The organism is Virgisporangium aurantiacum, from assembly GCF_016863635.1.
Classification (GTDB): domain Bacteria; phylum Actinomycetota; class Actinomycetes; order Mycobacteriales; family Micromonosporaceae; genus Virgisporangium; species Virgisporangium aurantiacum.
Window position 1 is genome coordinate 1 of record NZ_BOPG01000107.1, and the last position, 57,671, is coordinate 57,671.

The 57,671-nt window shown below is 70.7% G+C and carries 48 protein-coding genes and 2 pseudogenes (1 of these 50 running past the window's edge); 31 read left to right on the top strand and 19 right to left on the bottom strand.

The features are described from left to right. Positions 1-85: 85 nt before the first annotated feature. Both Vau01_RS57750 and Vau01_RS57755 read right to left on the bottom strand, forming a co-directional pair. The gene (locus Vau01_RS57750) at positions 86-1,192 is read right to left on the bottom strand and encodes a hypothetical protein (protein ID WP_204011888.1); all 1,107 of its coding nucleotides are present in this window, start codon (positions 1,190-1,192) and stop codon (positions 86-88) included. A gap of 454 nt (positions 1,193-1,646) precedes the next feature. Then, the gene (locus Vau01_RS57755) at positions 1,647-2,009 is read right to left on the bottom strand and encodes a MerR family transcriptional regulator (RefSeq protein ID WP_204011891.1); all 363 of its coding nucleotides are present in this window, start codon (positions 2,007-2,009) and stop codon (positions 1,647-1,649) included. Between the two features lie 58 nt (positions 2,010-2,067). Between Vau01_RS57755 and Vau01_RS57760 the strand changes: the two genes are divergently transcribed. Further along, a complete protein-coding gene (locus Vau01_RS57760; RefSeq protein ID WP_204011894.1) occupies positions 2,068-2,778 on the top strand; it encodes an SDR family oxidoreductase in 711 nt (236 codons plus the stop codon). A gap of 103 nt (positions 2,779-2,881) precedes the next feature. Here the strand turns inward: Vau01_RS57760 and Vau01_RS57765 are convergent, their stop codons facing one another. Continuing rightward, positions 2,882-3,772, bottom strand: a complete 891-nt coding sequence (locus tag Vau01_RS57765; RefSeq protein WP_204011896.1) for an alcohol dehydrogenase catalytic domain-containing protein — start codon at positions 3,770-3,772, stop codon at positions 2,882-2,884. A 100-nt stretch (positions 3,773-3,872) separates the two neighbouring features. Here Vau01_RS57765 and Vau01_RS57770 point away from each other — a divergent pair, with 100 nt between their 5' ends. Both Vau01_RS57770 and Vau01_RS57775 read left to right on the top strand, forming a co-directional pair. Next, the gene (locus Vau01_RS57770; RefSeq protein ID WP_204011899.1) at positions 3,873-4,409 is read left to right on the top strand and encodes a winged helix-turn-helix transcriptional regulator; all 537 of its coding nucleotides are present in this window, start codon (positions 3,873-3,875) and stop codon (positions 4,407-4,409) included. A gap of 1 nt (position 4,410) precedes the next feature. Next, the gene (locus tag Vau01_RS57775) at positions 4,411-4,941 is read left to right on the top strand and encodes a hypothetical protein (protein ID WP_204011902.1); all 531 of its coding nucleotides are present in this window, start codon (positions 4,411-4,413) and stop codon (positions 4,939-4,941) included. A 227-nt stretch (positions 4,942-5,168) separates the two neighbouring features. Here the strand turns inward: Vau01_RS57775 and Vau01_RS57780 are convergent, their stop codons facing one another. Next, positions 5,169-5,705: a DUF3592 domain-containing protein gene (locus Vau01_RS57780; RefSeq protein ID WP_204011905.1), complete on the bottom strand. Its 537-nt coding sequence runs from the start codon at positions 5,703-5,705 to the stop codon at positions 5,169-5,171. Positions 5,706-5,844: 139 nt separating this feature from the next. Further along, on the bottom strand, positions 5,845-8,745 hold the full coding sequence (locus Vau01_RS64925) for a helix-turn-helix transcriptional regulator (protein WP_204011907.1): 2,901 nt from the start codon (positions 8,743-8,745) through the stop codon (positions 5,845-5,847). A 119-nt stretch (positions 8,746-8,864) separates the two neighbouring features. Between Vau01_RS64925 and Vau01_RS57790 the strand changes: the two genes are divergently transcribed. The 7 genes and pseudogenes from Vau01_RS57790 (at position 8,865) to Vau01_RS57815 (ending at position 14,202) form a co-directional block, all read left to right on the top strand. Beyond that, positions 8,865-10,007 (top strand): epoxide hydrolase family protein, encoded by a 1,143-nt coding sequence (locus tag Vau01_RS57790; protein WP_204012031.1) that lies wholly within the window; start codon positions 8,865-8,867, stop codon positions 10,005-10,007. Positions 10,008-10,618: 611 nt separating this feature from the next. Further along, on the top strand, positions 10,619-10,852 hold the full coding sequence (locus Vau01_RS57795) for a hypothetical protein (protein ID WP_204011911.1): 234 nt from the start codon (positions 10,619-10,621) through the stop codon (positions 10,850-10,852). Beyond that, a complete protein-coding gene (locus Vau01_RS57800) occupies positions 10,849-12,462 on the top strand; it encodes an alkaline phosphatase D family protein (RefSeq protein WP_239152935.1) in 1,614 nt (537 codons plus the stop codon). Before Vau01_RS57795 ends, Vau01_RS57800 begins: the two co-directional genes overlap by 4 nt. Continuing rightward, the gene (locus tag Vau01_RS57805) at positions 12,459-13,322 is read left to right on the top strand and encodes a discoidin domain-containing protein (protein WP_204011913.1); all 864 of its coding nucleotides are present in this window, start codon (positions 12,459-12,461) and stop codon (positions 13,320-13,322) included. The genes Vau01_RS57800 and Vau01_RS57805 overlap by 4 nt, the downstream gene beginning before the upstream one ends. A gap of 165 nt (positions 13,323-13,487) precedes the next feature. Next, positions 13,488-13,685 (top strand): annotated as a pseudogene (locus tag Vau01_RS65565) (hypothetical protein); the annotation flags it as partial. A gap of 25 nt (positions 13,686-13,710) precedes the next feature. After that, positions 13,711-13,971, top strand: coding sequence for a Scr1 family TA system antitoxin-like transcriptional regulator (locus Vau01_RS57810; RefSeq protein WP_204011914.1), 261 nt, complete (start codon positions 13,711-13,713; stop codon positions 13,969-13,971). A gap of 15 nt (positions 13,972-13,986) precedes the next feature. Then, entirely contained in the window at positions 13,987-14,202 is a 216-nt protein-coding gene (locus Vau01_RS57815) for a DUF397 domain-containing protein (protein ID WP_204011915.1), read from the top strand. A gap of 411 nt (positions 14,203-14,613) precedes the next feature. Here the strand turns inward: Vau01_RS57815 and Vau01_RS57820 are convergent, their stop codons facing one another. Continuing rightward, positions 14,614-15,240 (bottom strand): hypothetical protein, encoded by a 627-nt coding sequence (locus Vau01_RS57820; protein WP_204011916.1) that lies wholly within the window; start codon positions 15,238-15,240, stop codon positions 14,614-14,616. A gap of 420 nt (positions 15,241-15,660) precedes the next feature. On the opposite strand from Vau01_RS57820, the gene Vau01_RS57825 reads away from it, so the two are divergent. Both Vau01_RS57825 and Vau01_RS57830 read left to right on the top strand, forming a co-directional pair. Continuing rightward, positions 15,661-17,391 carry an AbeC-like domain-containing protein gene (locus tag Vau01_RS57825; RefSeq protein ID WP_204011917.1) on the top strand — a complete coding sequence of 577 codons (1,731 nt, stop codon included), beginning with the start codon at positions 15,661-15,663 and terminating at the stop codon, positions 17,389-17,391. 7 nt (positions 17,392-17,398) lie between these two features. Further along, positions 17,399-17,767 carry a hypothetical protein gene (locus Vau01_RS57830; RefSeq protein ID WP_204011918.1) on the top strand — a complete coding sequence of 123 codons (369 nt, stop codon included), beginning with the start codon at positions 17,399-17,401 and terminating at the stop codon, positions 17,765-17,767. Here the strand turns inward: Vau01_RS57830 and Vau01_RS57835 are convergent. After that, entirely contained in the window at positions 17,764-18,993 is a 1,230-nt protein-coding gene (locus tag Vau01_RS57835; RefSeq protein ID WP_204011919.1) for a YncE family protein, read from the bottom strand. The two genes, Vau01_RS57830 and Vau01_RS57835, sit on opposite strands and share 4 nt — an antisense overlap. Positions 18,994-19,140: 147 nt before the next feature. Between Vau01_RS57835 and Vau01_RS57840 the strand changes: the two genes are divergently transcribed. Then, complete coding sequence (locus tag Vau01_RS57840) at positions 19,141-19,698, top strand: hypothetical protein (RefSeq protein WP_204011929.1); 558 nt, start codon at positions 19,141-19,143, stop codon at positions 19,696-19,698. 1 nt (position 19,699) lies between these two features. Here the strand turns inward: Vau01_RS57840 and Vau01_RS57845 are convergent, their stop codons facing one another. Next, positions 19,700-20,311, bottom strand: a complete 612-nt coding sequence (locus Vau01_RS57845; protein ID WP_204011931.1) for a hypothetical protein — start codon at positions 20,309-20,311, stop codon at positions 19,700-19,702. A 234-nt stretch (positions 20,312-20,545) separates the two neighbouring features. On the opposite strand from Vau01_RS57845, the gene Vau01_RS57850 reads away from it, so the two are divergent. Then, positions 20,546-20,791, top strand: a complete 246-nt coding sequence (locus tag Vau01_RS57850) for a hypothetical protein (protein ID WP_204011933.1) — start codon at positions 20,546-20,548, stop codon at positions 20,789-20,791. Here the strand turns inward: Vau01_RS57850 and Vau01_RS57855 are convergent. Beyond that, positions 20,792-21,614: pseudogene (locus tag Vau01_RS57855) on the bottom strand (transposase family protein). A gap of 288 nt (positions 21,615-21,902) precedes the next feature. Between Vau01_RS57855 and Vau01_RS57860 the strand changes: the two are divergent. After that, positions 21,903-23,384, top strand: a complete 1,482-nt coding sequence (locus tag Vau01_RS57860; protein ID WP_204011942.1) for a DedA family protein — start codon at positions 21,903-21,905, stop codon at positions 23,382-23,384. A gap of 29 nt (positions 23,385-23,413) precedes the next feature. Here the strand turns inward: Vau01_RS57860 and Vau01_RS57865 are convergent, their stop codons facing one another. Then, positions 23,414-23,887: a hypothetical protein gene (locus tag Vau01_RS57865; protein ID WP_204011944.1), complete on the bottom strand. Its 474-nt coding sequence runs from the start codon at positions 23,885-23,887 to the stop codon at positions 23,414-23,416. A 13-nt stretch (positions 23,888-23,900) separates the two neighbouring features. On the opposite strand from Vau01_RS57865, the gene Vau01_RS57870 reads away from it, so the two are divergent. The 3 genes from Vau01_RS57870 to Vau01_RS57880 all read left to right on the top strand — a co-directional run bounded on the left by Vau01_RS57870 (position 23,901) and on the right by Vau01_RS57880 (position 31,546). Continuing rightward, entirely contained in the window at positions 23,901-24,065 is a 165-nt protein-coding gene (locus tag Vau01_RS57870) for a hypothetical protein (protein ID WP_204011948.1), read from the top strand. Between the two features lie 211 nt (positions 24,066-24,276). Then, positions 24,277-30,966 (top strand): FG-GAP-like repeat-containing protein, encoded by a 6,690-nt coding sequence (locus Vau01_RS57875; RefSeq protein ID WP_204011956.1) that lies wholly within the window; start codon positions 24,277-24,279, stop codon positions 30,964-30,966. Beyond that, on the top strand, positions 30,959-31,546 hold the full coding sequence (locus Vau01_RS57880; protein ID WP_204011959.1) for an imm11 family protein: 588 nt from the start codon (positions 30,959-30,961) through the stop codon (positions 31,544-31,546). The genes Vau01_RS57875 and Vau01_RS57880 overlap by 8 nt, the downstream gene beginning before the upstream one ends. On the opposite strand, the gene Vau01_RS57885 is transcribed toward Vau01_RS57880, so the two are convergent. Further along, positions 31,491-32,354 carry an alpha/beta fold hydrolase gene (locus tag Vau01_RS57885; protein ID WP_204011970.1) on the bottom strand — a complete coding sequence of 288 codons (864 nt, stop codon included), beginning with the start codon at positions 32,352-32,354 and terminating at the stop codon, positions 31,491-31,493. The genes Vau01_RS57880 and Vau01_RS57885 overlap by 56 nt on opposite strands. A 161-nt stretch (positions 32,355-32,515) precedes the next feature. Here Vau01_RS57885 and Vau01_RS57890 point away from each other — a divergent pair, with 161 nt between their 5' ends. From Vau01_RS57890 to Vau01_RS57900, 3 genes are all read left to right on the top strand, one after another. Next, complete coding sequence (locus Vau01_RS57890) at positions 32,516-33,166, top strand: hypothetical protein (RefSeq protein WP_204011972.1); 651 nt, start codon at positions 32,516-32,518, stop codon at positions 33,164-33,166. A gap of 61 nt (positions 33,167-33,227) precedes the next feature. Further along, positions 33,228-34,025 (top strand): MerR family transcriptional regulator, encoded by a 798-nt coding sequence (locus Vau01_RS57895; protein ID WP_204011973.1) that lies wholly within the window; start codon positions 33,228-33,230, stop codon positions 34,023-34,025. After that, complete coding sequence (locus Vau01_RS57900) at positions 34,025-34,363, top strand: VOC family protein (protein ID WP_204011974.1); 339 nt, start codon at positions 34,025-34,027, stop codon at positions 34,361-34,363. Before Vau01_RS57895 ends, Vau01_RS57900 begins: the two co-directional genes overlap by 1 nt. A gap of 7 nt (positions 34,364-34,370) precedes the next feature. Here Vau01_RS57900 and Vau01_RS57905 read toward each other — a convergent pair whose 3' ends face one another. Then, complete coding sequence (locus Vau01_RS57905; protein ID WP_204011975.1) at positions 34,371-35,600, bottom strand: serine hydrolase domain-containing protein; 1,230 nt, start codon at positions 35,598-35,600, stop codon at positions 34,371-34,373. Positions 35,601-35,676: 76 nt separating this feature from the next. Between Vau01_RS57905 and Vau01_RS57910 the strand changes: the two genes are divergently transcribed. Both Vau01_RS57910 and Vau01_RS57915 read left to right on the top strand, forming a co-directional pair. Further along, a complete protein-coding gene (locus Vau01_RS57910; protein WP_204011977.1) occupies positions 35,677-38,466 on the top strand; it encodes an ATP-binding protein in 2,790 nt (929 codons plus the stop codon). Positions 38,467-38,521: 55 nt separating this feature from the next. After that, complete coding sequence (locus tag Vau01_RS57915; RefSeq protein ID WP_204011979.1) at positions 38,522-40,639, top strand: molybdopterin-dependent oxidoreductase; 2,118 nt, start codon at positions 38,522-38,524, stop codon at positions 40,637-40,639. Here the strand turns inward: Vau01_RS57915 and Vau01_RS57920 are convergent. Next, complete coding sequence (locus tag Vau01_RS57920) at positions 40,627-41,079, bottom strand: hypothetical protein (protein WP_204011982.1); 453 nt, start codon at positions 41,077-41,079, stop codon at positions 40,627-40,629. The two genes, Vau01_RS57915 and Vau01_RS57920, sit on opposite strands and share 13 nt — an antisense overlap. A gap of 56 nt (positions 41,080-41,135) precedes the next feature. Here Vau01_RS57920 and Vau01_RS57925 point away from each other — a divergent pair, with 56 nt between their 5' ends. After that, on the top strand, positions 41,136-41,885 hold the full coding sequence (locus Vau01_RS57925; RefSeq protein WP_204011985.1) for an SDR family oxidoreductase: 750 nt from the start codon (positions 41,136-41,138) through the stop codon (positions 41,883-41,885). Here the strand turns inward: Vau01_RS57925 and Vau01_RS57930 are convergent. From Vau01_RS57930 to Vau01_RS57945, 4 genes are all read right to left on the bottom strand, one after another. Beyond that, the gene (locus Vau01_RS57930; protein WP_204011988.1) at positions 41,867-44,920 is read right to left on the bottom strand and encodes an AfsR/SARP family transcriptional regulator; all 3,054 of its coding nucleotides are present in this window, start codon (positions 44,918-44,920) and stop codon (positions 41,867-41,869) included. The genes Vau01_RS57925 and Vau01_RS57930 overlap by 19 nt on opposite strands. Before the next feature lie 63 nt (positions 44,921-44,983). Continuing rightward, positions 44,984-45,679 carry a YczE/YyaS/YitT family protein gene (locus Vau01_RS57935; protein ID WP_204011991.1) on the bottom strand — a complete coding sequence of 232 codons (696 nt, stop codon included), beginning with the start codon at positions 45,677-45,679 and terminating at the stop codon, positions 44,984-44,986. Positions 45,680-45,701: 22 nt separating this feature from the next. Continuing rightward, complete coding sequence (locus tag Vau01_RS57940) at positions 45,702-46,622, bottom strand: sugar phosphate isomerase/epimerase family protein (RefSeq protein WP_204011994.1); 921 nt, start codon at positions 46,620-46,622, stop codon at positions 45,702-45,704. Between the two features lie 67 nt (positions 46,623-46,689). Beyond that, positions 46,690-46,995: a hypothetical protein gene (locus Vau01_RS57945; RefSeq protein WP_204011997.1), complete on the bottom strand. Its 306-nt coding sequence runs from the start codon at positions 46,993-46,995 to the stop codon at positions 46,690-46,692. Between the two features lie 332 nt (positions 46,996-47,327). Between Vau01_RS57945 and Vau01_RS57950 the strand changes: the two genes are divergently transcribed. The 4 genes from Vau01_RS57950 to Vau01_RS57965 all read left to right on the top strand — a co-directional run bounded on the left by Vau01_RS57950 (position 47,328) and on the right by Vau01_RS57965 (position 52,248). Next, positions 47,328-49,043 carry a cellulose binding domain-containing protein gene (locus tag Vau01_RS57950; protein ID WP_204012010.1) on the top strand — a complete coding sequence of 572 codons (1,716 nt, stop codon included), beginning with the start codon at positions 47,328-47,330 and terminating at the stop codon, positions 49,041-49,043. A 49-nt stretch (positions 49,044-49,092) separates the two neighbouring features. Then, positions 49,093-50,169, top strand: coding sequence for a ricin-type beta-trefoil lectin domain protein (locus Vau01_RS57955; protein ID WP_373320491.1), 1,077 nt, complete (start codon positions 49,093-49,095; stop codon positions 50,167-50,169). Between the two features lie 62 nt (positions 50,170-50,231). Continuing rightward, entirely contained in the window at positions 50,232-51,602 is a 1,371-nt protein-coding gene (locus tag Vau01_RS57960; RefSeq protein ID WP_204012014.1) for a hypothetical protein, read from the top strand. A 199-nt stretch (positions 51,603-51,801) separates the two neighbouring features. Continuing rightward, positions 51,802-52,248, top strand: coding sequence for a hypothetical protein (locus Vau01_RS57965; RefSeq protein WP_204012015.1), 447 nt, complete (start codon positions 51,802-51,804; stop codon positions 52,246-52,248). A 36-nt stretch (positions 52,249-52,284) separates the two neighbouring features. On the opposite strand, the gene Vau01_RS57970 is transcribed toward Vau01_RS57965, so the two are convergent. Together Vau01_RS57970 and Vau01_RS57975 are read right to left on the bottom strand one after the other, a co-directional pair. Further along, the gene (locus Vau01_RS57970; protein ID WP_204012016.1) at positions 52,285-53,484 is read right to left on the bottom strand and encodes a hypothetical protein; all 1,200 of its coding nucleotides are present in this window, start codon (positions 53,482-53,484) and stop codon (positions 52,285-52,287) included. A gap of 24 nt (positions 53,485-53,508) precedes the next feature. Continuing rightward, the gene (locus tag Vau01_RS57975) at positions 53,509-54,480 is read right to left on the bottom strand and encodes a LacI family DNA-binding transcriptional regulator (RefSeq protein WP_204012017.1); all 972 of its coding nucleotides are present in this window, start codon (positions 54,478-54,480) and stop codon (positions 53,509-53,511) included. Positions 54,481-54,788: 308 nt separating this feature from the next. Between Vau01_RS57975 and Vau01_RS57980 the strand changes: the two genes are divergently transcribed. The 3 genes from Vau01_RS57980 to Vau01_RS57990 all read left to right on the top strand — a co-directional run. Further along, positions 54,789-56,012, top strand: coding sequence for a hypothetical protein (locus tag Vau01_RS57980; RefSeq protein WP_204012018.1), 1,224 nt, complete (start codon positions 54,789-54,791; stop codon positions 56,010-56,012). 79 nt (positions 56,013-56,091) lie between these two features. After that, positions 56,092-56,898 (top strand): SIR2 family NAD-dependent protein deacylase, encoded by an 807-nt coding sequence (locus Vau01_RS57985; RefSeq protein ID WP_204012019.1) that lies wholly within the window; start codon positions 56,092-56,094, stop codon positions 56,896-56,898. Positions 56,899-57,019: 121 nt separating this feature from the next. After that, positions 57,020-57,671: the 5' portion of a hypothetical protein gene (locus Vau01_RS57990; RefSeq protein ID WP_204012020.1), read on the top strand. It continues 197 nt past the right edge of the window; only the first 652 of its 849 coding nucleotides appear in the window; the start codon lies at positions 57,020-57,022; its stop codon lies beyond the right edge, outside the window.

Sequence of the window (57,671 nt, forward strand, 5' to 3'; positions counted from 1 at the left end):
GAGCACTCCGTCAGGGCCTGTACATCCCACGCCCGCTCGGTGCGCACCACCGCCAACAGCAGCACTGATCGAACCCGCGGCGGGCCTACCCGTCCTTCTCGTCCCGCCAGCCGTCGGGTTCGGGATGGTAGCCGTAAGCGGCGGCCCGCACCGTTTCCTCGTCCTCCAGGCCGGAGCCGATCGCGCCACCGACGGTGGCCAACGAGCTGACGAGCCAGGCGAGCATCAGGTAGTCGGTGAAGTCGACCGGCCGCTGCAGGGCTCTTTCCAGCACGGACGTGTCGATCAGCAGCGTCGCGGCGAGCACCGCTCCGGCGAACAGCACCAGGTAGGACACCGCCGTGGCCAGGGTAAGGGTGAGCGTCGTACCCAGGTTGAACAGCCGGGCCAGCTCAGCCGATGTCTCCTGGTCCGGTTTCTCCCACAGGTCGTGCGCGATGATCAGCCAGGCCACCAACCCGGTCAGCGCGATCAGCATGATCACGGTGAGCCGGGGTCCGTCGAGCCCCTCACTCAGCTGCCAGACACTGGAGTTGCCGAGCCCGATCGCGGCCGTGCCGAACGCACCGACCAGCAGCTTGGACAGGCCCAGCAGTGCGCGCCCCGGGCGGTTGGCCCGGACCATCCCGATCAACAGCCGCCCCCGGCCGATCAGCCGCGACGCGACCCAGCGCAGTTCCCCCGCGTCACCCTCGCCGACCACTCGATGGATGGCGGCAACCCGGCTTGCCATCTCGGCCGGTGCCCGGCCGGCCGAGGCCACCCGCTCGTCGGAAGCGTCGGTGAGCAGCCGGTCCACAAGATCCGGCACCGCCGCGCGGACTCCTCGTAGCTGGCGCAGCCCCAGCGCGGGCAGGGACACCACCGCGACTCGGCGCCGGGCCGAGGACTGCGCGACCAGCGGCATTCGTTCGGTGTGCAGCGGCAGGTCGGTCAGGCAGATCGCAACGTCCCACCGGTCGTCGGTGCGCCGTTGGGCAAGATCGTCGAGCAGCGCCTCAACGCCGTCGCGGCGCGGTGCCACCTCACCCCAGCCTTCCCGAACGGTCCACCGCACGTCTGCGTCCACCCGCTCGGCGAGTCGACCGGCCAAGTCGGCGGCGAGCTGCGCAGCCGCCCGCGCCGGGTGATCCGGTGGTGTCGCCACCACGCCGACGACGATCTCCGGCCGGGCCCGTTCACTGTGGGACATCGGAACTCCTCACCGGTAGCTCGACGCCACCCCGGAGTTGACATTCCCCGATCCGGCGCATCCACACCCTCGGTGAACCGTGGTCAGGATGGCGCCGACCCGGACGCCATCCCCGGGGCCGTTGGGGGACGCCGGGTGGCCGAGGCGGACCAGCGGGTGCTTGGGATCAAGGTTCGGCCGCACCGCGGCAGAACGGCCGATCGGCCGTCGCCTCGAACTCCCGGCCGATCCGGCCGAGATATGCGTGCACGACGGGTGCGGCGAGCGGCCAGCCGGCCGGGTCTTCGCATGCCGCCGCCGCAGATCTCGCTGGCGTACAGGATAACTGCGACCTCGCGGCAGATGAGGCTGATCCTGCGGTGCCCGGCGATCTCGTGCCGCCACACCGCCACGTCTCTCGGACGCTGCCAGAACCGTCGATCCCCCGTCGATCACCCATCCGGATCGCGCCGGTTCATACGTAATCGCACGTCGGATTCGGCTTCGACGTCGCGTCGATGATGTCGTTGAGCCTGTCCCGGGCGAGGATCAGCTCGGCGATCTGGGCGTTGATCCGGTCCCGCTCCACCAGCAACCGTTCCCGCGATTCCGGCGTACTCACCTTGGCGTCGACGCACGGCAGGAGCTCCGCGATCGTCTTGCTGGACAGTCCCGCGCCGTACAGCTGCTGAATCAGCCGCACGCGGTTGACCGCCGTGTCGGCATAAAGCCGCTGCCCGCTTCCACTACGCGCCGAGGCCAGCAACCCCTGCTCCTCGTAGTACCGCAGCGCCCGCACGCTCACGCGCGTCCTACTCGCCAGGTCCCCGATCCGCACAGTGACCCACCTCGCAAAACTTGCCTCTGACGTCAGCGTGAGGTCTTAGCGTAGCGGCATGCAGATCAACGGCACAAAAGCCCTCGTGACCGGCGCCAACCGCGGCCTCGGCAAGGCCTTCGCCGAGGCCCTCCTCGCCCGCGGCGCCACCACCGTCTATGCCACCGCCCGCCGCCCCGACCGCATCAACATCCCTGGCGTCGTCCCCCTCCAACTGGACATCACCGAGCCCGCGTCCATCGACGCCGCGGCAGCCGAGGTCGGCGATCTCGACATCCTCATCAACAACGCCGGCATCTCCACGAACGCTCCGTTGCTCGGCCCCTCCACGGAAAACGTCCGCCGCGAGTTCGACACCAACTTCTGGGGCACCCTCAACGTCACCCGCGCCTTCGCCTCCAGACTCGCCGGCGGCGCCATCCTCAACGTCATCTCGGCGTTGAGCTGGTACACCTTCGCCCCCGCCAGCAACGGCTACGCCGCCTCCAAAGCCGCGGAATGGTCTCTCACCAACGGCATCAGACTCGAGTTGGCCGACCAGAAAACCCAGGTCACCGCCCTGGCGCTGGCGATAGCCGACACCGACATGATGGCCGCCTACGACATCCCCAAACTCCCACCCCACGAGGTGGTCGCCACGGCCCTGGACGGCTTGGAAGCGGGCAAACTCGAAGTGATCGCCGACACCCCGACCGCCAATGTCAAGGCCTCACTCTCGCGCGACCCCGCCTTCTTCTACGCCGACATCCCCACCGCCCTATTCGGCTGAGCACGTCCTTCTGTGAACCGCTGATTCGCCTCCCCGCGGCCCGTCCGGCAAACACGCCAGCTCACCAGCGGCCATGAGCACGCGTTGCGAGACGTCGATTTGGTTATGGGACGAGGAGCCACCGACCGCGTTGGCCGCCGCCTGCGACCGTGGCGTAGGCCTCCGCTGCCGCGGTGAGTGGGACCGTGCCGGCGATGCGGAGCTGGAACAGTCCGTCGGCGGCCAGTCGCAGCAGCTCGCCCAGCGCGGCACCGTCGGGCCGGGTGACCACTGACTTGATCTGAACACCCCTTACGCCTTCGACCGCCTGTCCGGGGTAGCCGACGTACACGCCGTTGTCGCGCACCGCCCGGACCGCGTTGCCCAGCAGCGCGGCGGCGTCGAGCACGACGTCGTATGTCGGCCCCGGGAGCTCGTGGACCAGCCGCTCGGCGCCGGCGTTGCGGACGAAGTCCGCGTCAGTGGCCCGGGCGAGGCCGGTGACCCGCCAGCCCGCCGAGGCCGCCAGAGCGACGGCATATCCGCCCACGGCACCGGCCGCGCCGGTAACCAGCAGGCTCCGACCCGCTGGTGGGCCGATGAGGTCGAGGCCCTGGCGCGCCGCGAGTGCGTTCAGCGGTATCGATGCTGCTGCAAGCGGATCGAGACCAGCAGGTATACGAGCCACATCGGCGGACGCGACGACGATGCTGTCCGCGTGCGCCCGGCTCGGGGCGGTGGGATCGCGATCAAGAGCGGCGACCCGGTCGCCGACGGCGAAGCCATCGACCTGGGGGCCGGCTTCGACGACCGTCCCGGTGAGGTCCGAGCCCAAGCCGGTGCCGCCGCTCAGGCCGAACACGGCCCGGCCTCGCTCGGTCGCCAGAAACACGTCGATCGGGTTGACGGCCGCTGCGCTGATCCGGATCCGCAGGTCCGCAGGGCCGACCGGTGCGGCTTCGACGTCGGCGAGCACCGGCGTATCGGTGCCGGCACTGGTGACAAGTGCACGCATTGGACTCCTCCTGGATCTGTGTTGCCACACCACTTTCGGTGACCTACATTCCGTTGGGAAGTAGGCACTTCAGAGTGGGGTGCGCACCCGGAGGTATGTCGTGACGGCATCTGCCCAGCAGTCAACGCCGCATTTCAACGCCTTCGCAGCGAGCTGTCCCAGCAGGCGTCTGCTCGATACGATCGGCGACAAGTGGGTGAGCCTTCTGATCGTCGCGCTCGGTCTACGCGGTCCGCTGCGCTACTCCCAACTGACCTCCCAGATCGAAGGGGTCAGCCAGAAGATGCTCACCCAGTCGCTGCGCCGCATGGAGCGCGACGGCCTGGTGACCCGCACATTGACGCCGTCGATGCCCGTGCGGGTCGACTACGAACTGACCTTGCTCGGCCAATCGCTGCTCGCCGTGATGAATCAACTCAAGGAGTGGGCCGAGCTGCACATGTCACAGGTGGACGCGGCCCGGGCAGCATACGACCGGACCACCCGCGGACTCGAACCCCCTCTCCCTAGCCGCAGGCCCACAGCGACGGCAACGGGAGCCGACACACGCATCTCGGCCAGACGTGCTCACCGCAGCAGATCCCTGTGGTGGTCTACCGGCTACCACGGACGAGTGAGCGCGGTGGGACTGGCGTGATGTGCTCGGCGGCGGGGGCCGCGCCAACCGCGGGGACGCGATCGAGGAACCCGACCGGCGGCTGCAGGCACGGCCCGACGAGCTGATGCTGTGGGACTGGGACACCACCTGGGTCCAGCTCGACAACCCGGCCGACCCGACCGCGAGCGGCGGAACGATCCACCTCGGCGTCGCCTGGTACGACCGGGAGTTCTACGACGACCGGGCCGGCGCCTGGTTCGGCGCCCTGCACCAGCGCAACCAAAAGCAGATCGGAGTGCCGCGTCTGTCGGGGCGGGGGGGTCGCCGGTCACGACGCGCTGCGGGACGCCGGTTCCCGCGCGGCGCGGACCGCCTCGCTCACCTGTGGGACATCCACGGCAACAGCATCGACGGCAACGGCACGGCCGGCGGCCACCCGCCGACCGGTCACGGCGGCGACGAGCGCGGCGAGGACCAGGAATGCGCCGGCGCCGGCGAACGCGGCAGCCGGGGGCGGCGTCGACCGCGACCGGAAGGATCAGCATCCCCACCATCCCGGCCGACCGGATGACGGTCTGGTCCACCGTGAGCTGCCGCAGCCGCTCCGCCGGCGGGAGCTCGGCCAGCCGGGTTCGCAGCGTCACTGATTGCGGACTTGGAAGCGGAAGTAGTGCACCCGCGGAGCGGAAGGGGGAAGGAACCAGGAAGCGGAAGCAAGACGCAGGCAGGCGCTCGATGAAGGAGATGGGCCCACACGGCCCTGGATCTCCGTCCGGAGCTACTCCTCGATCCGCAGCTTCACCATTGGGAGTTCTGTGGTGGTGCACGATTGGTGGGGGGAGTCCAGGCAAAGGCGCGTCTCCTTCGCCGCCATAGGCGAAGCAGTGCCACGGTCGAGCCGGTTCCCAGCGACACTCCGGCGGTGCCGCCCACCAGGAGCAGAATGGCGATGGGCATGTTCTGGGTGCCGAGGGGTCCATCCACCCGGGCAGCGATGATGGGTTCAGACGGATGCTGCCTCGAGTAGACCACCGGCAGGCGCGAGCCGACATCCGGCCGCCGGTCCCAGACGACGACGGCGGCGCGGATCACGTCGCCGTCGGGGCCGGGGTACTCGACAAGCACAGGGACCCGCTTATTGCTCTTGACGCCCGGGTCGACGAACACGACGGTCGCCGACACACGGACTCCGTTCGATCCTCCGTAGCTGTTGTAGGTGCGGACCTCATCGGTGGTCGCCAGCACCCCGAGGAATAGGAACACGGGCCCGAGAACGGTGCCCAGGAACGCCAGCCAGCCGTAGAACCCCTCATTCTCCTCGATGTCGCGGAACATGCTTTCCCCCAGCAACCGCTCAAGCCGGCCCCACCATCACCGCAACGATAGTCCGATACGCCCTTGCAAAGACCTTTCAGATGACAGCGGTCATTTGCCCGGCGCATCCGTTTCTAGGCCGCGTGGGCCATGGTGCGAGTCACAGAAGCCCTTGGTCGCCGACGTAGGCGATGGCTTCGCTGCGGGTGCTGACGCCCAGCTTGGTGAAGACACGGGACACATGAACCGAAACGGTGCCGGGTGAGATGAACAGCTCGGCGGCGATCTGGCGGTTGGATCTTCCGCGGGCGAGGACTCGCAACACGTCCAGTTCCCGGTTGGTCAGTCCGGCGGGGTTGGCGGGCGGGGTCACCGGTTCAAGCCTCGCCCGCTGGCTCAGCGCCGAAATCTGTCCCAGGAGGGCGGCGGAGCGCAGACCGGTCGCCAGGTCGTGGGCCTCCCGCAGGCGGCTCTGTGCCCCGGCCCGGTTGCTGTTGGCCAGCGCCACCTCTGCCGAGCGGATCAGGCAGCGGGTGAGCTCGGGAACGTGTCGCAGATCGCGCCAGGCGGCAGTGGCCCGATCCCAGTCGGCCAGCCGTCCGGGCCGCAGTTCGGCGTCGAGGGCGAGCCGGTACGCCCCGAGCAACGGTGTGGTGACGCGGCTGTTGGCGACGAGGTCTGCCAGGTCGGCCCGTGCCGCCGCGACCCGGGCGGCGACAGCCTGGTTCCGGGGCGCCGCACCCAGCCGCGCCCGCAGCACCCGCGCGACGGCCAGCAGGGCTCTCAACTCGGGCTCGCCGTGGCCCAGCTGATCCCGTGTGTGCTTGAGGAACCGGTCGACGGGCTCGTCGGCCTCCTCGGGCCGGCACCGGACGATCGCCAGGTCGCACTGCAATTCGACGGCAACCCAGAACAGGTAGTTGCGCATTGTTGCCGGTGCGTCGTGCAGCCTGGCGAAGCCGGTCATCAGTTGCCCCGCGAGGTCGATGTCGCCGCGGCCGAGATGGATGTAAGCGAGCATCCCCCGCAGCACCATGGCACCCAGCGCCTCAGGATCGTCGGAGAGTGCGCGTTCGGCCGATTGCAGGGCCTCGTCCCAGCGGCCCAGAGCGAGCAATGCGCCGGCCAGGTTGACGGTGAGCATCGGGCCCGCCCGTCGGTACAGGCCCACCGATTCGGCCATCCGGAGGGCGTCTTTCGCGGCGACGATCACCTCTTCGAACCGGCCACCCAGTAAAAGCGCATAGGCTTTCCACTGCATGCTGCCGACGAGCGTCGCAGAGTCACCGACAGCGGACGCGATCCGCTGTGCCTCGGCCAGACGGGCCACCGCGGCGTCGGTGGCTCCGGCGCCTCCCTCGGCCACGCCCAGGACGGCCAGGGCACGGCAGCGCAGGCCCTCGTCATCGAGCGCCTCGGCGACGCGTAGGGCTCGCGTCGCGTGTTCGGTGGCAGCGGCGAACCGCGAACGCACCTCGTCGTCCATGGCCAGCTCCGTGTAGACCAGGCCCAGCGGGTACGACGGCTCGTCCGGACGCAGCAGACCGAGAGCCCGTTCCAGGTCATCGCGGCCGCTGAGATCGAGCCGGTTCTTGAACCTGGCACGTTCGGCGAGGAGTCGCGCTACGCCGATCGGGTCATGGCCGGCATCCAACAGCGCCAACGCGTTCGTGCAGTGCCGCAGGCCCCGCTCAGCCGCTCCAGCCGGCCCGGCCACTGTGGCCGCGCGCCGCAGCAGCGCCAACCGTCCGCCAGCGTCATCAGGATGCGTCAAGTCGAGCGCGCGTTCCAGGAACCTCAATTCTTCTTCGTGCGCCAACCTGCTGTGGGCCTTGTCGGCCGCGATCAGCGCCGCGGAGAAGGCCCGGTCGGGCTGACCGGCCAGGTGCCAGTGCTCGGCGAGCTCGGTCGCGGGGTGGCCCTGGGTGGCCAACCCGGGTTGCTCGGCGAGGACGGCCGCCGCCTTCGCGTGCAGCCGACGACGCCGGCCGGGCAGAAGGTTCCGGTAGACCGCTTCGCGGATCATTTCGTGGCGGTACCGGTATCCGCTCTCCGTCGCCACCAGTTGTTCCCGCTCGACCAGCTCCTGCAGCGCCCCGTCGAGCTCTTCGTCTGCCAGCTCGGCGAGTAGGGCAAGTAGCTCGTGCCTGATCGCCCCACTCGCGACCGACGCGACCGCCAGGACGTGTTGCGCGGGCTTGGGCAGCCGGGCCACACGCTCCAACAGCAGTGCCCGCAACGGGTAGCCGGTGTCGCCGCCGTGGCCGCCGGTCTTGGTGGACTCCGCGGCGGCCAGTGCCTCGACGAACAACGGGTTACCGCCCGAGCGGCGGTGCGTGGCGGTCGCTCTCGCCGGGTCGTAGCGTCCGTCGATCGCGGTCAGTTGCTCGCCGACCTGTGCCACGCTCAACGGTTCGAGCGGCAGCGCCGTCACCTCGGGCAGACGACTCAGCTCGGACGCCAGCTGACGAACCGGATGTCCGGGTCCCAGTTCGCCGGTACGGATCGTGCCGATGAGCAACACCCGGAGGTGGTCCAGGTTCCGGGCGAGATACGCGAACAGCTCGCAGCTGGCCGGGTCGGCCCAGTGAAGATCCTCGACCACGAGGAGCAGGGGCCGTACCCACGACACTTTCTCGATCAGCGCCAACAGCTCACGCAGCAGGCGGAACCGGCCGGTGCCCACCGGTCCCGGCGCCGGGTGATCGCCGGGTAGCAGGCTGCGCAGGACTGAACCAGGTCCGATGACGGGCGAATCAGCCCAGCCCACCAGTCGCCTGACGACCTGAAGAAACGGTGTATAGGCGAACTGTTGGGCGCCCAGCTCCAAGCACCCACCCGTGACGGTCGACCACTGCGGGCCCAGGCTCGCCGCGAACTCGGACACCAGCCGCGACTTGCCGATTCCCGCTTCACCGGACACCAGCACGGTCGTGGGCCGACCGTCGAGCACGCCTTGCCCGGCCGAGCCCAGCGCCGCCAGCTCCGCACCACGGCCGACGAGCAGCGGGCTGATCCCACGGACGACCCGGCCGGGCGCCGGCTCGACGTCACCGGACATGGAAATACCACAATCGGCAGATCCACCGGACTGGTCCCTCGGCCACGCTGTGATCTTAGCCCGGCCCAGCTGAGCTGCGGTTTTCCTACAGTGGAGGTCCACAGATGCACGAGCATGACATCCGGCCGTTCCGGATCGACATACCTCAGGCCGATCTCGACGACCTGCGGACCAGGCTCGCCGGGACCCGGTGGCCCGACCCCCTGCCCGGTGACAGCTGGCAGACCGGCGTGCCGGTGACGTGGCTGCGGCAACTGGCCGACTACTGGCAGCACGGCCACGACTGGCGCGCGAACGAGGCACAGCTCAACGGGTTTCCACAGTTCACTACCCGGATCGACGGCCAGAGCGTCTATTTCATCCACGTCCGGTCCAGGGAACCGGGCGCGCTGCCGCTCGTGCTGACGCACGGCTGGCCCGGATCGGTGGCCGAGTTCCTCGACGTGATCGGCCCGCTGTCCGACCCTCGGGCCCACGGAGCCGATCCGGCCGACGCGTTCCATGTGGTGATACCCGCCCTGCCCGGCTTCGGGTTCTCCGGGCCGACTACGGACGGCCGGTGGGACACGACCCGGATCGCTCGTGCGTGGGACGAGCTGATGGCTCGGCTTGGCTACGACCGTTACGGCGCCCAGGGTGGCGACATCGGCGCCCTCGTCAGCCCGCAACTGGGCCGCGTCGCACCGGATCGCGTGGTCGGCATCCACCTCAACGGCGGCCCGGGAATGCTGCCGCCGATGCCATTGCCGCCGGACGAACTGGCCACACTGTCCGACCTGGAGCGTGACCGCATCCGGCGGATCGAGAAATTCATGCGGGAGGAGTCGGGGTACATCGCCATCCAGGCCACCCGTCCACAGACCCTCGCATATGGCCTCACGGACTCACCGGTCGGGCAGCTCGCTTGGATCATGGACAAGTTCCGGGAGTGGACGCATCCACAGGAGAAGCTGCCCGAGGACATCATCGACCGCGACCGCCTGCTCACCAACGCGTCCCTGTACTGGTTCACCCGTACCGCGGGCTCGGCCGCATACGTCGGATACGCACAGGAAACCGCCTGGGGCACCGGAAATCCCAACTCGGGCGTACCGACCGGCGTCCTCGCCTTCGCGCACGATGTGGGCATCCGCCGCTACGCGGAACGGGAGAACACCATCGTGCGCTGGACCGACATCGACAAAGGCGGACACTTCGCCGCCCTCGAGGAGGGCGCACTGCTCACCGACGACATCCGCGCCTTCTTCCGTGACCTGAGATGACCGAGGGTCAGCCGTTCGCGTAGGTCCGCGTCGAGCCGCGGCGGCGGCTACGGCGCGGCAGCTGGCCGGGTTCTTGAACTTCATGCGGGAGGACCGGCTGTTCGCGATGGGCGGCCGATCGCCCTGCGTGGCCGCGCCGTGGCGAGGCGGCCGGCCTGCACTGGATCGACATCGACCTCGGCCAGCGCGTGGTGATGATCGAACAGCAGCACATCGCCTACGGCCGCCCCGTCGCCGTCGGACCTCCAAGACCAGAGCCAGCCGGCGCACCGTCGCCCTGGACCGCACCACCGTCCGGCTGCTACCCGCGTGTCTGCACCGGCAACGCGCCGACACGAAGGCAGCCGGCCGACGGCTGCGGCCTGAACCCCGGACGATCCTGGCCTCACTGCCAGTTGTCGCGACCGGGGAGTCGGGGGTTGACATTGAACGAATTAACTTCGTAGCCTTCAGCACCTGATAGATCTCACACGATCAGATGTTTTCTTAACGAAACTCGTGATACGAACCTTCGGCGTCGGCCCCACATAGGAGGAACCCATGGCACCGCATTCGGTAGGTCACGCGCGGCCGGGGTCCGTGCCGCGCTGCAGCGCGGGCGGCACGCGCTGATGGGCCACCTGTACCCCGGCATCCTCGACGCTGCCACGGACCTCACGCTGGTGTCGGCGAACTTCGGTGGGCACGTCGAGGTTCTGGAGGTCGACGACCTGCGGGTGCGCGTCGCCGACGTCAGCGACGCCGACGTGGACGCGAAGCTCCACCAGGCGCGGGAGACCTTCGAGCTGACCGACTCCGTCAACGACGAGGACCTGGTCGAGGTACGCCCCGACGGTGGCGCGTGAACGCGGACCTGCGACCGGCGGCAGGGCTGGCCCGTCGGCGGTTCCTCACCCTCACCGGAGCGGCGACGGCCGTTGCCTTCGGTGCGAACCTGCCTGGAAGCGCGAGCGCGTATCGCGGCGGTGGGCGGCTCGACGCCGACCCGTTCACGCTGGGCGTCGCCTCGGGCGACCCGTTGCCGGACGCCGTGGTGATCTGGACCCGGCTGGCGCCGCGACCGTTCGAGCCGCTGGGCGGGGCACCGTACCGGCCGGTCGAGGTCGAGTGGCAGGTGGCGGACGACGAGCGGTTCCGCCGCGTCGTCCGCGCGGGCCGGGCACAGGCCCGTCCCGAGTACTCGCACAGCGTGCACGTCGACGTGCGCGGGCTGCGACCGGGGCGGCATTACTGGTACCGGTTCAAGGCCGGGGGGTACCTCAGCCCGACCGGGCGGACCCGCACCGCACCCGCGGCCGGCCAGCGGGTCGACCGGCTGACCATCGCGATGGGCTCCTGCCAGTCGTGGCCGGACGGGTACTACACCGCGCATCGGCACCTGGCCGCCGAGGACGTCGACGCGGTCGTGTTCCTCGGTGACTACCTCTACGAGTACGGCATCGCGGCCGCGGGTGGGCTGCGCGCGGTCACCGACCCGGTGCCCAGCCAGTTCCGCACCGAGGCGGACACGCTGGACCGGTACCGGTTGCAGTACGCCCTCTACAAGTCCGACCCGGATCTGCAGGCCGCGCACGCCGCCGCGCCGTGGATCGTCACCTGGGACGACCACGAGGTGCAGGACAACTACGCCGGCGAGGTCTCCAAGAGCAACGCGCCGGTGCTGGACTTCCTGGTCCGGCGGGCCAACGCCTACCGGGCGTACTGGGAGCACATGCCGTTGCGGGCACCGGCGCCGCGCGGCCCCAATTACATGCTCTACCGGCGGCTCACGTTCGGCCGGCTTGCCGAGATCAACGTGTTGGACACCCGGCAGTACCGGTCCGACCAGGCGTCCGGTGACGGCTGGAGGGCGGACTCGGACGCGCGCCGCGACCCGGGCCGGTCGCTGGCCGGAGCCCAGCAGGAGCGGTGGCTGCTCGACGGGCTGACCGGTTCGCACGCCACCTGGAACCTGCTCGCCAACCAGGTGATCATGAGCCGGATGGACCTGGACCCGACGCCGGCCGACCTGTACAACATGGACGCCTGGGACGGGTACGCCGCGCAGCAGCGGCGGCTGCTCGATGGCCTGGCCGCGCAGCGCCACCGCAACCCGGTCGTGCTCACCGGTGACGTGCACGCCGCGTACGCGATGGACATGAAGACCGACTTCGCCGACCCCGGGTCGACGTCGTTCGGGGTGGAACTGGTGGCCACCTCGATCTCCAGCGGCGGCAACGGCACCGACGTCTCGGCGACCGGACGGGCGTTCCTCGCGGCCAACCCGCACCTGAAGCTGGTTGACGAGCGGCGCGGTTACACGGTGCTGCGGCTGACTGAGGGCGAGATGCGCGTCGACTACCGGGCCGTGCCGTACATCGACCGGACCGGCGCACCGGTCGCCACGGTCGCCTCGTTCGTGGTGGAGGCGGGCAATCCCGGGCTCAACCCGGTGGGTCAGGAGGCGACGCGATGAGGAAGGTGGGCGGCCGGGCCGCCGTCGCGGCCGGAGTCGCGGTGTTCGCCGCGGTGGCGGTCGCGATCGCCGTGCCGGCGATGGCCGACCGGGCGGACGTCCGCGGCCTGAGCCTGGCGACGGACGTCACGGAGGTCGCGGTCACTCCGGTGCCGTGCGCGAAGCAGGGTTTCGAACTGCGTTTCGGCAACACGGGCGCGAATGAGGTGTACGCCGACGCGTTCCTCGAAGTGCCGGCACCGCTGGAACTGTCCCGGTACCTGGTGTCGAGCTACCTACCGGCCGGATACACGTTGCGGGTGCAGATCTCGGTGAGTGCACCGGTGCACACCCCGCCCGGGCGGTACACGATCACGGTCCGGGGCGGCGATCAGCGACTCGCGCTGGCGGTCGAGGTGGGGCAGTCACCGGTCGACGGCACCGGCAACCTGGTCCGGTACATGCCCGTGTCGGCATCGAGCGAGCACCTGCCGCTCTACCCGGCCTGCGGCGCGGTGGACGGCGACCGGGACTCGGCGCACTGGGCCTCGACCACGGGCTGGAACGACGCGACCCGGGGCGTCTTCCCGGACTGGTTGCTGGTCACGTTCGACCAACCCCGCACCCTCGGCCGGGTCGACCTGTACACGCTCGACTCCACCAGATACCCGGCGAGCCGGTACGGCCTGCGCGACTGGGATGTCGAGGCGCGGGTCGGCGGCGGGTGGCAGCGCGTCGCGCAGGTCCGCGGCAACCTGGCCGGGATGGTCAGCTCGACCTTCCCGCCAGTGGCGGCGACCGGGCTGCGGATCGTCACGCTGGCCAGCAACGAGGGCCTTACGTACTCGCGGGTCGTGGAAGTGGAGGCGTACGCCGGTTGAAGTCGCCACCGGCGAGGGCAGCTCGCCGAACATGACGGCACCGTCCGGACGCCGGCCCCGATGTACGACGACGTCTGTGCACAGGACGAGGGGGCAGATGTCGCGACGGCCGGCAACGCGCGATGGTGTTGGCAGCCGTTCACACCGGCGGGCAGGGAAGTGCGGATGGAAGCCACCGGTGCGACGTCCTGGTGGTCGGCGCCGGGGTGGCGGGCCTTATCACCGTCGGTGCGGGACCGCGGGCCGTGGTGGCACACACCGACCAGGTGCTGCAGGTTCTGGCACGTCATCCTCGACGAGGGGGTACTGCATCGAGCCGTCGACGGCCGAGACAAGACCATCATTCGAGCACAGCTGCGCCACGTCCTAGACGTCGCGGCCTTGCCGAATGTTCAAGTACAGGTTCTCCCGTTCTCCGCTGAGCCGAATCCGGGCCTTGGATGGCAGTTTCGCCGTCCTGACCTTCGCCGAGACGGCAATACCCGACGTGGCGTACGCCGAGGGGCAACTGGGCCAGACGTTCGACGACAAGCCTGAAGAGGTCGCCCGTTGTCGTCGAGCGTTCGAAACCCTTACCCGATTGGCCGCGGACTCGGATTCGTCGCTCAGCCTCATCGAAACACAACTTCGAGCCTTCTCTTCAACGTAGCAGGGGACAATTCAGATGACCGCGGCAGAGATCAACCGCCTCACGCTCACGTGGCGCATTGCGACGCGAAGCGCCGGTGGCAACTGCGTAGAAGTCGCTCCCACCCAGGCCGGAGTGGCAGTTCGCCATTCCCGCGAGCCCGATGGCGAAATGATCGTCTACAGCAAAGCGGAATTTGCCGCTTTCCTGGACGGGGCTAAGAGTGGCGAGTTCGACGACCTCGTGCACTGAGCCTCAGTTGAGGCCTCACCGCCGTCCGGTCAAGATTTGGCGGGGAGGCAACCGATAGATAACGCAGGCGTTGCCGCTCCACTCCACACGGACTTGCTCCCGGGTCTGGGGCGGCAGCGTGGTCCAACCCAGGCGGCGGCAAGCACCTCTGCCCTGCCCCGGACCAGACCAAGCCGCCGATAGGACTCGGTCAGTGGATCGTGAGCATGGCGAGGCGAGTTCTGCAGCCACCGCGGTACCTCGACGCCGAGCCAGCGACGAAACCCCAGCGTCTTGACCGATCCGCACAACGACAGGGTGAAGCTGGCCGGATCGGTGCGACATCGGCGAGGCCGGCGCTGGAGAGTCTCGCGAACGCTGCTGGCGGACCGGATTTCTGGGCCAGCCGCGTTAATCGATCCCCGCTCACGTTCAGCAGGCTGAGCTGGTCGCGGTCGAGCGGAGGATCCGGTAGGCGCGGGGGCCGCCGGCGGTGAGGGTGTACGTGAGGTCCCAGTTCGTGCAGGTCTCCTGCTCGCGACCGCGGGGGCCGTAGCCCGGAGCCTGCTCGCTGGTGAAGGTTACCCGGGCCGTGACGGCGCCGGGTGGGCTGGCGGCGACGTACACGGCGTGCAGTTGGGCGTGGTGGTCGCGGGTCGTGGAGATCGCGTTGGCCAGGGCGTTCGCCTGGGTGGCGTTGTTGGGGTTCACCACCCCGGCCGGGTCGTACAGGGCGAAGAGCGTCGGGTGGTCGCGGTTGTTGACCGCGGTGAAGTAGGCGTCGAAGGCTCCGGCGACGCTGACGGCGGTCGGGTCGCCGATGAGCGACTGCGACAGCCGTACCGTGCCGATGTAGTCGACCGGTGCGGACTCCTCGTAGGCGTCGGCGGAGGCGGTGGCGTCGGCGGTGGCCGGGGGATCCGCCGGCCCGTCGCCGTCGTCCGTGGGCGGGGGTGGCTCGGCGGCGACGGTGTCGCCGGCCTCGGCCAGCCAGCGGGAGACCTGCGGGTAGCCGGCGAGCAGCGCAAGCGCCGCGACGAACACCGCAGCCAGCACCATCGGGGCGAGCCGTCGGGGAGGACGTTCAGCCGACGCGAGGCGTCGGTGCGGACGTTCAGCCGACGCGCCCCGGCGGCGGGAGGCGTCGGAGTACGTGCCGCCGCCGCGTTCCGCCGAGCAGACGCCGCAGATGTTCGCGCTCGTTCGGTTTGTCGAGGCGCACTCGTCGCATATCCAATGGTTCATCTGGCCTCTATCGGGTGGGCCACGGAATATGGCCGATTCTGCATCGCACCGGGTCCCGCGCACCCATACATCGCCGAGGTTCGGTTCGACCGGCCGCGGCAACTGTCGTATCGGACCGGGCCGGGCGTCGCATGGCGGAACCTGTCCGGGTGACGGCCCCGGCGCGTGGTGTGTTTCGGTGGCGGACTGTCCTACGGTGGGTCGGACCCGACCGTAGAAACCGAGGCGACGGCAATGACAGCTGCCCCGGAAACGGGCTTCCGCCACGTCAGTCCCCGCGCCGGAGAGCCGTTTCTCCACAATGCGACCCGGTACCTGTGTGCCGCCACGTACCTGAACCCCGGATACGCCGACGACGTCATCGCCGAACTGCTCGAAGACGAGCAGCGGGCGGTGGCTCCCTCGTACGGCTACGACGTGGCACCGGTGCTGCTGCACGGTTTGCGGGCACGTCGCCTGGCGCTCGCCCGAGACGCGGCGCTCACCCTCATCCTGATCGTCGGGCTCTGGCAGCTGACCGCGCCGACGACCCTGGTCCTGATGGTGGGTCTCTGCATCGCGGTCCCGTTGTGGGCCCGTCGTTACCGGGGCGTGGCGCGGTGGAAGATCACCGCGCTGGTCGGCGGCGGCGTGGCCTTCCTGTGCTTCGGGTTGCCGTTGCTGGCCTCACTGATGGCCGCCGTCAACGAGATACTCCCGTCGGGCACGCCGGAGGTCGGGGAGGAGTACGGGGTGCCCGACGAGTCCGCGCTCGGCGAGCTGTTGGCCCCGGCCGGGTTGCTGGTGCTGGTGATCGGCGCCGCGCTGTTCGTCTACAACCGCGCCGTGGCGGACACCCTGATCAACGACATGGCGCCGGGCGTCCGGCACGACCCACCGGCGGTGACGAGCCCGCGGGTGGCCGCGCGCGTGTCGGCCGCCGCCCGTGCACAGCACGGAAACGTCGTGCTGCACGCCGGGTTCAACCCGTTCCCGGGTGCCGGCACCGTGTTCCAGGTCTGGTCGATGGTCCTCGAACTGCGCGCGGCACGGTCCATGATGGACGGTGGCCCGCAGCCGCGGGTCGACATCGACCCGATCGTGTTGAACCGACACGTCAAGCAGCGGCTGGCTGCGTTGCGGGGCGAGGACCTGGCGGAACGGGAACGCCTGACCGGGCTGGCGGTGCGCGACCAGTTGGTGGCGCTCGGCACCCGCAACCATCAGTTCCCTCTCATCGACCCGCAGACGCGGGTGCCGTTCTCGTTCGCGAGCAGGCAGACCATGTCGGCCGTCATCTGCCATCCGCAGGGCGCGGCCAGGCACTTCCTGCGTGTCACCACGGGCACGCAGGGACAGCCGGTCATCGGCCCCGACGGTGACGTACTGCTCCCGGCGGTCGACCAGGAGATCGAGGTCTCCGCGTTCGTGCACGTGGCGGTCGAGGGCGGCATGTTGTATCTGGAGTTCGTGTCGACCGTGCTCGGCCCGATCCGCGAGAGTCTCCACGTGATCGATCGTCTGCAGGACCGTGATCCGGTTGCCTGGGCGCTGCTGGAGACCCTCCGCAGGTTCGGCACGGATCTGGTCGCGGCGCCGGTGCGGCTCGTCCGCGGCGGTTGGGGGATGTTGTCGGTGAACCGCCGGATGGACAACGCGTCGCGACGGAGCGCGGAGCCGGCGCACAACTTCGGTGCGAGAAAAAGCATCCGGGAGTCGGTGTCGCGGCTGGCGCCGGCGACCTACACGGCGTGGCTCGACGCGCACAAGTACAGCAAGCTCTTCGAGCGCCGCGTCACCGACGCGATCCTCGACTTCCTGGAACAGTCGCACGTCGACACCGGCGAGTACCGCGCCCGGGTCAACGTGCTCCACAACCAGGGCACGATCCTCCAGAACTCCACGGTCACCGGTGCGGTGGCCGGAGGTGCCGGCGCCGCCGCGACAACGATGGGTGCACCGGCACCGGTCGCCCCAGGAAGGTGAGAGACCGATGTCGACGTTCCACAACGATGGGGTGCAGTTCTTCGGTGGACAGGTCAACGGGCCGGTCGCCGGCGGTTACCGCGCCCGCGCCGTGCAAGGGACGGACCCGTTCGCCACCGAGGATCTGGTCAGGGAACTGCGGGAGCTCGTCCACGAGTTGCGCGTCGCGGTGGCCGACGGCAGGCTGCGCGTCGCGGATCAGTCCGCGACCGACGACGATCTGACGCTGATCGAGGAGACGGTCGACGCCACCGGCGAACCCGGTCGGGGACGGCTTCTCCGTGCCGCCCAACGAGCGGCGGCCGCCCTCTCGGCCAGCGGCGCCGTTCCACTCGCCACGCAGTTGCTGGAGCTGACGGGCCAGGTCGTCGGCTAACCCGCGTCGACGACGGCGATCTTCTCCGCGTAGGTGGTGACGTAGACCGTCCGCCCGTCCGGGGAGACGGCGAGGTCGGTCGGGTTTCCGCCCACGTCCGCCACCGTCTCGACGGTGCCCGCGGCCGCCATGACCATCGATACGGACCCGGAGCCCCAGTTGGCAACGTACACGCGGGTGCCGTCGGGGCTCACCGCCACGTCGCGCGGTTGCTTGCCCGGAAGCGGGAGGTTCGCGGCCACCGTTCCGGACGCCGGGTCGACCACGGACACCATTCCCGGCCGGTCGATCGGCTTGCCTGCTTCGTCGTGGAACGAGCAGGCGACATAGACGGTGCTTCCGTCGGGTGCGAGGTCGAGTCCCTCCGGCGACATGGGCGTGCCCGACGTGTCGACCAACGGAACGAGTCCGGCGATACCGAGGGTGGTCGCGGAGACGACGGCCAATGCGGGCTCGGGCCCGCGGACGGCGACGTGGACGCGCCGTCCGTCCGGGTCGACGGCGATCGCGCCCGCACCGGGAAGCCGGACGGTGCCCACGATCTCGTCGGTTGTCGTGTCGACCGCGAGGAGCCCGTCGTCGGTTGTCACGTAGACGAAAGCACCGTTGGGGCCCGCCACGATGTCGTACATCCGGCACGCCGACGTCGTGACCGTGTGCGAAACCGTCCGCGCGGTAACGTCGACGGTCAGCATCCGCGTGCCGGAACAATCGCCGGTGCTCCCGTCGGAGACGTACAACCGGCTGCCGTCGGGGCTGACCGCCAGGCTGCCCGGCTGGAAGTCGCCGGGAAGCGTGACGCGGCTGACGGAGCCGTCGCGGAGGCGAACCAGTGAGACGTCGGCGTGCCACCGCCGGACCGCGAAGAGATGCTGACCGTCCGGGGCGATCGCCAGTGCGCTGAGCAGGTCACCGTAGTCGCCGACCGGGATGGAGCTGTCGTCCCGGTTCGTGTAACCGACGTACGCGGCCGACCCGCCGGCCACCACCAGCGCGGCCGTCGCCCAGAGCAGCACCCGCTTCCACGCGCGGGGCCGGGTCACCGCCGCCGGGGCGGGCGGGGACACCGCCGGCGGGTGCCCGGCATCCGGTCGACGCGCGACGGGGACGGCGTTCAGCGGCGTGCCGGCCGCTGCCGGTCGGTCGGGCTCCGCGAAACAGACAACGCAGATCGTCGCCGCCGTTCCGTTCCGCGTGCCGCATTCGGTGCATTCCCAACCGTCCATGTGGGTCCACCCGGGATCGCGTTCGGCTGTCGTGGTCGGATGAAGGGCTGGCGCGATTGTCCGCCCGATGCGTCGGCACGCGGGAGCGAACGCGTCGCAGACACACGAACAGATGATTCGAAACCACCGCCACGGGTATCAGGTGGCATGGATCGTCACCTCTTCAAGGCACTGCTCTTCGCCTGGGATCGGGCCGAGTTCCGTGCCGGTCTGCAGCACCTGATCGACCTCGACGAGGTGACCGACCTGTTGGCCGCCCTCGCCGTCGACGACCACGACCATGAGGTCGAGTTGCGGGCGATGGAGCTGCTCCGGTCCGGCCTGGACACCGACGAGATCCGGCGCGCGACACTGCTCCTCGTCGAGGACGACGACGTGCGGCACAACCTGGCGGCCGCCGTCACCGACAGCATCGCCGACCGTCCCGACCTCGCGTGGGCGATCCGGTCTGCGCTGGAGGATCCGGACGTCCGTACCGAGCTGCGCGAGGCGCTCGAGTCAGCGCCGCTGCGTGCCGTGGTCTGGAAGGTGATCGAGAACCAGCTCGGGGGACGCCGGTGGGCGCTGATCCGCGAGGCGGTGATCCTGATCGTGCGGCATCGGCACGCCCGCCGGCTCGTCCTGGCACTGCGGCGCCACGGCGTCATCCGCGAACTGCGCCGCCGGGACGCTGGATCCGTGCCTGACAGGAAAGAGGTGCACTAGACTAGACGCACGTCGTGGCCGGCTGGACGTAGCGGTGGTCGGTCGTCACCCAGCCGTGGCGGCCGTTGCCCAGGGTGGTGCGGTAGCGGCTGGTGGAGCCGGCGTCGCGGTCGACCCAGAACGAGGTGCCGCGGGCCCAGGTCGTCCAGGGTTCGTCGGCGGACGCCGAGGTGAACACCCGGACGTCGCGGGCGGTGACGACCATGCACGTTCCGCCGACGATGCCGACCGCCGGTGCGGTGGAGTCGGCCGGCCGGGCGAGCGCGTCGTTCCCGCCGATCAGACCGGTGGTGCGCACCACGGCGTAGGCCGCCAGCATGAGCACCAGCAGCGCGACACCCGCCGCGGCCGGCCGGCGCCACCGGGGCCGCCGCTGGGTGGCCGATGGTGGCGGGCCGGGATGATCGCGGGGGCGGGCCGGTGCCGCGGACCGCGCGGCCTGATGTGCCTCCCAGGCGGCCTGCCACATGATCGCGAGATCGCGGCGCCACGCCTCGTCGTCGAAATACGACAGGAATACCGAGAACGTTTCGTACTGCGGGAATGAACGATAGTTGAACCAGTCCGAGATCGTCGATTTCCGCAGACCGGTTCGCCGGGCAATATGCCGCACCGGTCGCCGACTTCCGGTCGTTCGCTCGCAATATTCCTCGATCGTGCGCCAGAGCTCTTCCACCGGCGTGGGCGCGCCGGACCGGGGCGAGTCCGTCCTGCCGCCGAGTATGCCAATCGATGCAAATGGGCGAGCCCTGTCCGGTGTCCGGATCGGGTGTCCGGCGTCCGGCGACGCGTGACCGCACCGGGCCCTCGTCACAGGCTGAGCGGACACATTCGAAAGGAGACCATGGTGAGAATCCGGATCCGGGTCGCCGTCGCGACCACCGCGCTGCTCGTCGCCGGCGGGCTGTTGACGGCGACCAGTCCGACCGCCGCCGCGGCGGCCGACGACACGGCGGAATCGGCCGATGCCGCAACCGCTCCCGCATCGTGTCCGAAGAATCCGGCGGTCGGGAAGATCTGTGGACACACCCGCATCCTGCTGGTGAAGTACTCAGTGAGCCATTCCGGGCAACGTGTTGATCACGGGTGGTGATCATGTGGTGCGGGCATGGTCGTAGTGGAGGATGGCCAACGCGGCAGCGACGATCCGGCCGATGTTCCAGGGGCATAGGCTGATGTTGCGCAGCGCTTTGAAGGTCATCTGCAGGATGGCGTTGCCGCGTTCACCGATCGCGCGTACGCCGTTGTGTGCTCTGTTGAACTGCTGTTCGGCCGCGGTGAGTGTGGTGTCCTTTCGGCTTCTTGAACGCCACGGTGATGGTGTCGGCTTCGCCCTCGTAGCCGAGATCGCCGAGGCGGCGTAGGTCGCCGGCTGCCTCGACCAGGGCGGGCAGGATCTCGGTGTGGGTGCGTACGGCGGTGGTGTCGTGCTCGCGGCCGGGGCGCACGTCGGAGGTCCAGATCGGCCATCCGTCGGGTGCGGTGATGACCTGGATGTTGCCGCCGTGGTTGGCGTGCTTGCCCGACCACCACAGATCGACGCCAGGTGTCGGGCCCGGGGTGGACACCCGGTCGGTCTCGATCAAGGTGCCGTCGATGGCGACGTGGCTGTGCCCGGCCATCTTCGCGGCCAGCAACGCGCCGTGCAGGCTGGGTGCGCGGGCGGCGAGCACGCCGATGCCTTCGTGGAGGTAGTTGTAGCCGGTGGACTCGCTGATCGCGTTGTCACCGGCCAGTTGACTCATCCGGGTGCCGTCGCAGAACCACCGCAAGACAAGCACCGCCTGGTCATGGGTGGTCAACGCGCGGGTACCGGCACGGGTGCCCCGCCGCAGTCGCTCGGCGTCCAGCAGGTCGGCCAGCAACGCCACCGTCTCCTCGCGTACCGGCAGGGTGGCGGTATATGTGACACTCATCGTCGACGCAGGATCCCTATGAAGTTGATCTGTGAGAGGACCACCTTTATACCGGGATTCTGCGTCTTTTCGTTGCACCACAACACGTTCAGCGTGTCGCCGGCATCCACCCCACGCCAGTTACGCTACATCACACTTCGTTACTCGGAATGGCTCATTGCGGTGATGACCGCCGACGCCGCATGGAGCCGGTGCCCGCCCTACCGTGAGCGGCTGCGTCGTAGGGGATCCCCCGGATCCCCGTCCTGGCGGGGTCTGGCAAGGTCGATTGGTGACCTGGGAAACCGCGTGCAGGTTCTGCTGACGCTGGTGGAGCAGCTGCCACCGGCGCTGATCTACCTGGTGGCCGCCCTGCTGGTGACCGCCGAAACGGCGTGGATCTTCGGGCTTGTGCTGCCGGCCGAAGCGACCCTGCTGCTCGTCGGCTTCCTCGCGTACCTCGGCACGCTGCGGCTGCTGCCGGCATTGCTGGTCATGACGGTCGCGGCCCTGGTGGGCGACTTCCTGGCCTGGCGGGCGGGCCGCCGCTACGGCCCGCGCGTGCGGGCCAGCCGGGTCGGCCGGCGGGTCGGTGACCAGCGGTGGGACCGGGGCCACTCGATGCTGCGCCGGATGGGTGGTCGGGGCGTCTTCGCCGCCCGGTGGATCGCGTTCATCCGGACGCTGGTGCCACGGCTGGCCGGCAGCGCCGGCATGCCGTACCGCGAGTTCGGGCCGTGGAACGCCGTCGGTGTGGTCACCTGGGTTTGCACCTCGGTGCTTATCGGTTACCTGGCGGGCACCTCCTACAAGGAGGTCTCGGAGCGACTCGGCCGGGCCACCGGGGCGGTGCTCGCGTTCGTCGGTTGCGTACTGCTGATTGTCCTGGTCGGGCGCTGGCTGGGCCGCAACCCCGATCCGACCCGGGCGCTGCTGGCCCGCACGGGCCTCCTGCCGGCGCTGCGCTGGTTGCAGCGCCGGCACGGCGCGCTGTACGCCCGGCTGTCCCTGCACATCGGTCCCGGCTGGGCACTGGTGATCAACCTGGTGATCGGGCTGGCGCTCCTGTTCGTCGGCAGCCTCGGGTTGATCTGGCTGGTGAGTGCGCTCGTGGACTACAGCGGGTTGTCCGAACTGGACACCGCGATCGCCCGGAGCCTGCGCGACCGCGCGGCCTCCGACGTCGACTCGGCGGCGACCGCGATCGTCACCACCGCCCGCGGATCGGTGCTCACCGCGGTGGTGGCGCTGGTCGCGCTGTTCCTCGGCTGGCGATACCACGCCTGGCAGAACCGGGCCTGGCGCGACGAGGCCGGGCGGGCGGACCTGGTGACGATGCTGGGCACCGTCGGGGCGTTCCTGCCCCTGGTGCTGCTGGCGATCGCGGCCAGGGTGCTGCCGCACGCGGACGCCGACGACCCGGCCGGCCGGTCGGTGCTGCCGACGCCGGACTCGGTGGAGCCGTTCGAGACGGCCCGGCTGTTCGGCGCCGGCCCGGTCGTCACCGCCAGCCTGTGCACGCTGGCCTGGTTGGTCGCCCGCTACGTGCACTGGCCGTGGGCGGTCACCGCGTGGACCGGCGCGGCTGCCGGCACGGTCCTCATCGTCGGCGCGCGGGTCTACCTCGGCTGGAGCTATGCGAGCGAGGCCGTCACGTCGGTGCTCGTCGGCGTGCTGTGGACGGCCGTGTTCATGGTCGCCTGGACCACCCGCGACCACACGGTCGCGGCCGACCCGGACCCACCATCCGACCAGACCCGTGAGCCGTCGCCGCCCGGGACTCCTTCGTAGCCGGGGCTACGAAGGAGGTCCACGGTCCCCTACGAGATCGCGATCGGTGCCCGGTACTGCTGTTTCGGGCCGCAGAACGTGAACGGCGCCGGGTCCAGGTTCACCCGGCACACCTGCACCACGACCAGGTCGATCGGTGTCGCCGTCACGGCGGCGAGCCGGAAGGCGAACCTGACGGTGCCGTTGTCGACGCGCGCAGACTCGGTGTCGACCACCCTCGCACCCGCGATCGCGGTGAAGGTGACCGTCGAGAACCGGAAGTCGTCGGCGCATTCGGGTGTCGACACGTCCCCGGACACCGGTTGGTCCACGAGAATCCCGGTCACGTCGGCGACGACCGGGCCGCCGCCCAACGGCGGCAGATGCCAGCCGAGCAGGCCCTTGGTGCGGCCATGTGGGCACGCGTCACCGGAGTCGGCGGCGAAGGGCTGCTGGACAACGGTGTCCTGAGCCGCCGCAGCGGTGGACGCCGACACAGGTGCCGGAAATATCAGGCCTGCCACGACGGCACCCAACATGACCACCGTGGTGCGAAGCCTTCTCACCCGCGTTTCACTCATCATGTATCCAATCGGTCAGGTGACGGACGCGGATCCGCAGCCGCATCATGCCGATCCCGATTGCAACCCGGTTGCAGCGGATCCGATCTCATCGATGAATGTTTCAATGCAACTTCGATGAAGGCGCCGGCGCATCCTGCGTGCGGTGGTCCGGGACCGTAGCTCGGACCCTCGCAGGGTGGAGGCGACCCGACGTGCGCGCTTCGCGGTCAATCAGCGCTTCGCGGTTTTCCAGGCGTGTGCGTGCGTGGTTCCATCCCGACCCGGGCCGGCGGCGGTGGGTCGTGCACCTCCTCGTGTTCACGCTCGTCGTGTCGGTGTCGGTCGTTGCGATGACCTTGTTGCCTCGCGTGCCGGCGGAGGCCGCGGACACGGATCCGTTGCCGCGGGAGCCCACGGCGGCGGTGGGCGCGTTGGAGGGCACGCACGGCGTGACCAACGACGGCCATGCGACCTACACGGTGCCCATCGTGGCGCCACCGGGGATCGCCGATCTGTCCCCGAGCATCGCCCTGTCGTACACGTCCGGTGCCAGGGACGGGGTCGCCGGCGAGGGGTGGGAGGTCTCCGGCTTCTCCGCGATCGAGCGGTGTGCGTTGGCCTCGGCCCAGTCCGACGGGTACGCGCGGCCGGTCGGGGACCCCGCCGGGCGGCCGGACGCGTTCTGTCTCGACGGGCAACTGCTCGTGGTGGTGCGCGGGACCTACGGCGCGGACGGTTCGGAGTACCGCACCGAGGTGGACTCGCACACGCGCATCGTGCTGAGCCGCCCGGGTGGGGCGGCGATCGGGCCGGCGGGATTCGAGGTGCGTCGCAAGGACGGTCGGATCCTGCGGTACGGATTCGCCGCGGACGCGATCGAGGTGTGGGCCGGTGCGTCGAACCGGCGGTGGGCGGTCAAGGAGGAGCAGGACCGCAACGGCAACTACCTGGAGATGGTGTACGCGCGGGCGTGTACCGGCCCGGCCCAGGCGCCGACCTGCACCCGGTCCGCGCCGTCGGAGGTCCGGTACGGCGGCCACCGCTCGTCGGGCACCGGGGCGCGGGCGCACGACCGGTCGATCCGGTTCGTCTACGAGGACCGGGCCGACGGGTGGATGGCGCACACCCATGGCATGCGGGAGCTGGAGTGGCGGCGGATCAACCGGATCGAGACGGTGGTCGGCGGCACGGTGGTGCGCCGGTACAAGTTCGAATACGACGCGCGCCAGGACGTCAGCCGGCTCCTGCGGCTGCGCGAGTGTGTCGACGACCCGACCGCTGAGGTGTGCAAGCCGCCCACGACGTTCACCTACGACAACTCGCAGGGCTTCTCGGCCACGCCGACGAACGGGCCCGCCGTCTCGTCGATGTTCGGCAACGGGCTGGGCAGTTACGCCGTCGGTCGCACCATCGTGCTCGACGCGAACGGCGACGGCCTGGACGACCTCGTGTACCCGGCGCCGACGGCGCGGTACACGTGCGACCCGGCGCTGAACAGCTGCAGCGGATCGTGGACGTACCGCCTCGCGCTGGCCACCGGCGACCGGACCAACCCGTACACCGTGCGGGACACGGGACTCGGGTCGCAGCCCTCGCTGGGGTTCACGTTCTGGTGCATCTCGCAGGACAGCGTCATCGACTACAACGGCGACAACCGCGACGACCTGGTCAGCACCTGCGACGGCCATACGCAGGGCAAGGTCCTGGTGTCCACCGGCACCGGGTTCACGCAGGAGCAGATCCCGGTGATCCCGACCGCCCAGGTGGAGTCGTTCTGGCTCGCCGACCTCAACGGCGATGCGCTCGCCGACGTGCTGCGATGCCAGTCGGCCTCGCTGCTGCTGTACCTCAACCGCGGTCCGGGCCTCGGTTTCGAGGCGGCCCGGACGCTGCCGAACTACGGTCACCAGGGCCTGTCACCGCTGACCGGCATCACCGGTGGCCCGCCCGAGCCGTGTGAGGCGCCGATGTTCGTCGACTTCGACGCCGACGGCGTGGTCAACGCACTCAAGCGGCAGTGGACGTTCGACAGCTCGCCCAACCCGCAGACGTTTGTCTGGACCGAGACGTGGGAGGCGCTGTCGATCGACGCGACCGGTGCCCGCTGGTCGGAGCCGGTGCTGACGTTCAACGAGACGATCGACGCGTCCCTGCCCGCCCCGGAGGACATCTACGACCTCACGCCGTACTGGGCGGGCGACGTGACCAACACCGATCCCGGCGACGACAGCGGCCAGGTCACGGCCACGACGTACGCGCGGAAATGGCAGATGCGCGTGCTCGACGTCGACGGCGACGGCCTCGACGACATCCTGCGCTACGACGGGACCCAGGCCAATCCGGTACGGGTGCACATCAACGCCGGCAAGGGCTTCACGTCCCCCATGCCCACGCTGGTCGGTGATCCGGCGTGGGACTGGTACCGGGTCAGCGCGTACAGCTTCGCCCGTGCACAGTTCGTCGACTACGACAACGACGGCCGCGACGACGTGTTGATGCCGATCGGTGACCCGCGCCAGCCGGCGAACCTGCGCTGGGTGGTGCACAAGACGCAGGACCGTGCCACGACCCGCCCCGAACTGGTCGGCACGATGAACCTGGCGGAGCGTTCGCTGCCGGTGCGCGGCGACGTCGACGGCGACGGCAGCAGCGACCTCATCCTGGTGGCCGACGCGCCGGGGCTGGTCGACCAGGTCGGCAACCCGGCCGGCCAGCTGACGATCCGGTGGGGCAACCACGCCCGGGGCAACTTCCTCGTCAGCGCCCGCGACGGCATGGGCGAGACCATCACGTTCGACTACTCGGCCACCAACGCGGCCGGGAACCGGACCTACCAACGGACGACCTTCTGCCAATCGCGGCGCGGTTGGTGCCTGAACCGGGCCGGCCCGCTGGTGTCCAGCGTCCAGGTCCGCGTCGCCGAGCGGCAACCAGGGGTTCCCACCGAGACATTCCGGCGGATCAGCTTCCAGCGGATCACGTACCAGGACGGCAAGCGGGCCTGGTACGGCCGCGGAAACCTGGGGTTCGCCCGGCGCGTGACGACGACGTGGGGTGAGGCCGACACCGACGTGATCGAGTCGGTCACGAGCGACTACGACAACACCACGTACCTGAACACGACGACCGGTTCGCCGATCCGGCACTGGTACCCCAATGCCGGCCGCCTGACCAATGAGCGGATCGTGTCCGCGGGCGTGACGGAGGGCCTGGACACGCCCCGCACCGTGCAGCGCATCGTCGAGACCGGCCCGATCAGGTACGCCGTCAAACTGTCGCCGGAGTCGGTGCCGTTCGCCGTCGAGGAGAGCCGCTCCAGCACGGTGACCGCGCAACGGTCGTCCGCCGACATCCGCGGCGTGAGGTCGTCGCTGACGTCGACGGCCTACGACGGGGACGGCAACCTGACGTCCACGAACACGTTGGTGCGCAACGGTTCCGGCGCGGAGATCGAACGGACCGTCGAGGAGAACACGTACGACGCGACCCCGTCCCGGCGCACCAACTGGCTCATCGGCCTGCGCACGCGGGTGAAGACCACCCACACCCGGCAGGGTCGCACCGAGGTGCGTACCACGGCGTTCACCTACACGGCCGGTGACCGCGCGCTCCCGTTCACGTCCGTTCGGGAACCGGACGACCCCGTGTACCGGACGTCCGAGATGGGCACCCACGACGAATACGGCCACGTCATCAGCCAGCAGATGAGCGCCACGGGCCTGGGTACGCGCACGACGCAGTTCTCGTACGACATGGCGACGCTGTTCCCGACGCGGGAGACGAACCCCATGGGGCACGTCACCCAACTGGTCACCGACACCCGGCTCGGCACGGTGCTCGTGCGCGTCGACCCGAACGGCGTCGTGACGCGCTCCGCGTACGACGGGTTCGGCCGGCTCGCCCGCGAACGCGGGCCGAACGGGGACACCGTGACCACGTACGCCCGCGTGGACACGGATACGAGCGCGAACCCGCGGGCACGGGTCCGCACCACGAAGCTGATCGCGGGCGGTGCCACGTCGACCGAGTTCCAGGACGCGCTCGGTCGGACCGTCGAGACGCGGGCGAACGGGTACGCCGGCACGACCGTGGTCACCGAGTCCACCTTCGACTTCGCCGGCCGCCCGCTCACGGTGTCCCGACCGCACCTGCCGAACGACACCAGCCAGGGCGCCACCCGCAACATCTACGACGCGCTCGGTCGCCTCGTCACCACGCAGCGGCCCGACGACAACGCCACGGGTGGCATCGCCACCACGAACGTGCGGTATGGCGGGCCGGACGAGGCGCCGTCGGCGGCGGCGTTCACCGCCGAGGTCCGCGCCTCCGCCGCCGATGCCGTCGCGGTCACCGACCCGCTCGGCCGGCGCACCGTCCAGGTCAAGGACGTCGACGAGGCGCTGGTGGCCACCGTGGACGCCGCCGGGTCGGTCACCCAGGTCGAGTACGGACCGTTCGGAGCGGCGCGCCGGATCGTGAACCCGCGCGGCTCGGTGACCACCTTCGAAACGGACCGGTGGGGACGCACCACCGCCGTCGCGAGCGGCGACACGGGCCGCCACACCTACACGTGGACGGCGTACGGGCAGCTGGCCCAGCACACCGACCCGCGCGGGCAGACCACCCAGAACGTCTACGACCAGCTGGGCCGGATCACCCGGCGCACGGATCCGCGCGGCATCGCGACCTGGCGCTACGACGGGCCGGGCCCGAACGCGATCGGCAAGCTGACGCAGGTCAGCAACCCCGAAGACGGCTTCACCCAGCTCAGCTACGAGCCGGTGCCGGCGAGCGGCCCGAACCGCGGTCTGCTGGCCGCGACGGAGCAGACCATCGACGGTCGCTCGTACCGCCTCGGTTACGGCTACGACCAGTTCGGCCGCAACACCCGTCTGGAGTACCCGGGCGCCGCCGGCGAGGCGTTCGGCGTCACCTACGCCTACGACGCGGGCGGCCTGCTCACCGCCGTCCGGGACGCCACCACGAACAATCCGTACTGGACCTTCGTCGACGACGACCAGGGCTACCGCGTCGGCGTGGAGCGGCTCGGCAACAACGTCACCACCACGTCGAGGTTCCAACCGCTGAGCGGACGGCCGTTGAGCGTGGTCGCGGCGGGCAGCGCCGGCACGGTGCAGAATCTCGAGTACGGCTACGACGCGGTCGGAAGCGTCAAGCACATGCGCGACGGCGTCCGCGCGGACCGGTCGAGAAGCTACACATACGACACCGTCAACCGGCTGACGCAGACCCAGCTGTTGACGGGCAACAACCCGGCGACCCCCGGCCAGGTGGACGAGTCGTTCGCCTACGACACGGCCGGCAACTTCACGTCCAAGAGCGGCGTCGGGACGTACACCTACCGGCCGGCGACCGACATCCTGCCCCACGCCCCCATCACCGCCGGGCAGAACGCGTACAGCTGGGACGCGGCCGGCAACCAGGTCGGCCGGACGGGTCCGGGTGTCGCCGGCGGCAGGCAGGCGGTCACCTGGTCGCCGGCGAACCTGCCGACCTCGATCTCCCTCGGAACCGGGCCGGGTCTGACGACGACGTTCCGGTACAACGCGGCCGAAGAGCGGGTGCAGCGACGCGCCCCGGACGCCACGACCACGTACGTCTCGGGACTGTACGAACGCCGCGAGCCGGCCGGCGGCGGCACCACCGAGCACCGCTACTACGTGCGGGCCGGCGACAAGACCGTCGCGCAGGTGGTGAAGACCGAGTCGTCCGGCACGCTGCAGACCAGAACCGTCACCTACGAGCACCCGGACCGGCTCGGCTCGCCGCTCGACCACAGCGACCCGGCCGCCGCGCGTGGCCACAGCCAGCGGTTCACCGCGTACGGGGCGAACCTCGACCCGAACTGGCGGGTGACCGGTGAGCGCGGCTTCACCGGGCACGACCACGACGCCGACCTCGGGTTGATCGACATGGACGGTCGGCTCTACGACCCGGTCCTCGGCCGGTTCCTCTCGGCCGACCCGAGCATCGTCGGGGTGACCGAGGGCCCGGCGCCCGCGGACCGGCTCGTCGCGCGGGTCGCCGAGGCCGGCGCGCCCGGCGGCGGCACCGCCCCGACGATGGCAGCCGCCGACCTGCTCCAGCCGTACGGATACGCCGCGAACAACCCGCTCGCCTACCTCGACCCGGACGGTCGGGACCCGAGAGCGTTCTACAAGATCCAGGCGGCCGTGGAGCAGATCGCCGACGCGGTCCGCGACTCGACGCTGGGTGAGGCCGCCGCCGGGTTCACCGCCGGCGTGGCGCTCAGCGCCGTACCCGGCGGCTCCATCGCCGGAGCTGTCCTTTCCATCGACCCACCGAGCCGCACCTTCGAGTTCGCCCGTGGCGCCGGGGAGGCCGTGTACGGCGTCGGTCAGTTCGTCGCGGGCGCCTTCGGGACGGCCGGCGGCGGGGCACTCACGGTGACCGGGGCCGGTGCCCCCGCCGGCGTGCCCGTCGTCGCGGTCTCGACCGGCGCGATGGCCGAAGCCGCCATCGACGTGGCGTCCGGTGTGGCGACGATGATGCACGCCGCGGCAATGCCCTCCGACGGCGGGCCGACCGGCGGTGGCGAGGGCACGGCGGGCACCGTCGTCGCGGCCCCGCCGGCGGCCGTAGGCGGGCCCGCATCGGGGAACGGACCGCCGACGCTGACGGCGTCCTCGAGGCCGGATTCCTCCGTCCTCGGCCGGAACATCGAAGCGAAGACCCGGGTCAAGCGGCCGGAGGGCAGCGCCGCGCACCACATCGTGGCGGGCAAGGGCCGCAGCGACGCGTCGGCGCCGGCGCGGGCGGTACTGGAAAAGCACGGGATCGACATCAACTCGGCGGAGAACGGCGTGTTCCTGCCGGCGAATTCGACGTCGCCGAACCCAACGGGCGCGACGGTCCACTCCACGTTGCACCACGAGGCCTACTACGCCAACGTCAACGACTGGATCCGCAACGCCGACATCGTCGGTGGCAGGGAGGCGGTGCTGCGTACGCTGAACGACATCAGGACGATGTTGGAAACGGGAACCTGGGTTGACTGACGCCACCCCTCCGCGCATCTTCAAACTGCGGGTCGAGGAGGGCTCGGAGTGGACTCTGCCGCTCGACGACGAGGACATCGGACTCTTCGCCGGATTCGACGGCACACGACGCGCCGCCACCTGGTCTCCGGTGCCGATGTACCTGCTGCGGGCGAACGAGGGCCGACCGCTGCGCCCGGCGGACCTGCCGTGGCTGGGCAGACATGTCCTCGTCCTCCGGGACACGGCGATCGCCGTGGTCGGCCCGCTGCTGGCCGACCACGGCGAACTGCTGCCGCTCGCGTGCGCCGACGCGAACCTGGTTGTCTTCAACGCCACCCGGGTCATCGACGCACTCGACGAGGAACGCTCCGATGTGCTCCGGCTCGGGCCGGCGCAGATCCTCGACATCCGCAGGGCCGCATTCCGCGGTGAGCTCCTGACGGGATCCGCCGTGTTCAAGATCCCGCAGATGCTGTTCGGCCCCCTCTACTTCACGTCCACGATGGTGGAACGCATCCGGGCCACCGGACTCCACAGTGGAGTCACATTCCGGGAGGTAGGTGCTCGCCCCGGTGCGACGAACCCCGGCGGTCGATGAAGTCGTCGACGAGCGCGTTGACCGCGTCGGGAACCTCGAGCGCGACGAGGTGCGCCGCCCCGTCGAGGATCTGTAGTTCGGCGCCCGGAATGACCTCGGCCATCCGTCGGACCTCGGGCAACGGGAACGTCGTGTCCTCGCGTCCGGCGACCACCAGCACCGGGGTTCGGATCGTCCCGAACAGTTCCGACTGGTCGGGCCGCAGCGGGACGACGCTGCGGATCGCGTACGACACCGACCGCACGTCGACGGCTCGGGCGCCGGCCAGCACGTGTCGCACCGCGGCCGGCCGTTCGCGTCGTGACGTCGGACCGAGGAAGGCCCGCACCACCGAGCGGGTCAACGGCGGGCGGACTCCGCCGAGCAGCCGGGCCATCGTCAGCAGGGCCCCGTACTCGAACCGTTGTCGGTTCGGCGGAGCCGACGCGGTGCCGTTCAACAGGACCGCACAGCCGATCCGGTCGGGATGGCGGGCCGCGAACGTGCCGCCGATCATCGCACCCCAGGAGTTGCCGAGCAGGTGCGTGCGTTCGATGCCCAGCGAGTCGAGGATCGCCGTGATCACGTCGGCGCACTCGTCGAAGGTGAAGGTCCGGCCGAGCGGGCTGCTCCGCCCATGGCCCGGCGGGTCGACAGCCACCGTCGTGTACCGCCCGGCGAAGTGCTCGACCTGGGCCGCCCACAGGGTGTGGTCCATGAGCAGGCTCGGCCACATGACGATCGCCGGCGCCGCCGCGGATCCGTTGCCCCGGACGGTGACCGCGATCTCGCCGAGCCGTGTCCCGATCCGCAGCGTACGGTCGCGCATGGTGCCTCCTCATCCGCATGCCGGACGGCAGCCGTCAGTGTCGCCTCCGACGCAGGGCCGAGTTAACCAGGTATGTCGATGGGCCGGCGAGGCCGCTGACGCCCGACGGGCTGCCCTCCCGGACCTGGTGCGGGCCGACGACGGCAGGTATACACAGCCGCATGATCGTTGAGCCTTTGGAACTGGTCGTGGCGACCGCCTTTGACGGGCCCGACCGGGACGGCATCGATGCCGACGACATCGCCACCGCCGTGGCCGGACTCGACGTGACGGTGCCGGCGCCGCTGCGGGACTTCTACGCGGTGGCCGGCCGCTACGACGGGATGATGTCGGCCCATTCGCGGTTCCAGACGCCGGAACGGTTGCGCGTCACCGACGGGCATCTGGTGTTCTGCCACGAGAACCAGCACGTGATGGAGTGGGGGCTGCGGCTGAGCGAACTGACCGGACCCAACCCCGCCGTGTACGTGCAGATGACCGACGGTCCCGACGTCGGCCGGTGGAGCCTCGAGGCGAAGACCCTGTCCGCGTTCCTGCTCGGCGTCGGCTGCTGGCAGGCCGCCCTCGCCTGCGACGAATCCGGCGAGTCCGAACTGGCGGAAGCCGACAGCGCCAGGCTGGCCAGCCTGCTGACCCCCGTCGGTGACCCGGATCTGCGCGAGGGCGGACCCCTGCTCGGCTACGTCGACCGCGACCACCGGGTGGTGGTGGCCCACGACCGCAGGCACACCACCCTCTTCGTCGGCACCCCGGTCGAAGACGGCCTGGAGGACTTCGAACAGCGCTCCGGCCTCGACGTCAACTACTACTGATCGGTGACCCCGACCGGCGTTCGTTGACCTTCGCCCCGGGTGAAGGTTGACACTGGGAGCCGTGGACGATCTTCTGCCGATCGGCGCGTTCTCGCGTGCCACGTTGATCTCGGCGAACACGTTGCGCGCCTACCACGAGTCCGGGTTGCTCGTGCCGGCTGTGGTGAATCTGCGGACGGGTTACCGCGGATACGGCGTCGCCCAACTCGGTGACGCCGCGGTGATCCGGCACCTGCGTGCGCTGGACGTGCCGTTGGCCGCGATTCGGGAGGTGCTCGCCTCCCGGGACCCGGCGGTGACCCGCCGGGTACTGGTCGAACATCACGAACGGACGCTGGCCCAGCAGGCGCGGGTGGAGCAGATCCTGCGGGTCACCGGTGATCTGCTCGCCGATCCGGCGGCGGTGACGCCGGCCGTGGTGACCGAGCGGACGATGCCGCCCGTTCGGGCCTTCACCATGACCGGCGAGGTCCGCGAAGACCAGTTCGCCGCCTTCCTCGGCGAGGCGTACCCGTTGCTCTACGCCTCCGTCGCCGAGGCGGGCGCGGTCGCCGCCGGCCCACCCGGGGCATTGTTCCCGGTCGAGTACCACGACGAACCCATGCCCGTCACCGCCTACGTTCCGGCCGAGCGCGGCACCGCCCGCCTGCCGGGCGGCCGGTTCGCCGTCGCCGAGTTCGTCGGGCCCTACCGGAGCATGTCGGCCGGCTACCGGGCGCTCGGCGGCTGGCTGGCCGGCACCAACCTCGCCATCGCCGACCGGATCCGGGAGATCTACGTGATCGGGCCCGACGACGAGGTGGCCGAGGACGGCTACCGCACGGAGATCTGCTGGCCCGTTCGAGTCCCGGAGGACTAATGCTCACCCTCGCCCACATCACGTTCGACTGCACCGACGCCGCGGCACTGGCGGGCTTCTGGTCGCGGGCACTTCGACACCCCGTCGACGACGGTGCCAACGAGTACTTCGCGACCATCGGCGCCGCGGATCCCGGCCCGACACTCATGTTCCTCAAGGTCGACGAACCCAAGTCCGCCAAGAACCGTTGCCACCTCGACCTGACCGCCGACGACCGGGCCTCGGAGGTGAAGCGCCTGATCGACCTCGGCGCCACCTACCAGGCCGAACATGACGAACACGACCATCGGTGGATCGTTCTTCAGGACCCGTCCGGAAATGAGTTCTGTGTGGCCTGAACCGTCGTCAGTGGTACCAGTGGCCGGCGTCGTCGACCCGGCGGCAGCCCAGCGCTTGGTACACCGCGTCGACCAGTGACTGGCCACGCTCGTTGACCCCGAGCCCGGTGCCCTGACGGTTCATCGTGTACCCGAACGACAGCCGCAGCCCCGGGTCGGCGAAGCCGAGGCTGCCGCCCATGCCCGGGTGCCCGAACGCGGTCTCGGTCAGCAGGAGGCCCTCCCGGTCGGCGACCGGCAGGTGGCTGTTGTCGATGGTCTTGGTGTAGCCCATCGACCAGCGGGTCGGTACCAGGAGGACCGCGTCCACCGAGGTGGCCGCGACCACCGCGCCCATCCGGTACAGCTGGGCGGGACCGACCAGGGTCACCCCGTCCACCGTGCCGCCCAGCGCCAGCGGGCGGTACATGCCGGCCAGTCCGCGCGCCTGGGTGATCCCGCCGATCGCGCCCATCTCGGCCGCGTGCGCCGCCCGGCTGTCGGACTCGCCCGGCACCAGCATGTAGCCGCCGTTGTTGGCCAGCACCAGACCGGGCACCGACGCGGGGTCGGACAGCGCCGCCACGTAGAAACTGGGCACGGCGTCGCCCGGCCCGGCCGGCGCGGCGGGGACCGTCGGCGCGACGCGGGGCTCGTGCTCCGCCGGCAGGCCGAGCCAGAACTCCAGCCCCAACGGACCGGCCACCTCGTCGGCGAAGAACGTGCCCAGGCTGCGGCCGCTGACCCGGCGCACCACCTCGCCCACCAGGAAGCCGAACGTCAGCGCGTGGTAGCCGTTGCGGGTACCGGGGCGCCAGAACGGCTCCTCCGCGGCCAGCGCGTCGGCCATGAGCTGCCAGTCGTAGAAGCACCCCGCCGGCAGCGGCGCGCGGACGGCCGGCAGGCCGGCCTGGTGGCTGAGCAGGTGCCGGACCAGGACCGACTCCTTGCCGTTCTTGCCGAATTCCGGCCAATAGGTGACGACCGGTGCGTCGAGGTCGAGTTGGCCCCGGGCGGCGAGGATGTGGGCGCACAGCGCGGTGGCGCCCTTCGTCGCCGACCAGACATGGCCGAGGGTGTCCCGGTCCCAGACCCGACCGGTGGTGGGGTCGGCGGTGCCGCCCCACAGGTCGACGACGGTCTCGCCGTCGACCGTCACGCACACCGACGCGCCGACCTCGCCACGCTCGGCGAAGTTGCGCTCGAACTCGTCGCGGACCCCGGCGAAGCGGGGGTCGAAGGTGCCGTCGATCGCCATACCCGCGATCGCAGCACCGGCGATCCCGGCGCGACAGTACGAAGTTCCGCACTCATAACATCGGTACCGTGGTCGCATGCCGTTCGCCGGTCGGGCCGCGGAGCTGTCGCAGGTGCTCGACGCCGTCCTCCCGGTGCCGACCGGTGGGCTGGTCGCGGTCGCCGTGTCCGGGGAGGCGGGCATCGGCCGGTCCCGGCTGCTGGTCGAGGCCACCGACCGGCTGCGGAGCCGTGGCTGGCGGGTGCTGGCCGTACCGGGAGACCGGCTTCAGCGCCGCATCCCGTACGGCACGCTGGCCGCCGCGGTGCGGGCGTTGCAGCCCGACAACGCCTACACCGACGGGCTGCGGGCGGAAACGGTCGCCGCCCTGGAGGCCGGCTCCGGTTCGGACTTCGCCCGCGCGTGCGCCACCACGACGCGCCTGCTCGCCGCGCTGTCGGCGGCGGGACCGCTGGTCGTCGTCGCCGATGACGTCGCCGACCTCGACGAGGACTGCCTGACCCTGTTCACCGTGGTGCTGAGCCGGTTGGCCCCGGCACCGCTGGCGGTACTGCTGTCGACGCGTAGCCATCTGGCCGAGCCCAGCCCGGCGGCCGAGGAACTGCTCGCCCGGCTGGCCGAGGGGGCCGAACTGGTCCCCCTGGAGCTGGGCGTCCTGACCCCGGAGCAGATCGCCGACGTGGTGACGCCGGCCCTGGGCGGCCGCCCGGACGACACCCTCGCCGCGCAACTGCACCTGCGCGCGGACGGGAACCCGTTCTTCGCGATCGAGATCGCCCGGTCGCTGGCCGGGTCCGGCCTGCTCACCCGGGCCGGCGACGCGGTGCGCCTGGACGTGCCGCCCGACCGGATCCGGCTCGACCGCCGCGACGCGGTGCTGCGCCGGGTCGTCCCGCTCGGGCCCGCCTGCCGCGAGGTCGCCCGCGCGCTCGCGGTGCTGCGCACCGTCGACCTGGCGCGCATCGGGCTGGTCGCGCAGGTCGCGGACCTGCCCGAGCCGGCCGTGGCGGCGGCCTTCGACGAACTCGTCCGGGCGGGCGTGGCGGTCGCCTCTCCCGGCGACAACCCAACCGTTGCGGTGCGGGACGAGCAGCGACGCTACCGGTTCGCGCATCCGATCGTCGCCGAGGCGTTGTACGACGACATCGGGCCGGCCCAGCGGCGGCAGCTGCACGGGCGGGCGGCCCGGCCCCTGGCCGCCGCACGCTCGCGCGGCGAACCGGTCGACCTGCTCGATCTGGCCCGGCACGTGTCCGAGTCGGCGGAGCCCGCAGACGCGGACGCGGTGATGGTGCTGGCCGACGCCGCCCGATCGGCCCTCGGCAGCGCCCCGGAGACGGCCGCCGGCCTGTGCGAGCGCGCCCTCTCCCTCCTCGGCCCCGACGGGGAGGGCGCCGCCGGGCTGCTCTCGCTGCGCTGCCGGGCGCTGGCCCGGGCGTCCCGGCCGGCCGAGGCGGCGGCGTGCGGCCGGGAGGCGCTCGGCCTGCTGCCGCCCGGCCCGGAGCGCTACCGCACCGGGACCGCCGTGATCAGCAGCCTGTTCCTCCTCGACCGCATCGGGGAGGTCATCGAGGTGGCCGACGCGCTGGTCGCCACCGGTGACCCACCGGCGGCCCTGCTGGCGCAGCGGGCGGTGATGCTGGCCTTCGCCGGCCGGTTGGACGAGGCGGCCGAGCAGGGTGCCCTCGCCGAGTCGGCCGTCACCGCGTCACCGGCCGAAGACGTGGTGGTCTGTGGGCAGCTCGCCATGCTGACCTCGATGCTCGGCCGGCACGAGCGGACCGTCGCACTGGGCGACCGGGCGGTGCGGGCCAGTGGCGGATCCGCGACGCTGCGGCTGCAGGCGTTGGCCGTGTCCGCGTCCACCGAGGCCCTGGCCGGCCTGGTGACGGTGGCGTCCGGTCGGCTCCGCGAGGCCACCGACCTCGTCGACGGCGGAGCCACCCAGCTGTTCCCGGGCGAGCTGGCCCTGACCCGGGTGGTTCTGGACTGGCTGGGTGGGCGGTGGGACCAGGCGCTGGAGAGCGTGCGCCCCGTCGGTGCCGAGTTGGCCGTGCGGCGGGAGGCGACGCTCGCCGGCGCGCTGGCCGCCGTCGAGTTGGAGATGCGGACGTGGCGAGGTGAGCTGACCCTCGCCGCGGCCCTGGCCGACCGCTCGGTGCCGCGGGTGCTCAACCTGGCCGGCCTGTACATCTGGGCGCTGGCCGGCTACCGGGCGGCGGCCGGCGACCCCGGCGGCGCCGCCACCGTCCTGCGCGCCGAGCTGGACCGGGCCGGCGACACGCCGTACGGCTGCCTGCTGCTGTCCCGGCTGATCGAACTGGAACCGGCCGGCGAGGACATCGACGGGCTGGTCAAGGACCTGGTTCGGATGGCGGCCACGAGCGTGTCGCCGTGGTCGCTGACCGTCGTGCACCGCACCGTGGGCGGCGTACGCGCCGACCCCCAGGCGTTGCGGGAGGCGGTGACCGGCGCGCGGGCCGGCGGGCTCACCTTCGAATGCGCGCGGGCCCAGCTGCTGCTCGGCGAGCACGACGAGGGCGACGGGGCCGCGCTGGTCGACGCGTACCGCACCTTCGGCCGGCTGGGCGCGCACGGCCTGCGGCGACGGGCCGGCCGTCGACTGCAGGAGCTGGGCATCAAGGTGCCACGCGCCCGGCGGGGCGGCGACGGGCTGCTGACGGAGTCGGAGGAACGGGTCGCCCGGCTGGTGCAGCAGGGCATGCGCAACCGCGAGATCGCCGCCGCCCTGCACTACAGCCCGCGCAGCGTCGAGGTGTACCTGACGCGGATCTACGCGAAGCTGCGGGTCGCGTCCCGCCTGGAACTGGCGCGGGTCCTCGACGCCATGGACCGCTCCCCTTAGCTGTTGTGGTTCCCATACTGCCGGCACCGGGTGGCCACCGGTTGCATGGAGGCCGATGGAACGCACCGCCTACACCACGTGCCCGCTCTGCGAGGCGACCTGCGGGCTGGAGCTGACCATGCTCGACGGGCGGATCACCGGCGTGCGCGGAGACCGCGACGACGTGCTCAGCCGCGGCTTCGTCTGCCCGAAGGGTGCGGCGCTGGGCGGCCTGGACGCCGACCCCGACCGGGTGCGGACGCCGCGGGTGCGGCGCGACGGCAAGCTCGTGCCGGCCACCTGGGACGAGGCGTTCGCCGCCGTCGACGAGGGCCTTGGCCGGGTCATCGCGGCACACGGCCGGGACGCGGTCGCGCTGTACCTGGGCAACCCGACCGTGCACACCCTCGCCGGGAACCTGTTCGCCGCGCCGCTTCGCAAAGCGATCGGTTCCCGCAACATCTTCACGGCGTCCACCGTGGACCAGATGCCCAAACACGTATCGTGCGGCCATCTGTTCGGCAACCCGCTCGCGGTGCCGGTGCCCGACGTGGACCGCACCGACTTCCTGCTGGTGCTCGGCGCCGACCCGATGTCGTCCAACGGTTCGCTGTGGACGGTGCCGGACCTGCCCGGCCGGCTGGCGGCGCTACGCGCGCGGGGTGGCCGGCTGGTCGTGGTCGACCCGCGCCGCAGCCGGACGGCCCGGGTCGCCGACCGGCACCTGCCGATCCGTCCCGGCACCGACGCGTTCCTGCTGCTCGGCATGGTGCACGAGCTGTTCGCCCGGGACCTGGTGACCCCGGGCGCCCTGGAGCCGCATCTGACCGGCGTCGCGGCGGTGCGCGACCTGGTGGCCCGGTTCTCCCCCGACGTGGTGGCGCCCGCCTGCGGGGTGGACCCGACCGCGATCCGGGACCTGGCCGCCGACCTGGCCGCCGCACCCAGGGCCGCCGTGTACGGCCGCATCGGCACGACCACGGTGCCGCACGGAACCGTCACCAGTTGGCTGGTGGACGTGCTCAACGTGCTCACCGGCAACCTGGACCGGCCGGGTGGCGCGATGTTCGCCCTGCCCGCCCACAGCCGCCGGGGCACCGGGACCGGCGCCGGCTTCCGCACCGGCCGCTGGCACAGCCGGGTGCGCGGGCTGCCCGAGGTCCTCGGTGAACTGCCAGCGGTGACGCTGGCCGACGAGATCCTGACGCCCGGCGAGGGCCAGGTGCGCGCGCTGCTGACCGTTGCCGGCAACCCGGTGCTGTCGCTGCCCAACTCGGCCCGGCTGGACGGCGCGATCGCGGGGCTGGACTTCATGGTGTGCGTCGACCCGTACGTCAACGCGACCACCCGACATGCCCATGTACTGCTGCCACCGCCACCGCCCAGCCAGCAGGCCCACTACGACATGGCCTTCTACCATTTCGCGGTGCGCAACGTCGCCCGCTTCTCGCCACCGGTGGTGCCGCTGCCCCCGGACGCCCTAGACGAGTGCGACATCCTGCTGCGCCTGATCGCGATCCTCACCGGCGCCGGTCCCGACGTGGCCACGGACGGCGCGGCGCAGGCTCGCGGCATCCTGGACGCGCGCCTGCGCGCCGGCCCGTACGGACTGTCGCTGGACCGGCTCCTCGCCGAGCCGCACGGGGTGGACCTCGGACCGCTGGAGCCGCGGGTGCCGGAGATCCTGCGTACCCCGTCGGGCCGGATCGAACTGTGCCCCGAGCCGATCGCCGCCGAGGTGTCCAGGTTGGACCCGCGTCCGCCGGAGCCGGACACGTTCGTCGTCGTCGGGCGGCGGCACCTGCGTACCAACAACTCGTGGATGCACAACGTCCCGGCGTTGGTGAAGGGCCGTCCGCTGTGCACAGTGGTGGTCAACCGGGGCGACGCGGACCGGCTGGGCCTGGTGGCCGGCGGCCGGGCCCGGGTGACGTCGCGGGTCGGCGAGGTCGAGCTCACCGTGGAGGTCACCGACGACATCGCACCAGGCGTGGTGAGCATCCCGCACGGCTTCGGGCACGACCTGCCCGGCGTGGAGATGTCCGTCGCCCGGCACCTGCCCGGTGGCGTGAACACCAACCTGCTCACCGACGACCTGGCGATCGATCCGCTGTCCGGCAACGCGGTTCTGAACGGCATCCCCGTGTCGCTGCGTGGCCGGGACGGTGGGGATCGAACCGCTCAGGTGTCGTAGTCGCCGCTGTCCCAGGGCTCGGTGAACGCCATGTAGTCGCCGGGCTCGATGGTGACCCACCACCGGTCGTCATCATCGTCCGGCGCCCGCGGGATGAGACCGATGGTCGTGCCGAACCGCTCGACCGCGAACGGCTCGATCTCGATGCGCGTGAACGTGACGTCGCCGAGCTCCCGCAGCCTGCCGTCGTACGCCGCCTTGGCCGCGGCACGGTCCATCGTCTCCCGCGGCCCGAACGCGTCGATCTTCGCCTCGAGGAAACAGCCGTCGGCGTCGAACAGGAACAGGGCGACGAACTCCTGGCCGTCGTTGCCCTCATGGGTGCCCGGATCGAACGGCCGGGTCAGGAAGAACTGCCTTCCGTCGGCCGTGCGCCCGACATGCTCGGCGTGGTAGTCGTCGTGGTCGATGGCAAGCCGTCTCGGCGGTCCACTACTCATCGGACCATCCTCCGGGTCGCACCGGACTCACCGGATAGCGGCCTAGACTCGGCCGGGTGCGGGCAGATGGACCGGTAGCGGTCGTGACCGGCGCCGGTTCCGGAATCGGCCGACGGGTCAGCATCGATCTGCTCGGCGCCGGTTACCGGGTGGTGCTCGCGGGCCGCCGGGCGTCCACATTGGACGAGACCGCGGCGGCCGCGCCGGAGGCCACCCTGGTGGTTCCCACCGACGTGACCGACCCGACCGCCGTGACCGACCTGTTCGCCCAGGCCCGCGACCGCTTCGGCCGGGTCGACCTGCTGTTCAACAACGCCGGCACGTCGGGAGCGCCGGGCCCGATCGAGGACGTGCCGATCGAGCAGTGGCGCACGGTGGTCGACACCAACCTCACCGGTGCCTTCCTCTGCGCCCAGGAGGCGTTCCGCACGATGCGTGGCCAGTCGCCGCAGGGCGGCCGCATCATCAACAACGGCTCGATCTCGGCGCACGTCCCGCGCCCGTACATGATCGCGTACACGGCGACCAAGCATGCCGTCACCGGGCTGACCAAGGCGATCGCTCTGGAGGGCCGGCCGTACCGGATCGCCTGCGGCCAGATCGACATCGGCAATGCCGCCAGCGACATGACCGCGGCGATGAGTCAGGGAGTGCCGCAGGCGGACGGCCAGGTGGCGCCGGAACCGACGATGGACGTGAGGCACGCGTCGAACGCGGTGCTTCACATGGCGAGCCTGCCGCTGGAAGCCAACGTGCTGTTCCTGACCGTGATGGCCACGACGATGCCCTACGTCGGCCGCGGCTGACCCGGGGGTTCGGATGGCGCGATGCGCCCCAGCACGGCCCGGGCCCGGTCCTCGAGAATCTGGTAGCCGGTCCGGTCCGCGGCGGCGAGCGCCCGGCGCCCGTACTCGATGGCCTGCGCGGTGCGGCCGAGTCCGTGCCAGGCCATGGCGAGACCGATGAACGCCTCGATCTGCGGGAACCGTTCCTGGACCTCGCCGGTCAGCTCGAGCGCCTGCTGATGGAGGGCAATGGCCTCCCGGTCGTGGGCGAGGCGGTGGTGGACGGTGGCGAGCGTGTTCAGCGCGTCCACTTCGATCCGGACGTCGCCGAGCTGCTGGCCGCGGGTCAGCGCGGCACGGGCCAGATCCAGCGCCTGCCGGAGGTCGCCCCGATCGCGGTGGACCTCGGCGAGATCACGCAGGGTGTAGGCGGCCACGCCGCGGTCGTCGATTTCGTGGGTGAGCGTGAGCGCCTGGCCGAGATGGGCCAGTGCCTCGTCGAGCCGGCCGGCGGCGTGGCAGATCTCGCCGAGGGTGTCCAGGGCCGCGGCCTCACCCTCGCGTGATCCGGCCGCGCGGCGCAAGGTGACCGCGTGCGTGGCCGCCTCGATCGCCTCGGGGAACCGGCCGAGATACCAGTACGTGCGGGCGAGGTGGTTGAGGGTCAGCGCTTCGCCGTTGCGCGAGCCCTCCTGGCGGTAGAGGGTCAGTGCCTGGTCGTACACCGCGGCGGCTTCCTCGATCCGGCCGGCGTCCCGGTGCACGGTGGCGAGAATCCCGAGCGCGGTGGCCTGGCCCTGGGCCCAGGCGGCACGCTCGGCCAGGGCACGGGCCCGGGTGCAGTGCTCGACGGCGTCGGCATACCGCAGTTGGCGGTGGTCGAGATTGCTGAGGCTGAGCAGCGTGATGGCCTGTGCGCGCAGGTCGTCCTCGGCCTCGGCGGCGCGCAGAGCCGCGCGCGTCGCACGGGCCAGGTCGACCGTGTGCACGCGCAGCAGAAAGTAGCTGCGCAGGGTGTCGGCCAGCAACCACGCGGTCGGCCTGGGCCCGTGCTCGGCGGTGTGCACGATGGCGGCGACCAGGTTGGCCCGCTCGGCGTCCAGCCAGGCCAGCGCGGCCGTATCCGTCGCGAATGCCGGGCCGGAGGTCCCTCCCGGGGGCACGGGCAGGCGGAGCCGATCCGGATAGACCACCGTCGCCGCCGCGTCGGCGCCGTGCAGATACCAGTCGAACAGCCGCTCCAGCGCCTGCCGACGCAGCGCCGGGGTGTCCTCGGCCCGGGACTGGTCGGCCGCGTACTGCCGCAGCAGGTCGTGGCTGGTGTAGCGGCCGGAGCGATGCTCGGTGACCAGGTGGGCGCCGGCGAGTCGCTCCAGCAGCCGGCCGGCCATCGGCACGGTCGTGCCGGTGAGCGCGGCGGCGGCTTCCGCGGTGACGTCGGGGCCGGGCACCATGCCGGCGAGACGGAACATCCGCCGGGCGTCCGCGGTCAACGCGCGGTAGGACAGTTCGAACGCCGCCCGTACGCCGGAGTGTTCGCCGTCGGTCTCCAGGATGGACAACGGGTCCCGACGAAGCTCGCCGACGAGGTCGTCGATCTGCCCCACCGGATGGTCGAGCAGCGTGGCCGCCGCGATCCGCAGGGCGAGCGGCAGATAGGAGCACAACCGCGCCAGCTCCGCGGCGGCGTCGGGCTCGGCCGCCACCCGCTCGCCGCCGAGGATCCGCACCAGCAGCAGCTGCGCTTCGTCGGCGCCCAGCACGTCCAGGCTCAGCCGGCGGGCGCCGTCACGGGCCACCAGGTCGGAGAGCCGGTGGCGGCTGGTGATCAGCACCAGACAGCCCGGGCTGGCCGGCAACAACGGGCGGACCTGCGCCGCGTCGGCCGCGTTGTCCAGCAGCACCAGCACCCGGCGTTCGGCCAGCAACGAGCGGTACCGGGCGGCCGCCGCGCTCTCCTCCGCCGGGATCTCCCCCGCCGGTTCGCCCAGGCTGCGCAGGAACTGGGTCAGCGCGTCGATCGAGCGGACCGGTTCTCCGCGCGCGTGGCCGCGCAGATCCACGTAGAGCTGCCCGTCCGGGAACCGGTCGGACACCCGGTGCCCCCAGCGCACCGCGAGGGCGGTCTTGCCGACGCCGGCCGTACCGGCGATCGCTGAGATCACGACCGCGGTCTCCCGGTCACCGTCGTCCCGCAGCAGCTCGTCCAGCTGTTTGAGGTGCTCGCCGCGACCGGTGAACCCGGCCACGTCGGCAGGCAGTTGCCGGGGCGTCGGGTGTGTCGGCTCCGGCCGCGGTGCGCCGGCCGCCGGATCGCTGTTGAGGATCCCCACGAACTGCCGCTGCAACGGCGGCCCCGGGTCGAGCGCGAGTTCGTCGGCGAGCCGGACCCGCAACAGGTGGTACACCTCCAGGGCATCGGCCTGGCGGCCGGCCCGGTACAGGGCGAGCATCAGCTGCCCGACCAGGCGCTCGCGCAGCGGGTTCGCCGCCACCAGCTCGGTGAGGTCACCCACGACGTCGTCATGGCGACCGAGCCGCAACTCCAGGTCGAACTGCTGCTCCATGGCGGTGAGCCGCTGCTCGTCGAGCCTCGCCGCCGCCGCCTCGACGACTCGACCGCCAAGGCCCATCAACGCCGGGCCGCGCCAGAGCCGCAGTGCGGCCCGCAGTTCGGCGGCCGCTTCGGTGATCTGGCTGTCGGCGACCAGCGACTGAGCCCGGGCGACTCCGTCGGCGAAGACCTCGGAGTCCAGCTCGCCGGGGCGCAGCTCGGCCCGGTAGCCCCGGCCGTCGGCGACGATGGTGGTCCGGCCCGTGCCGCCGGCCCCGTCACCCAACAGGCGGCGCAGGACCGAGATCTCGTTCTGCACCTGGCGGATGGCGGTGGCGGGCGGACGCCCGTCCCAGACGGCATCGATGAGATGGTCGACCGCGACGACCTGACCGGGGTGGGTCAGGAGTACCGCGAGCAGCGTGCGCGACCGTCGGCCGCTCAGTGCCACCGGACCCGCGTCGACGCTCACCTGAAGCGGCCCCAGGATGCGGAATTCCACCCATCGCCCTTCCGATGCCCGTCAGCGTTCGCAGCCCCAATGACGAGTGTCGATTGTACCGGCTCACCCTGACCCGGTTCGGCGATGGCTTCCCGCGGGACGCCGCGGGTCGGGCTCGACGTGGAGGACCCGGAACGCGAACTGCACCGACGGCCCGATCGTCACCGCGAAGACCACCGTGCCGACACCGACCGGGCCGCCGAGCAGCCAGCCGAGCGCGACGACGGTGACCTCGATGAGGGTGCGTGACAGCCGGACCGAGATCCCGGCGAGCCGCGCCACCGCGAGCATCAGGCTGTCCCGTGGGCCGGCTCCGGCCCGGACGCCGACGTAGATTCCGGTCGCGAAGCCCATGGTGAGCACGGCCAGCGCGAGGTACGACAGCCGGACCGTCAGCGCACCCGGGGTCAGCTCGTCGGGCGTTGCCGGGACGAGCGGGCGCCACAGGTCGACCCACACGCCGATGAAGATCATGTTTGCCAACGTGCCCCAGCCGATCGGCTCGCGGCAGGGCACCACGACCAGAATCAACAGGACCGACACCGCGATCACCGACTGGCCGAGCGTGATCGGGACGTGGTTGGTGATACCCGCCTCCAGGACAACCCACGACGAGGTGCCCAGCCGTGACCGCACCAACAGGTCGATCGCGAGCCCGTACAACGCGAACCCGGCCTGGATCACCACGAGATCGCGGACCAGTCGGCGCCAGCCCTCCCACCGTGCGGTGAACGCGGGTACCCAACGCGCTCGGCTCATCGGCGTCGGCCGTCCGGGACGGTCAGGGACCGGCGGCGGCCGGTACCGCGGCGGTGAACGCCAGGCCGAGACGGGCCGCCCGGTCACGGAGGATGGCCTGCCCACGCAGCGCGTCATCGAGCGGGAAGTGCTCCAGATGGAGGAACCCGTCCGGGCAGCTCCGCGCGAACCTGGCGAGGAACGTGTCGAAGTCGAACGACCCGGCGCCCACCGGCACCTCTTTCAGGTGGACGACGGCCGGGTCCTCCAGCGTGACGTCCTTCGCGTCGCCGCTGATGATGTACGGGTCGAGGACGTCGAAGATGTGGTTGATCCGTGCGGTGGTGTCGAAGTATTCGGCGATGGTGCCGATGAAGTTCACCGGGTCAACATTGATCTTGACGTGCGGGGAGCCCACGGCCTCGATGATGTCCCGGGCGCACTCCGGTGACTCGATGGTCGACGCGACGTGGCACTCCAGGGAGATCAGCACGCCGTGCCGCTGCGCCTCGACCGCGGCTTCGCGCAGGCTGCGGATCAGGCGGTCGACGGGCGCGGGGCCGTGGTTGTGCCGGTCCGGCCACCAGGCGCCCCAGCGGCGCTGCTCGTCGGGAAGGTCGGCCGACCGCGGGTTGAGAGTCCCCGGCCCGGTCAGCACGGCCGTTGCGCCGAGATCGCCGGCGACCCGGATCGCCTCGCACAGCACCCGCAGGCCGGCACTCCGCTCGGTCTCGTCGGGATGGATCAGCGGCTGCCAGTACCCGGTCGCCTGGGTGATGGTGACGCCGCCGGCCTCGAACAGCGCACGGACCCGCCGGGCCTGCTCGGTGGTGATGGTGAACGGGTTGTCCCAGAACCGGGTGGCGAAACCTGCGAACCCGTGCTCGCGCAGCTCCGCGACGTGTGCCGCGCTCACCCTGTCGATCCGGTGCGGTATCACCACGCCCGAGACGCCGAGTCGCATGCTTCCCCTTCCTTCGCCTGACGTGGCGGCGGTGGCGACGTCCGCTCACCGGCCGCCACGCCACGCCCTAGTTCCGGGTCTCGTACCACGCGTCCACGAGATGGGTCCCGCCGCCGCAGGACACCGACGAGACCGCACCCACACCGACCCACGGTCCGAATCGATTGGTGGAGAACGGATCCCCCGGCTTCATGACAAGGCACTCGACCGCGGCCCGCACCTGACCGCTGCCGCCCGAGCAGACGACCTGGGCCGTGCGGCCCGAGATCGTGAGCGAGCAACCCGTCGGGGCCGCCTGGGCCGCGGTCGGCACCGCCATCGTTCCCGCGACCGCCAGCGCCCCGCCCACGAGCAGCTTCGGAATCATCCGCATGCACACGCCTCCTTCGCCGACAAGCCTCGCCACGCGGCACGTCGCCGCGCAGCAGGTCGAGTCTGGCAACCACGCGCATCGATTTGTCCCGGATCCATCCTTGATGCGCTCCGCAGCGACCATCGGGCGTCGATCGCGAAACATTGCCGAAACCCCTTGACGATCCCCGGCGACACCGATCAAAGTTCATCTATGTCGGCTCCTGGAGGGTCGACCGGACAGCACCCACGCGCTCCCCCGCCTCCTCCCACCGTGCTGTTAACGCTCACATCACCGCCCGCTGGTGCGCATTCCTCGGGCGTCCACGAGGAGGCGACATGGATGCCGGTCCGATGAGAAGACTCGGATTGCTCGGTGCCACCCTCGTGTCAACCGGCGCCCTCGTGCTGGCGACGGTGGCCGTGGCTCCGGCGGGCGCCGCGGCCGCCGGGTGTTCGGTGAACTACGCCGTGTCGTCGCAGTGGCAGGGCGGATTCGGTGCCGACGTCACCATCACCAACCTCGGTGACGCGCTCACCAGTTGGAGCCTGACGTGGTCCTACAGCGCCGGCCAGACCGTCACCCAGGCGTGGAACACGACGCTGACCCAGAACGGCGCCGCGGTCACCGCGCGGAACCTCAGCTACAACGGGGCGATCGCGACGAACGGCACGGTCGCGTTCGGCTTCAACGGCACGTGGACCGGCAGCAACCCGGCACCGGTCACGTTCGCACTGAACGGAGTGACGTGCACCGGAGGCACCACGCCGCCGTCGACACCACCGTCGACACCACCGTCCTCCCCATCGTCCTCCCCGCCCTCCTCCCCGCCGCCCGCCGGCGCCGCGGACATCACCGTCAACAACGCGACCAGGTACCAGACGGTCGACGGTTTCGGGGCGGCGACCGCGATCTGGGGCAGCGCGTGGTCGACGGCCGAGACACAGACGCTGGTCGGGCTCGGCGCCAACCAACTGGGCCTGTCGATCGTGCGCACCGGCATCTCGCCGGTCTCCGGTGAGTGGTCGACCCACGTGAACGCCCTGCGAACGGCGAAGACGTACGGGTCGAACGTGAAGATCCTCGCGTCGCCGTGGACGGCGCCGGCGGAGTGGAAGACGAACAACAGCCGGACCAACGGCGGCAAGCTGAGAACCGACTACTACGACGACTACGCCAACCACCTGAACAGCTACGTGCAGCAGATGCGCGCCCAGGGCGTCACCATCGACGTCACCTCGGTGCAGAACGAGCCGGACTGGCACCCGGACTACGACTCGATGGACTGGAGCGGCACCGAACTGCGCGACTTCGCCTGTAGCCAGGGGGCGCGGGTCCTGAACACCCGGCTGATGGTCGCCGAGGCGGTGAACCTGAACTACGGCTACACCGACCCGACCCTGAACGATGCGTGCGCCCGCACCAACATCGGCTACATCGGCGGGCACCTGTACGGCACCGAGACGGCGAGCCGCCTGGCCCCGTACCCGTTGGCCGCCCAGAACAACAAACCGGTGTGGATGACCGAGTGGAACTTCCACGAGGCCGACGGCAGCGGATCGAACATCTGGGGCAACCCGTCCAACCTGGCGGTCTGGAACGAGACTCTCGACACCGTCATACGTACGGTGCACCGCTCCATGGAAGCGAACTGGAGCGCCTACATCTGGTGGTACGGCAAGCGTTTCTACTCCTTCATCGGCGACGGTGAGGCGGCCTACGGCACCACCGCCGGGGCGCCGCTCAAGCGCGGGTACGCGTTCTCCCAGTACGCCAAGTACGTACGCCCCGGCTACCAGCGGATCGCCCTGGCCAAGAGCACGAAGGCCGCGCCGCTGGAGGTGACCGCGTATCAGGGCGACGGCAGGATCACGCTGGTGATCCTCAACCGGTCGACCAGCGCGGTCAACAACGCCGTGATTCAGGCGCCCCAGACCATCACGAGAGCAGAGCACGTTCTCACGTCGCAGAGCGCCAACGCGGCCGGCCAACCCACGACCGTCAGCGGCGGACGGGTCACCGTCAACGTCGCCGCACGAAGCGTCTCCACGATCGTGCTCACCCCCTGATTCACATCGTCGAAAGGTTGCCATGAGAAGGCGAACACCATGGTTCAGCGTGGCCGCGCTCGCCCTGGCCGTGACGTCGGCCGGTCTCGCGATCGGCACCGCCCCGGCCCACGCCGAGTCCAACGGCGGCGTTCGGGTCATGCCGTTGGGTGACTCGATCACCGAGGGCACCCAGGTGCCGGGTGGTTACCGGATCGGTCTGTGGCAGCGGATGGCCGCCGGCGGCTACACCGTCGACCTCGTCGGCTCACAGTTCAACGGCCCGTCGAACCTCGGCGACCATGACCACGAGGGCCATCCCGGCTGGCGCATCGACCAGATCACCGCCAACATCAACGGCTGGCTGGCCTCGACGACCCCGCGCACGGTGCTGCTGCACATCGGCACCAACGACGTCCTGCAGAACTACAACCTGTCCGGAGCGCCGGGCCGCCTGTCGACGCTGATCGACCGGATCACCACGGCAGTGCCGGCGGCTGACGTGTTCGTGGCCACGATCATTCCGCTGAGCAACGCCGGCCAGGAGGCCAACGCCCGCACGTTCAACGCGGCCATTCCCGGCATCGTGCAGAGCAAGGTGAACGCCGGCCGGCGGGTTCACCTCGTCGACATGCACAGCGCCCTCACGACCGCCGACCTCATCGACGGCATCCATCCGACCGCGACCGGCTACGACAAGATGGCCGCCACCTGGTACAGCGCCCTGCTGTCGGTACCCGGCAGCATCGGCACCGGCGGCGGCACCGGCAGCACGACCGCGTTGGTCAGCGCCTCCTCCGGCCGGTGCCTGGACGTGCCGAACAGCAACTCCGCCAACGGCACCCAGCCGATCATCTACGACTGCAGCGGCCGACCGAACCAGCAGTGGACCGTGACCGGCCAGACCATCCGGTCGCTCGGCAAGTGCCTCGACTCCCCCACCGGCGCCGTCGCCGGGGCGAAGGCCCAACTCTGGGATTGCAACGGCGCCGCCAACCAACGCTGGAACCTCAACGCCAACGGCACCATCAGCAACGCACAGTCGGGCTTGTGCCTCGACGTCAACGGCAACGCGACCGCCAACGGGACGCTCGTCATCCTGTGGACCTGCACCGGGTCCGCCAACCAACGCTGGACCCGCAGATAAATCTTTGCTAATTCCGGAGCCGGGCGCGGGACCCGGCGCATCGGCGAACCTACCCTCACGACATGGTCTTCCACGACGAATACCAGACTGCCGTCGACCAACTCTGGGAGATGGCGATGTTCGCGGCTGAGGAGGAGTGGGTCGCCAGGTCCGCCTACGACCTCGACTATCCGGAGTGGGACACCTACATCGAAGGCATCTCCACGAGCCTCGAACGGGTGTTGCGGAGGCTGGACTTCGCCGCCGCCGACGGAGAGCCCGACGCGTTCGACCAGATGATCAAAACCTTCGGCCAGCCAACGGGAAACGTCTTTGCGGACAACCCACGATCGCCGGTGCGCGGCGACCCCACCGTATGGGGTCACGTAGCCGCCGCCGAGACCGACCTCAATCTCGTCCTCGCCAACCTCCCCGGCACCTGGCAGGGCGACGCCGCGGGCGCCTTCCGGTCACTGATCGCCGGCGCCTTCCCGCCCACGGTGGCGGCGCAAGGCGCCATGATCTGCTTTCTCCGGGGATATCTGGAGGCCTACCGCGACGTCATGAAGGAGACCCGCAGGACCACGATCAAGATCCTCAACGCGGCGAGGGACGCCTTCACGCCGCAGTCGGACAACATCGGGTCCTTCGCGTTCGTGCTGATCGGCGCGGCCGCGGTCGTGCTGGGCGCGGCCGCTACGGGTGGCCTGGCCGTGTTCGCCGCCGGTGTCGAAGCGGGCGCCGGCGTGCTCGCGTCCGGGCAGCAGGGCGCGGATCGCGACCGCGACGAGTCGGAGATCGTGATCGAGGGCCACCTCGTGGAGGAGATCATCGCGTCGATGGATCAGCGGATCACCGAACTGATCGGCCATCTGGAGAACGAGGAGGCCGATATCGAGACGGCGATCGGCCTCGATCTGGACACCCTGGGCCCGGGTCGCCACAACATCGAGATGTTCCAGGCGGAGTTCAACCAGGACACGGACAACCCGCTCGACACCTACGCCGGGTTCGCACCGGGCGACCCCCACGATGTCCTGGCCGACTGCGAGGCGCTGTACCAGATCGGCTACGTCGACATGTCGTCGGCCGCCTGGCACTACGACGTGGCGGCCTTCCTACTCGGGCTGACCACCGACAACAACGAGGCCGACGCGTTCGGGTCCTGGTTCACCAGCAGCGTCGGCCAGTGGAGGTCGTTGTGCACCGCGTTCACGTCGAGGTCGTTGAACCACACCCGCGACAAACTCATCCGGTACGGCACCGACCTGTGTGAGATCGCCGCGCACTACGCGGAGACCGACGCGCGCAACGCCGAGCAGGTGCAGCAGATCTTCGACGACTACGTCGACAGGCAGGCGGAGCTGGCCGACGAGAACATGGGCAACCGGCCCACGATGAACAGCCGCGCGGAGGCCGCGGCGGCAGGCCCGGCCCGCGCCGGCGCGTGGTGATCCAGCGGAGACGCCAGTGACGTCGCGCCTGCCGGTCGGTCGTCCTTTCGCCGTTGTTGTGCGATAAGCCACGTTGCCGGTCGTTTGCGCGTCATCGCAAAAGGCCAACGAAAAGGCCAATCGAACCTGCTCGACAACCCGCCTTGATCGACCACCGCGAATGGCTATCATCTGCCGAACCGACGATCGGAGGCGTGTGATGCGCCGAATCGCAACTCTCTTCATCACCGCGTTGCTGCTGCTGACACCGGCCGGCGCCGCCACCGCGGACCCGGCTACGACCGCGACCGTGACCGCGACCGGTTTGACGGTCACCGCACGGTGGGCACTGCTGGCCGACGACCCGACCGCGGTCGTGCTCGTCGGGCAGTACTCGTGTGGCCCGTTCACCGGTGGTGTGCCGGATCGGGGCGTCATCGACATGGGCCTGACGCAGGTCGTCAACGGCGTCGAGGTGCGGGGCATCGGCTACCTCACGCCCACCGTGTGCGACGGCACCGGGCAGTGGTACGCCGTGGAGCTGACCGCCGTCGGCGGCGCGACGTTCCGCCGGGCCGCCGCCAGGTGGAGCGCGTCGGGGTACGTCGAAGGCGACAGCGGCATGCAGAACGTGTCCGTCCCACCGACCCGGATCGTGATCCGGTAGCGAGACAGCGTCGTCAGTTCCGCGGTTCGCGCGCCGTCATCGGCAGTCGCGGGTCTCACAGGCGACGAGCGTCAGCGTGTCGCGGGCCAGCCAGGCGACGACAGGGGTGCCGGCGGCACCGACCGCCACGGTGAGCGTGCTCCCGCTGTACGGGGTGCGCAGGCCGACGAGGACCGACGACGATTCGCGGCAGGCCTCGTCGGCGCAGGTGTGCAGCCGCAGGTCGGCACTCGCATCGGTGGTGACGACGAGCGGCCGGCCGGCGGCGTCGACGGTGAAGGCCGAGGCGGTGGCACCCCACCCGTGATCCTGCGGCAGGGCGACCACCGACGCGGTGGCGCAGGCCGGATCGTCACAGGTCATCAGCGTGCGGCCGGAGAGCACCGCGATCCGGCCGCTGGGCAGGACACGCACCGACGGGCGCGGGAGCGGATCCATCCCGGTGACCGTGACCGCGCGGGGCGCGGAGGAGCACGCGCGATCCGGGCACAGCAGCAGCGTGGTCCGGTCAGGGCTCTCGTGGAAGGCCACCACCGGGCGCCCGACGTGGACGGCGAGGGTGAAGTGGGTGGGCCGGACTCCCGGCATGGGCGCGACCTGGTGGCTGGTCCACCCGGCCTGGCAGGAGGCGATCGGACACCGGGCGAGCGAGACGTCGCGGTGCTCCGGCGGTGACCCGTCGGGCGACGACCGGGTGTGCAGCATCAGCAGGTCGGCGCCGACCGCCGCGACGGCGAGGAGGGTGCGCCCCGCGAGCGTCGCCGGGACCGATCCGGCCTGGTCGCAGCCGCCGGGAACGCACCGGGCCAGGTCGATGACCGACGGGTCGTCCCCGCTGCGGGCCAGGGCGTAGCGGACGGTGCCGTCGTCCTCGGCGCTCAATGGCTGTCCGGCGGGCATCGGCGCGGGCCGGGCGGCGAACGGGCACGGCGGACCGGCGCACCACCACGCCGCGGCCCCGACCCCTTCGTTTATCGCCGGCGCCTTGGTGGAGGCGCCGGCGGCGTAGGTGGCGACGACCTGGACGCCGTCCGCCGCCGGGAGGACCCGCAGGCTGGTGGCCAGGATCGACCGGACGGTGGCCTGCGCCACCCGGGCGGGCAGGTCCGGCGCCGTCCCGGGCGTCCGGGTCGTCGACGGGGTCGGCACCGAGGACAGGTCACCAGCCGGACCGGCCGGGTCGCAGGCCGACACGAGCGCCAACACGGCGCAGACAGCCATCGATCTCCCCCGCATCGGTCGACCCTATCCCTGGCTTTCTCAGTGCGGGCCGCACGTCCGACGGATGATCGGCTCCGTCGGGAGCACGTCGTGCCGCGGGGTGATGCGGACGCCACTGATCAGCTCGTCGAGCGCGGCGGCGGCCTTCGCTCCGAGGTCCCGCATGGGTTGACGCACGGTGGTCAGCCCGGTGTGGCGAGCGGCCATCACGTCGTCCCACCCGGTGACCGCGACATCGGCCGGCACGCGCAGCCCGACCTCGGCGGCGGCCTGCAACGCGCCGAGCGCGACCTCGTCGTTGGCGCAGACCAGCGCGTCCGGTCGCTCACTCTTCAAAAGCTCGTGGACGGCGTACCGCCCGGCCTCGTCGGTCAGCGCGCACCGAAGCGGGGCGCGGCACGGCAGCCCATGTGCTCTCAGCCCGGCCCGCAGCCCGGCGTAGCGTTCGCGGACGTCGGGCGCCCGGGCCGGGTCGCCGACGAACCGCAGCGCGCGGTGGCCGTGGCTGATCAGGTGCTCCGCCAGGGCCTTGGCGCTGCGGCGGTTCTCGGTGTTCAGCGTGTCGGCGGTGCCGACCGCGGGCCGGGCGAGGAGCACCGTGGGCAGCCGGGCGGCGAGGACGGCCGCGATCGTGGTGTCGTCGACGTCGTGGCCGAGGATCACGAGGCCGTCGACCCGCGAGGCGAACCCGAGCACGGTGGCACCGATGTCGTCGCGCCCCCGGGTCGAGCAGATCAGCACGCTGCGGCCGAGGCGTGACGCGGTCTCCTCGTATCCGATGACGACTTCGGCGTAGTACGGCCCGGACAGGTCGGGGAACACGATCCCGTTGGCGGCATGCTTGCCCCGGGCCAGCGAAACCCCGAGCTGGCTGGGCCGGAACCCGAGTTCCCGCACGGCCCGCTCGACCTTCTCCCGGCTACGCCGCGAGACGGGCCCCGACCCGCGCAACGCCCGGCTGACGGTGGCGATTCCGACGCCCGCACGCGCGGCGACCTGATAAATGGTCACCCCACTCTCGGCCGGCAACTCCGAACCTCCCGGTACGCCAGTCGGCGGCCGAGCGCCCGATCGCGGCTCGTCCATGTCGCAACATCCTCACACGCGCAAATCGAGGGGCCGCCGCCCTTTCGCGCCATTCGTAAATACGACCCCGACATTGATACCTCTCACTGGGTTCCCGGGACCCGTCACCGCTCGTAATGTGGAAGCGCTTCCACTTTCCCGATCGTCCCGGTAAGCGTCGATTGTCAGAGCACTCGTCCGGCGACGACCGGCGGTGGAACGCGCCCTCACCCCCGCTATCGAAAGGCGGACCCATGCGACTCAGACCCCTGGTAGCAGCCGGCCTCGCCGCTGCCAGCCTCTCCGCTGCCAGCCTCGCCGCTGTCGCGCTCGCCTCACCGGCCCTCGCCGTCACCACGCCCACGATCGGCCAGCCGTGCGACCGGGAAGACCTCGGCCGCCGCGCCGGTGTCGCCGACACCGCCGAGGTGATCCCGACGGTCACCCACTTCAAGGCGTACTACGTCACCGAGGGCACCACAGGATTCCAGAACATCGCACTGACGCACACCGAGACGATCACGGTGACGATCACCAACAACGCCTCGATCACCGCCACGTTCGGCTTCGGCGCCCTCGGCTCGGTGGGGGCCACGGTCGGATTCTCGGTGGCGAGGGCCACCGGAACCACCGACACGGCGGTCCGTACGGTCCAGTGGAACCTCAACCAGCCCGGCTACTACGGCATCTACTCGGGAACGCACAAGGTGCGCGGCACGATGAGCTCGATCAACTGCACGCGGATGCAGCGCTCCGACGGCACCTGGGCGCTGCAATGGGTGCGCCGGCCGGGCGGCGAATACACCACCTGGGGACGTGACGAGGAGGGCGTCGTCCGCTGCGAGGAGACGGTTCCGGCGAACAGCCTCCGCCGTGCCGCGCAACGCGAACTGGGCTGCGACGGCGAAGCCGCGCGGCAGCAGGCGATCGCCGGGCACAAGGCCGAGAACGCGCGCAGCGCTTCGGTCCGAAGTGGACAGTCCACTGTGGACGAACCCAGTGCCACCGCCGATGTCCCCGCCGGCTACACCTGCGACGCCACCTACTACCGGATCACCGCGAACAACGGCCTCGTCATGGACATCTATGACGACGACGAGGACTCCCCGGTCCGCTGGAACTCGTGGGACGACGACCACATCGGACAATACTGGCAGGTCTGCACCGGCCCGGACACCGACGGCGTCGCACCCGTGGTGCTGGTGAACCGGTGGACGGGCACCTGCGCCCAGCCGCAACGCCGCTCGACCGTCGTCGAAGGCACCGAGATCCGTCACTACGCCTGCGAGGCGACGCCGAAGGCACAGAAACTCTTCCTCTACCGCGACGTACCCGGTTCGACCTTCGCCGGCATCCAGGCCGCCGAGAGGGGCGCGATGCTCGGTTCGGAAATCCTCGAGCAGGACGAGCCGGTCCGCCAGTACGAAGCCGGCATGCCCGACGGCTCCGGCACCTTCGAACTGATCCCCATCCAGTAACCGGAAAGCAGGAAGCCGGCGGAGAAGTCCGGTTCGGGCGAACCGGAAGGTGTTGCCGTGCGATGGCAGCATTGTCGGGATGGACACCGATCTGCAACAGGCAGCCGGCCTTCTCCGCACGGCCCGGCGCGTGGTCGTCTTCACCGGAGCGGGGATCTCTGCCGAGAGCGGTGTACCGACGTTCCGCGACGACCTCACCGGTCTGTGGTCGCGTTTCAACGCCGAGCATCTCGCCACCCCGGAGGCGTTCCACGCCGACCCCGACCTGGTCTGGGGCTGGTACGAGTGGCGACGGTCGCGGGTGCGCCATGCCGAACCCAATCCCGGGCACCTGGCCGTCACCGCGATCACCCGCCGGGTTCCGGGCGCCGTCGTCGTCACCCAGAACGTCGACGACCTGCATGAGCGGGCCGGGTCGCCGGAGGTGACGCACCTGCACGGCAGCCTGTTCGCACCGCGGTGCGTCGGGGACGGCGCCCATCCCGCCACGTTCCCGGACGCGACGCAGAATGTGGCGCACGACGAGTCGCCGAGCGGGGAACCGGCGGACGGGCGCCGCATCCCGCCGCCATTGTGCGTGTCGTGCGGCGCGCTCGTGCGTCCCGGCGTGGTCTGGTTCGGAGAGGAACTGCCCGGGTCGGCACTGACCACCGCGGCCGAGTCCGCCGCCGCCAGCGACCTGTTCCTCACCGTCGGCACGTCCGGCATGGTCTATCCCGCCGCGGAGATCCCCCGGATCGCCGTGCGGGCGGGCGCCGCCGTGATCCAGGTCAATCCCCAGCCGACCCAGCTCGACCTGTTCTGCACCATCAACCTGCTCGGTACCGCCGCACACGTACTCCCCGCCATCGTCGCGGCGGCGTGGCCTCCCTCGACCCGAGGCTAAGGCCCCGGGAGCCGGCGCATGGGCGATCTTCCGATGCGGTGATCGACGGCTTAGCACCACCGTTGATCTCATGAGCATCAGGGGAAGACCACACAGGGGTACCAGAGTGCGAGGCACGGCCATGGCGGTGATCGTGGCCGTGATCGTGGCGGCGATTCTCGTCGCCGGCACCGTCCGGCCCGCGGGTGCCGACGGCGACGAAGGCAACGCGGGCAGGCTGACCATAAGGACGACCGTTGCCCTCGAGGCCAGATTGCCGGTCATGCAGGTGATCGAGATCGCCGGGTTCGTGCTCGAGGTCATCGGTGCGTTCCGGACCTCCGGCGAGGCCGTCATCCAGGAGGTGGACAGCGAGCGGGTGACCGATGCCAGAGGAAAACTGAGGAACATCGGAAGCCGGACGGTCGACATGCGCGACCCCAGCTCGACGGTGCGGTACCTGTATCTGCGCGACGCCCGGGACGCGGCGAGCTACGCACACACGGAGATCGAGCGGCCGGCGACAGTCGACCAGAAGCAGATCGACCACCTGACGCGGATCTCGATGGCGGCCTACGACCTGACCCTGGCCGCCACGAGCAGCTACCACCGGGCGGACCTCGACGCGCTCCACGAGTCGCTGGGCCACACCCTGGACGATTTTCTGGACATGCTCGACTCGGCCACGACGAAGCTGATGGCCACGACCAGTTGCCGGCAGGCCGACGTCGGGCCATCGCCGGGGGTTTCCGCGGAGTGGGCGGTCATCTGCCACTCGTACAACGCGGAGGACG

What these genes read in the sequence shown, in the direction of transcription:
- Vau01_RS57815 (WP_204011915.1), top strand. Translation starts at nt 13,987, where the DNA reads ATGACCGCGGCAGAGATCAACCGCCTCACGCTCACGTGGCGCATTGCG.
- Vau01_RS57750 (WP_204011888.1), bottom strand. Translation starts at nt 1,192, where the DNA reads ATGTCCCACAGTGAACGGGCCCGGCCGGAGATCGTCGTCGGCGTGGTG.
- Vau01_RS57885 (WP_204011970.1), bottom strand. Translation starts at nt 32,354, where the DNA reads ATGCGCGACCGTACGCTGCGGATCGGGACACGGCTCGGCGAGATCGCG.
- Vau01_RS57940 (WP_204011994.1), bottom strand. Translation starts at nt 46,622, where the DNA reads ATGCGACTCGGCGTCTCGGGCGTGGTGATACCGCACCGGATCGACAGG.
- Vau01_RS57900 (WP_204011974.1), top strand. Translation starts at nt 34,025, where the DNA reads ATGCTCACCCTCGCCCACATCACGTTCGACTGCACCGACGCCGCGGCA.
- Vau01_RS57825 (WP_204011917.1), top strand. Translation starts at nt 15,661, where the DNA reads ATGACAGCTGCCCCGGAAACGGGCTTCCGCCACGTCAGTCCCCGCGCC.
- Vau01_RS57760 (WP_204011894.1), top strand. Translation starts at nt 2,068, where the DNA reads ATGCAGATCAACGGCACAAAAGCCCTCGTGACCGGCGCCAACCGCGGC.
- Vau01_RS57905 (WP_204011975.1), bottom strand. Translation starts at nt 35,600, where the DNA reads ATGGCGATCGACGGCACCTTCGACCCCCGCTTCGCCGGGGTCCGCGAC.
- Vau01_RS57980 (WP_204012018.1), top strand. Translation starts at nt 54,789, where the DNA reads ATGCGACTCAGACCCCTGGTAGCAGCCGGCCTCGCCGCTGCCAGCCTC.
- Vau01_RS57820 (WP_204011916.1), bottom strand. Translation starts at nt 15,240, where the DNA reads ATGGTGCTGGCTGCGGTGTTCGTCGCGGCGCTTGCGCTGCTCGCCGGC.
- Vau01_RS57890 (WP_204011972.1), top strand. Translation starts at nt 32,516, where the DNA reads ATGATCGTTGAGCCTTTGGAACTGGTCGTGGCGACCGCCTTTGACGGG.
- Vau01_RS57965 (WP_204012015.1), top strand. Translation starts at nt 51,802, where the DNA reads ATGCGCCGAATCGCAACTCTCTTCATCACCGCGTTGCTGCTGCTGACA.
- Vau01_RS57945 (WP_204011997.1), bottom strand. Translation starts at nt 46,995, where the DNA reads ATGCGGATGATTCCGAAGCTGCTCGTGGGCGGGGCGCTGGCGGTCGCG.
- Vau01_RS57780 (WP_204011905.1), bottom strand. Translation starts at nt 5,705, where the DNA reads ATGTTCCGCGACATCGAGGAGAATGAGGGGTTCTACGGCTGGCTGGCG.
- Vau01_RS57765 (WP_204011896.1), bottom strand. Translation starts at nt 3,772, where the DNA reads ATGCGTGCACTTGTCACCAGTGCCGGCACCGATACGCCGGTGCTCGCC.
- Vau01_RS57875 (WP_204011956.1), top strand. Translation starts at nt 24,277, where the DNA reads ATGACCTTGTTGCCTCGCGTGCCGGCGGAGGCCGCGGACACGGATCCG.
- Vau01_RS57830 (WP_204011918.1), top strand. Translation starts at nt 17,399, where the DNA reads ATGTCGACGTTCCACAACGATGGGGTGCAGTTCTTCGGTGGACAGGTC.
- Vau01_RS64925 (WP_204011907.1), bottom strand. Translation starts at nt 8,745, where the DNA reads ATGTCCGGTGACGTCGAGCCGGCGCCCGGCCGGGTCGTCCGTGGGATC.
- Vau01_RS57985 (WP_204012019.1), top strand. Translation starts at nt 56,092, where the DNA reads ATGGACACCGATCTGCAACAGGCAGCCGGCCTTCTCCGCACGGCCCGG.
- Vau01_RS57935 (WP_204011991.1), bottom strand. Translation starts at nt 45,679, where the DNA reads ATGAGCCGAGCGCGTTGGGTACCCGCGTTCACCGCACGGTGGGAGGGC.
- Vau01_RS57870 (WP_204011948.1), top strand. Translation starts at nt 23,901, where the DNA reads ATGACCACCGTGGTGCGAAGCCTTCTCACCCGCGTTTCACTCATCATG.
- Vau01_RS57910 (WP_204011977.1), top strand. Translation starts at nt 35,677, where the DNA reads ATGCCGTTCGCCGGTCGGGCCGCGGAGCTGTCGCAGGTGCTCGACGCC.
- Vau01_RS57795 (WP_204011911.1), top strand. Translation starts at nt 10,619, where the DNA reads ATGGGCCACCTGTACCCCGGCATCCTCGACGCTGCCACGGACCTCACG.
- Vau01_RS57840 (WP_204011929.1), top strand. Translation starts at nt 19,141, where the DNA reads ATGGATCGTCACCTCTTCAAGGCACTGCTCTTCGCCTGGGATCGGGCC.
- Vau01_RS57950 (WP_204012010.1), top strand. Translation starts at nt 47,328, where the DNA reads ATGAGAAGACTCGGATTGCTCGGTGCCACCCTCGTGTCAACCGGCGCC.
- Vau01_RS57970 (WP_204012016.1), bottom strand. Translation starts at nt 53,484, where the DNA reads ATGCGGGGGAGATCGATGGCTGTCTGCGCCGTGTTGGCGCTCGTGTCG.
- Vau01_RS57960 (WP_204012014.1), top strand. Translation starts at nt 50,232, where the DNA reads ATGGTCTTCCACGACGAATACCAGACTGCCGTCGACCAACTCTGGGAG.
- Vau01_RS57920 (WP_204011982.1), bottom strand. Translation starts at nt 41,079, where the DNA reads ATGAGTAGTGGACCGCCGAGACGGCTTGCCATCGACCACGACGACTAC.
- Vau01_RS57915 (WP_204011979.1), top strand. Translation starts at nt 38,522, where the DNA reads ATGGAACGCACCGCCTACACCACGTGCCCGCTCTGCGAGGCGACCTGC.
- Vau01_RS57810 (WP_204011914.1), top strand. Translation starts at nt 13,711, where the DNA reads ATGTTCAAGTACAGGTTCTCCCGTTCTCCGCTGAGCCGAATCCGGGCC.
- Vau01_RS57805 (WP_204011913.1), top strand. Translation starts at nt 12,459, where the DNA reads ATGAGGAAGGTGGGCGGCCGGGCCGCCGTCGCGGCCGGAGTCGCGGTG.
- Vau01_RS57835 (WP_204011919.1), bottom strand. Translation starts at nt 18,993, where the DNA reads ATGGACGGTTGGGAATGCACCGAATGCGGCACGCGGAACGGAACGGCG.